The sequence below is a fragment of the Halomonas sp. GXIMD04776 genome (assembly GCF_049808615.1).
In the GTDB taxonomy this organism is placed as follows: domain Bacteria; phylum Pseudomonadota; class Gammaproteobacteria; order Pseudomonadales; family Halomonadaceae; genus Modicisalibacter.
In genome coordinates, this window is sequence record NZ_JBNCAN010000012.1 from 1 (window position 1) to 57671 (window position 57671).

General features: G+C 51.7%; 48 protein-coding genes (1 of these 48 running past the window's edge). 4 read left to right on the forward strand and 44 right to left on the reverse strand.

What is annotated here, in order from left to right; all coding sequences use genetic code 11:
• Window positions 1-752: 752 nt before the first annotated feature.
• Complete coding sequence (locus tag ACPF7Z_RS09660) at window positions 753-2780, forward strand: polysaccharide biosynthesis protein (RefSeq protein ID WP_425193030.1); 2028 nt, start codon at window positions 753-755, stop codon at window positions 2778-2780.
• 31 nt (window positions 2781-2811) lie between these two features.
• Window positions 2812-4098, forward strand: coding sequence for a Vi polysaccharide biosynthesis UDP-N-acetylglucosamine C-6 dehydrogenase TviB (gene tviB, locus ACPF7Z_RS09665; RefSeq protein WP_425193031.1), 1287 nt, complete (start codon window positions 2812-2814; stop codon window positions 4096-4098).
• A 237-nt stretch (window positions 4099-4335) separates the two neighbouring features.
• On the opposite strand, the gene rfbC is transcribed toward tviB, so the two are convergent.
• The 22 genes from rfbC to dkgB form a co-directional block, all read right to left on the reverse strand.
• Window positions 4336-4884 (reverse strand): dTDP-4-dehydrorhamnose 3,5-epimerase, encoded by a 549-nt coding sequence (gene rfbC, locus ACPF7Z_RS09670; RefSeq protein WP_425193032.1) that lies wholly within the window; start codon window positions 4882-4884, stop codon window positions 4336-4338.
• 36 nt (window positions 4885-4920) lie between these two features.
• Window positions 4921-6234 (reverse strand): NAD(P)H-dependent oxidoreductase, encoded by a 1314-nt coding sequence (locus ACPF7Z_RS09675; RefSeq protein ID WP_425193033.1) that lies wholly within the window; start codon window positions 6232-6234, stop codon window positions 4921-4923.
• Window positions 6235-6390: 156 nt separating this feature from the next.
• Complete coding sequence (gene rfbF / locus ACPF7Z_RS09680; RefSeq protein WP_425193034.1) at window positions 6391-7167, reverse strand: glucose-1-phosphate cytidylyltransferase; 777 nt, start codon at window positions 7165-7167, stop codon at window positions 6391-6393.
• Window positions 7168-7238: 71 nt separating this feature from the next.
• Window positions 7239-8291, reverse strand: coding sequence for an NAD-dependent epimerase/dehydratase family protein (locus tag ACPF7Z_RS09685; RefSeq protein WP_425193035.1), 1053 nt, complete (start codon window positions 8289-8291; stop codon window positions 7239-7241).
• A gap of 120 nt (window positions 8292-8411) precedes the next feature.
• Window positions 8412-10490 (reverse strand): acyltransferase family protein, encoded by a 2079-nt coding sequence (locus ACPF7Z_RS09690; protein ID WP_425193036.1) that lies wholly within the window; start codon window positions 10488-10490, stop codon window positions 8412-8414.
• Between the two features lie 278 nt (window positions 10491-10768).
• The gene (locus tag ACPF7Z_RS09695) at window positions 10769-11803 is read right to left on the reverse strand and encodes a glycosyltransferase family 2 protein (RefSeq protein ID WP_425193037.1); all 1035 of its coding nucleotides are present in this window, start codon (window positions 11801-11803) and stop codon (window positions 10769-10771) included.
• 287 nt (window positions 11804-12090) lie between these two features.
• Window positions 12091-12888 (reverse strand): formyl transferase, encoded by a 798-nt coding sequence (locus tag ACPF7Z_RS09700; protein ID WP_425193038.1) that lies wholly within the window; start codon window positions 12886-12888, stop codon window positions 12091-12093.
• Entirely contained in the window at window positions 12869-13873 is a 1005-nt protein-coding gene (locus tag ACPF7Z_RS09705) for a polysaccharide deacetylase family protein (RefSeq protein ID WP_425193039.1), read from the reverse strand. Before ACPF7Z_RS09705 ends, ACPF7Z_RS09700 begins: the two co-directional genes overlap by 20 nt.
• A 19-nt stretch (window positions 13874-13892) precedes the next feature.
• The gene (locus ACPF7Z_RS09710; RefSeq protein WP_425193040.1) at window positions 13893-15722 is read right to left on the reverse strand and encodes an ABC transporter ATP-binding protein; all 1830 of its coding nucleotides are present in this window, start codon (window positions 15720-15722) and stop codon (window positions 13893-13895) included.
• A 102-nt stretch (window positions 15723-15824) separates the two neighbouring features.
• Window positions 15825-16805 carry a D-2-hydroxyacid dehydrogenase gene (locus ACPF7Z_RS09715; RefSeq protein WP_425193041.1) on the reverse strand — a complete coding sequence of 327 codons (981 nt, stop codon included), beginning with the start codon at window positions 16803-16805 and terminating at the stop codon, window positions 15825-15827.
• A complete protein-coding gene (locus ACPF7Z_RS09720; protein ID WP_425193042.1) occupies window positions 16798-17637 on the reverse strand; it encodes a hypothetical protein in 840 nt (279 codons plus the stop codon). Before ACPF7Z_RS09720 ends, ACPF7Z_RS09715 begins: the two co-directional genes overlap by 8 nt.
• Window positions 17637-18296: a sugar transferase gene (locus ACPF7Z_RS09725; protein WP_425193043.1), complete on the reverse strand. Its 660-nt coding sequence runs from the start codon at window positions 18294-18296 to the stop codon at window positions 17637-17639. The genes ACPF7Z_RS09720 and ACPF7Z_RS09725 overlap by 1 nt, the downstream gene beginning before the upstream one ends.
• Window positions 18268-19398 carry a glycosyltransferase family 4 protein gene (locus ACPF7Z_RS09730; RefSeq protein WP_425193132.1) on the reverse strand — a complete coding sequence of 377 codons (1131 nt, stop codon included), beginning with the start codon at window positions 19396-19398 and terminating at the stop codon, window positions 18268-18270. Before ACPF7Z_RS09730 ends, ACPF7Z_RS09725 begins: the two co-directional genes overlap by 29 nt.
• A gap of 8 nt (window positions 19399-19406) precedes the next feature.
• Window positions 19407-20639 (reverse strand): ArnT family glycosyltransferase, encoded by a 1233-nt coding sequence (locus ACPF7Z_RS09735; protein ID WP_425193044.1) that lies wholly within the window; start codon window positions 20637-20639, stop codon window positions 19407-19409.
• Between the two features lie 40 nt (window positions 20640-20679).
• Complete coding sequence (locus tag ACPF7Z_RS09740; protein WP_425193045.1) at window positions 20680-21768, reverse strand: glycosyltransferase; 1089 nt, start codon at window positions 21766-21768, stop codon at window positions 20680-20682.
• Between the two features lie 92 nt (window positions 21769-21860).
• Window positions 21861-22724 (reverse strand): glycosyltransferase family 2 protein, encoded by an 864-nt coding sequence (locus ACPF7Z_RS09745; protein WP_425193046.1) that lies wholly within the window; start codon window positions 22722-22724, stop codon window positions 21861-21863.
• 170 nt (window positions 22725-22894) lie between these two features.
• Window positions 22895-25105, reverse strand: coding sequence for a polysaccharide biosynthesis tyrosine autokinase (locus tag ACPF7Z_RS09750; RefSeq protein ID WP_425193047.1), 2211 nt, complete (start codon window positions 25103-25105; stop codon window positions 22895-22897).
• Window positions 25106-25136: 31 nt separating this feature from the next.
• Complete coding sequence (locus tag ACPF7Z_RS09755) at window positions 25137-25592, reverse strand: low molecular weight protein-tyrosine-phosphatase (protein ID WP_425193048.1); 456 nt, start codon at window positions 25590-25592, stop codon at window positions 25137-25139.
• Window positions 25593-25597: 5 nt separating this feature from the next.
• Window positions 25598-26710, reverse strand: coding sequence for a polysaccharide export protein (locus ACPF7Z_RS09760; RefSeq protein ID WP_425193049.1), 1113 nt, complete (start codon window positions 26708-26710; stop codon window positions 25598-25600).
• Between the two features lie 942 nt (window positions 26711-27652).
• The gene (locus ACPF7Z_RS09765; RefSeq protein ID WP_425193050.1) at window positions 27653-28912 is read right to left on the reverse strand and encodes a D-amino acid dehydrogenase; all 1260 of its coding nucleotides are present in this window, start codon (window positions 28910-28912) and stop codon (window positions 27653-27655) included.
• 159 nt (window positions 28913-29071) lie between these two features.
• A complete protein-coding gene (locus ACPF7Z_RS09770; protein WP_425193133.1) occupies window positions 29072-30370 on the reverse strand; it encodes an MATE family efflux transporter in 1299 nt (432 codons plus the stop codon).
• A gap of 133 nt (window positions 30371-30503) precedes the next feature.
• The gene (gene dkgB / locus ACPF7Z_RS09775) at window positions 30504-31319 is read right to left on the reverse strand and encodes a 2,5-didehydrogluconate reductase DkgB (protein ID WP_425193051.1); all 816 of its coding nucleotides are present in this window, start codon (window positions 31317-31319) and stop codon (window positions 30504-30506) included.
• A gap of 154 nt (window positions 31320-31473) precedes the next feature.
• Here dkgB and ACPF7Z_RS09780 point away from each other — a divergent pair, with 154 nt between their 5' ends.
• The gene (locus ACPF7Z_RS09780) at window positions 31474-32595 is read left to right on the forward strand and encodes an NAD(P)/FAD-dependent oxidoreductase (protein ID WP_425193052.1); all 1122 of its coding nucleotides are present in this window, start codon (window positions 31474-31476) and stop codon (window positions 32593-32595) included.
• Window positions 32596-32607: 12 nt separating this feature from the next.
• On the opposite strand, the gene ACPF7Z_RS09785 is transcribed toward ACPF7Z_RS09780, so the two are convergent.
• The 21 genes from ACPF7Z_RS09785 to leuC all read right to left on the reverse strand — a co-directional run bounded on the left by ACPF7Z_RS09785 (window position 32608) and on the right by leuC (window position 55963).
• Window positions 32608-33459: an ABC transporter permease gene (locus tag ACPF7Z_RS09785; RefSeq protein ID WP_425193053.1), complete on the reverse strand. Its 852-nt coding sequence runs from the start codon at window positions 33457-33459 to the stop codon at window positions 32608-32610.
• A 4-nt stretch (window positions 33460-33463) separates the two neighbouring features.
• Complete coding sequence (locus ACPF7Z_RS09790; RefSeq protein ID WP_425193054.1) at window positions 33464-34717, reverse strand: ABC transporter permease; 1254 nt, start codon at window positions 34715-34717, stop codon at window positions 33464-33466.
• 93 nt (window positions 34718-34810) lie between these two features.
• Complete coding sequence (locus tag ACPF7Z_RS09795; RefSeq protein WP_425193055.1) at window positions 34811-35911, reverse strand: extracellular solute-binding protein; 1101 nt, start codon at window positions 35909-35911, stop codon at window positions 34811-34813.
• A 48-nt stretch (window positions 35912-35959) separates the two neighbouring features.
• A complete protein-coding gene (locus ACPF7Z_RS09800) occupies window positions 35960-37093 on the reverse strand; it encodes an ABC transporter ATP-binding protein (protein WP_425193056.1) in 1134 nt (377 codons plus the stop codon).
• A 245-nt stretch (window positions 37094-37338) separates the two neighbouring features.
• Window positions 37339-37920: a YceI family protein gene (locus ACPF7Z_RS09805; RefSeq protein WP_425193057.1), complete on the reverse strand. Its 582-nt coding sequence runs from the start codon at window positions 37918-37920 to the stop codon at window positions 37339-37341.
• Window positions 37921-37978: 58 nt separating this feature from the next.
• Window positions 37979-38536: a cytochrome b gene (locus ACPF7Z_RS09810; RefSeq protein WP_425193058.1), complete on the reverse strand. Its 558-nt coding sequence runs from the start codon at window positions 38534-38536 to the stop codon at window positions 37979-37981.
• Window positions 38537-38644: 108 nt separating this feature from the next.
• Window positions 38645-39847 (reverse strand): O-succinylhomoserine sulfhydrylase, encoded by a 1203-nt coding sequence (locus ACPF7Z_RS09815; protein ID WP_425193059.1) that lies wholly within the window; start codon window positions 39845-39847, stop codon window positions 38645-38647.
• Between the two features lie 42 nt (window positions 39848-39889).
• Window positions 39890-41407: an amidophosphoribosyltransferase gene (gene purF, locus ACPF7Z_RS09820; RefSeq protein ID WP_425193060.1), complete on the reverse strand. Its 1518-nt coding sequence runs from the start codon at window positions 41405-41407 to the stop codon at window positions 39890-39892.
• Window positions 41408-41460: 53 nt separating this feature from the next.
• Window positions 41461-42027: a CvpA family protein gene (locus tag ACPF7Z_RS09825; RefSeq protein ID WP_425193061.1), complete on the reverse strand. Its 567-nt coding sequence runs from the start codon at window positions 42025-42027 to the stop codon at window positions 41461-41463.
• A complete protein-coding gene (locus tag ACPF7Z_RS09830; protein WP_425193062.1) occupies window positions 42024-42674 on the reverse strand; it encodes an SPOR domain-containing protein in 651 nt (216 codons plus the stop codon). Before ACPF7Z_RS09830 ends, ACPF7Z_RS09825 begins: the two co-directional genes overlap by 4 nt.
• The gene (locus tag ACPF7Z_RS09835) at window positions 42671-44008 is read right to left on the reverse strand and encodes a bifunctional folylpolyglutamate synthase/dihydrofolate synthase (protein ID WP_425193063.1); all 1338 of its coding nucleotides are present in this window, start codon (window positions 44006-44008) and stop codon (window positions 42671-42673) included. The genes ACPF7Z_RS09830 and ACPF7Z_RS09835 overlap by 4 nt, the downstream gene beginning before the upstream one ends.
• A complete protein-coding gene (accD, locus tag ACPF7Z_RS09840) occupies window positions 44009-44959 on the reverse strand; it encodes an acetyl-CoA carboxylase, carboxyltransferase subunit beta (RefSeq protein WP_425193064.1) in 951 nt (316 codons plus the stop codon). It abuts the gene before it with no gap.
• Window positions 44960-45052: 93 nt separating this feature from the next.
• Window positions 45053-45856 (reverse strand): tryptophan synthase subunit alpha, encoded by an 804-nt coding sequence (gene trpA / locus ACPF7Z_RS09845; RefSeq protein WP_425193065.1) that lies wholly within the window; start codon window positions 45854-45856, stop codon window positions 45053-45055.
• 156 nt (window positions 45857-46012) lie between these two features.
• Entirely contained in the window at window positions 46013-47227 is a 1215-nt protein-coding gene (gene trpB, locus ACPF7Z_RS09850; protein ID WP_425193066.1) for a tryptophan synthase subunit beta, read from the reverse strand.
• A gap of 41 nt (window positions 47228-47268) precedes the next feature.
• Complete coding sequence (locus ACPF7Z_RS09855) at window positions 47269-47907, reverse strand: phosphoribosylanthranilate isomerase (protein ID WP_425193067.1); 639 nt, start codon at window positions 47905-47907, stop codon at window positions 47269-47271.
• A 1-nt stretch (window position 47908) separates the two neighbouring features.
• Complete coding sequence (gene truA / locus ACPF7Z_RS09860) at window positions 47909-48865, reverse strand: tRNA pseudouridine(38-40) synthase TruA (protein ID WP_425193068.1); 957 nt, start codon at window positions 48863-48865, stop codon at window positions 47909-47911.
• A 230-nt stretch (window positions 48866-49095) separates the two neighbouring features.
• The gene (locus tag ACPF7Z_RS09865; protein ID WP_425193069.1) at window positions 49096-51330 is read right to left on the reverse strand and encodes a type IV pilus assembly protein FimV; all 2235 of its coding nucleotides are present in this window, start codon (window positions 51328-51330) and stop codon (window positions 49096-49098) included.
• Between the two features lie 176 nt (window positions 51331-51506).
• Window positions 51507-52619, reverse strand: a complete 1113-nt coding sequence (gene asd / locus ACPF7Z_RS09870; protein ID WP_425193070.1) for an aspartate-semialdehyde dehydrogenase — start codon at window positions 52617-52619, stop codon at window positions 51507-51509.
• 73 nt (window positions 52620-52692) lie between these two features.
• The gene (gene leuB, locus ACPF7Z_RS09875) at window positions 52693-53772 is read right to left on the reverse strand and encodes a 3-isopropylmalate dehydrogenase (RefSeq protein ID WP_425193071.1); all 1080 of its coding nucleotides are present in this window, start codon (window positions 53770-53772) and stop codon (window positions 52693-52695) included.
• A 106-nt stretch (window positions 53773-53878) separates the two neighbouring features.
• Window positions 53879-54520 carry a 3-isopropylmalate dehydratase small subunit gene (leuD, locus tag ACPF7Z_RS09880; protein ID WP_425193072.1) on the reverse strand — a complete coding sequence of 214 codons (642 nt, stop codon included), beginning with the start codon at window positions 54518-54520 and terminating at the stop codon, window positions 53879-53881.
• Window positions 54521-54523: 3 nt separating this feature from the next.
• Window positions 54524-55963: a 3-isopropylmalate dehydratase large subunit gene (gene leuC, locus ACPF7Z_RS09885; RefSeq protein ID WP_425193073.1), complete on the reverse strand. Its 1440-nt coding sequence runs from the start codon at window positions 55961-55963 to the stop codon at window positions 54524-54526.
• Between the two features lie 188 nt (window positions 55964-56151).
• On the opposite strand from leuC, the gene ACPF7Z_RS09890 reads away from it, so the two are divergent.
• Window positions 56152-57042 carry a LysR family transcriptional regulator gene (locus ACPF7Z_RS09890; RefSeq protein ID WP_425193074.1) on the forward strand — a complete coding sequence of 297 codons (891 nt, stop codon included), beginning with the start codon at window positions 56152-56154 and terminating at the stop codon, window positions 57040-57042.
• Between the two features lie 53 nt (window positions 57043-57095).
• On the opposite strand, the gene phaC is transcribed toward ACPF7Z_RS09890, so the two are convergent.
• Window positions 57096-57671, reverse strand: partial view of a class I poly(R)-hydroxyalkanoic acid synthase gene (phaC, locus tag ACPF7Z_RS09895; RefSeq protein ID WP_425193075.1) — the 3' end only. It continues 1227 nt past the right edge of the window; the window shows 576 of its 1803 coding nt (coding positions 1228-1803); its start codon lies off the right edge, out of view; it ends in the stop codon at window positions 57096-57098.

Here is a 57671-nt window from a genome sequence, read left to right on the forward strand (position 1 = left end):
ACTGGCGCGGAACTTGACGTTGGGCATGGCACTGTCTGGGTGAATGGCGATATTCGCTATATTGCCATGCAGTTCAGTAGGTTAGAAGCATTCCTGGGGGCCGGTCTCACGGATTCAGGGTAAACTTATTTAATATGAACTTATTTAATTTGTCCTTCTAGTTAAAACATGTCCGCGCCTGGCGGCCATCGATAACCGACAAGCAAGTAATTAACCTACACAAACCATTTATATAATTAAAATTTAATTAAAAATCTAACCCATCGAACACTGTCAAAAATTAGAAAAATAAACTTGGGTATCCATGGGTAGACGCTTACTATAGACATGTACTTAACAAAAGTACACCCTTTGAAACAATGCGCGGAACAAAGCCTTTTTCGGAACGCCGTCCGGCAAAGATTTAGAAACAAAATAGCAAACCGATCTATAGAAACATAAAGCTGTTATTTATTATGTATAATTTTTCTATCGGCGACGTTGATATCTTGGATTAAAACCTTGACATACTAATAAATTCGCTAGGCCAGACTGGTTTTGAATAGAACTTTACATGTCTGTTTTTGCCATATAAGCGAAAGGTAAGAAACCGCATGGGTCATTGCCCTGTGCAGTCTTATCAAAGCCATACTTCGGCGGGAGCACTAGTTAATGCATAAAAAATTAAAGAATGAATATTTTAATAATTCACGCGGAAAATGCTTTCACTCTTTTTTGCAGTTTGTATAAGCATTTATAAGGAAATAATGAGCATGCATCCACTTTTCAAAAAGATGTTCCGATTGCCGCGCACCTACAAACGTATTATTCAACTGCTCGTTGACGCTGTCTTGCTGACCATCAGTTTTGTGCTTGCGATGCTGCTCCGATTAGATAGTTGGAACCCTATTTATGAGCAGCGTACCTGGCTAATGTTGCTCGCCTTGATACCCTTGAGCCTGATCATTTTTATTCGCTTAGGCTTCTATCGCGCTGTTGTCCGTTACATGAGCCAAAAAGCACTGCATGCGATTCTCCTTGGTGTAGTGAGTTCAGCAATCGCAATGGCGGTCATCAGCTATTTGCTCAATCTACCGATACCCCGCTCCATACCCATTATTTATGCCATGCTGGCATTGCTGACCATTGGGGGCATTCGCGTCTTCCTGCGTTCGCTTTATCAGCGAAGCCTAATGCGCAATAAGATATGTGTTGCTATCTATGGTGCCGGCGCAGCGGGTTCTCAACTGGTTGCCTCCCTGCGCCATGGCCAGGAATACGTGCCAGTATGCTTCATTGACGACTGGCGCGGTATGCGTGGCACGCTCGTCGAAGGGCTCAAGGTCTATTCACCCAGTGAGCTACCGCGTCTTATCAAGCAATACGGAGTCAAGCGTGTACTACTGGCCATACCAAGCGCTTCACTTGGTCGGCGTAGAGAAATACTGAAAATGCTGGAGCCTATTGCTGTTCCAGTGCAGACCGTTCCCGGCATGGCGGATGTCATCGCAGGACGTGCACGCATCAATGAAATTCGCGATGTCACGGTAGAAGATTTGCTTGGGCGAGACCCGGTCCCCCCGAACCAGTCTTTGCTGGATGCCAATATCCGAGACAAGGTGGTAATGGTCACTGGTGCAGGAGGCTCTATCGGCTCGGAGCTATGCCGCCAGGTTCTTCAGCAATCTCCGCGACAACTCATTCTGTTCGAAATATGTGAGTACTCCCTCTACCAGATAGAAAAGGAGTTGCTGCAGTTTTCCAAGGCAGCAGGATTAGCGATACCGATCAAGACGCTTCTTGGTTCCGTACAAAAACGGCAACGCCTTGAAGGCGTAATGCGCGCTTTCAACGTGCAAACCATCTATCACGCAGCTGCCTACAAGCATGTGCCATTGGTCGAGCACAACGCCATAGAGGGTATTCGCAACAATGTATTCGGCACCTTGGAAACCGCAAGAGCAGCCATGGCTTGCAACGTGGAGACGTTCGTTCTGGTGTCCACGGATAAGGCCGTGCGCCCGACCAACGTAATGGGAACCACCAAGCGTCTTGCTGAACTTATATGTCAGGCATTCGCTCGGGAACAAAGTGCAACTCGCTTCTGCATGGTCCGCTTCGGTAATGTTCTAGGATCGTCCGGTTCTGTCGTACCCCTTTTCCGAAAGCAAATCAGGGAGGGCGGCCCGATTACCGTGACCCATCCCGATATCACCCGTTACTTTATGACCATTCCTGAAGCGGCTCAACTGGTGATTCAAGCGGGAGCCATGGGTCATGGTGGCGACGTCTTCGTCCTTAACATGGGGGAGCCGGTCAGGATCAGCGATCTGGCCATGCACATGGTGCGCCTCTCAGGCCTCGAAGTGATGAGCGCCGACTCGCCTGATGGTGATATAGAGATTGTCTACACAGGATTACGTCCAGGTGAAAAACTTTTCGAAGAGTTGTTGATCGGGGATGAGGTTATCGAAACCGCACATCCCAGGATCATGACCGCGAAAGAAGGTTACTGGAGATGGGCCAGGCTTGAAAAGTATCTCCAGCGGCTAGATGAAGCCGCTTACAGGGTCCGGCACGATGATATCCGCAAATTGCTACTCGAGGCGCCTGCGGCATACCACCCTCGAGATCAAATCGCTGACTTGGTATGGATCGAAGAAAGCGCCACCCCCTGTGTCGACTCAAAAGCTTCGGTTGTCGAAACCAGGAAAGAGGCCAGATCGAAAACCAGCTTGATCGATCTAGAGCCATCGATCTCCTCTCCTACCAACTGGACCATCGGTGCAAGACAACGCTAACTCTTTACTCAACAGACACTCTGGATAAAAGATGAAAGGCACAGTCAGCATGGACAAAATACGCTTGGGTATTATCGGACTTGGCTACGTCGGTCTACCACTAGCCGTTGAGTTCGGTAAAAAGCTTCCGACCATAGGCTTTGATATCAATGCACAACGTATTGCACAGCTGAGTGCCGGTATCGATCTGACTCGTGAGGTCGAACCGGAACTCCTGAGCGAAGCGAACCGGCTAGCGTTCACCAGTGACTTAGAGGCACTACGCGAGTGCAATGTTTATATCGTTACGGTCCCTACCCCCATCGACGAACAACATTGCCCCGACTTGACGCCTTTGTTGAAAGCAAGTGAGACACTTGGCAATGTCATCGCTCGAGGCGACATCGTCATTTACGAATCTACCGTGTACCCGGGCGCCACCGAAGAAGACTGCATACCAGTCATCGAACGGATATCAGGCTTAACCTACAATACCGACTTTTTTGCTGGCTATAGCCCTGAGCGCATAAACCCGGGTGACAAGGAGCACCGCGTCACCAATATTAGAAAGGTGACTTCAGGATCGACACCCGAGGTAGCAGCCTTTGTAGATAAGCTTTATTCGTCGGTCATCACTGCAGGTACTTTTCAGGCAAGCTCCATTCGTGTGGCCGAAGCCGCCAAGGTCATCGAAAACACCCAGCGTGACGTGAATATTGCGCTGATCAACGAGTTAGCGGTCATCTTCAATCGATTGAATATCGATACCGAAGAGGTACTTGAGGCAGCCGGAACAAAATGGAATTTCTTACCGTTTCGTCCGGGGCTGGTGGGAGGACACTGCATCGGTGTAGACCCTTACTACCTGACTCATAAGGCCCAGCAAGTCGGCTATCATCCCGAGGTAATTCTCTCGGGTCGTCGCATCAACGACGGAATGGGCGCCTATGTTGCAGGCCAGCTCATCAAGCAGATGATCAAGCAGCGGATTCATGTCCAGGGAGCGCGCGTATTGATACTGGGATTGACCTTCAAGGAAAACTGTCCAGACCTACGTAACACGAGGGTAGTCGATATCATCAAGGAGCTTGAAGACTATAATGTCGCAATGGACGTTTATGATCCATTGGCAAGCAAGGATGAAGCGGTTCATGAGTACGGTATTCGCCCCGTAGACGAACCCGGAGAGAGTAGCTACGACGCCATCATCTTGGCAGTTGGCCACCGTGAATTCTGCGCCCTGGGTGCTCGGCGTTTGCGTGCCTGGGGCAAGCCGACCCATGTTCTCTATGATTTGAAATACGCACTGCCTCGAGGGGAAGCCGATCTGCGTTTATAGTAAACATCAAATAACTTAGACGACATGCTACCAATTATATTTGACACCATTTTCACTTAGGGAGCTTATGGCAGGCTAATGAGGATGGTGTTTAGTATTGTTAATAACATATAGAGCCACTATTTAAATTTAAAAGAGCATCTTGAAATAAGCTTTCCATTAACAGAAAAATCCGGATCGCGCTATGCGCACCAATCCGGATTAAAATAACTATAAAGTAATAAGATATTATTTCTGTTAGAAAAGCGGCTCAGTACGTTCACTGATTAAAGGCCAGTTTGCGTCCTTTTCAGAAACAACTGTCACTGCAGTGGGCCATGAGATACCAAGTGCTTCATCACAATATCGCAAGCCATCTTCGGACTCAGGATGATATGATGCCGATACTAAGTAGCTAACCTCAGCATCATCGGTCAAAGTGATAAACGAGTGTGCAAATCCTGATGGAACATACAGCTGTCGATGGTTGCTATCCGTCAGCTCGAACATCTGATGTTGAAGGTATGTGGAAGAATCTTGTCTAAGATCGACAATCACATCAACTATAGCCCCTCTCAAACAGCGCACTAATTTAACTTCTGCATGGGGGCGCCGCTGATAGTGTAGCCCTCGCAAAGTACCGCGCTGTGCAGAAAAAGAAGTATTCTGCTGTTGAAAGTCGGAAATTAGACCATGTGTGGAAAATTCCTCTTGACACATCGTCCGTGCGAAGTATCCACGTTTATCACCACGAGGTTCAAACTCAATGAGCCAAGCATCGTTTAGACTGGTTTGATTAAACTTCATCGTTATCCCCTAACGTTTACTACTATAGTATTTCGCTTATTGGCACCCAAAAAGACGCTCTTGCTCGGCGTACAACTGATCGATTAATCGTCCATTTGGAACGATGACGTCGTCGAGCGTCAGTGGCGTATCTTTTTCGACTGGCCTTATCAGTTTGCAGCCAAGGGCTAGGCCGACGGGTAACAAGTTATCGTGACGGATCACCTCAATGTTCTCGGCAACACCATAGACTTCAAATCCCCCAAACTCCTGGATTTCTTCGCCTGCGGAAAGGGCTTTCTTGGCGACGGCAATCACGCCGACCGTCGGCCCTCCTGACGGCGTGAGAACCGGATCCTGAAAAAGTACGGCACGAGCGACCGATGTAGGCACCTCAAAATGACAAAGATGATAAGGGGTATAAAAACAGTAGTACGGTCCCTTCCCCAACTTGTAGAGTTCAAGGTAATGCTGCTGCCGAGGGTGTTCTAGCGTACCCAGTACGAAAACTCCCGGTCCAGGACGGGCGCCAACGACATAATCCACCAGTCCTGGGCCCGCTGAATTCAGATAGGGTTCGAAGGCGGATACGGTTTGTTCGATAGGTACCTGGGCCGCCGAAGGGTCGCCACCCGAAAAGTCAGGCCCCAGCATTCCTCTGCGTGCTACTTTCATTCCTGTTCCGTTGGCTACTATAGCTTGCTCGAATGAGATCTTCGTTCCATCAGCAAAGGATGCCACCATGGCAGGTTTCTGCCCCCAGCGCTTCGCAAAGCTTTCTTGGGTAGCGGGATTTCGATAAGGGTCATGCAACCCCTTTATATTGCCGCAAAGCACCGGAGTTACTCCCAGCCCTTTGACGAATCGATAGAGATTCATCTGAACACCTGGCTGGTCGCCATCTGAAAAGCTATAGATTACGCCCGCTTGATCAGCTTTTACCTTCAGTATCGGACCAATAGTGCCATCGAGCTCGGCATTCATTTGGATGACATGCTTACCACTTTCAATCGCAGCAAGAACAGCATGAGCAGCAAATTCTACGGAACCAGTTACCTCAATCACCGCATCAAGCCCACCAGCGGTGGCCAGCGCAATGGCATCTTCAGTGACGGCGGGACGTCCGACTGCAATTGCAGCTTCCAGTTCTTTGCGTGTGTCACAACGAACTGGTCGGACATCAACTTGATCGTAGACTCCAATGGCAGAATCCACGTTTCGATTGGCAACAGCACATAAGCGCATTCCTGGCGTCGCTGTCATAATCTGTAAGCCGATGCCGCTACCTTGGAATCCGGCTCCTATAAGGCCTACACGGATAGGATCTTGTTCGGCTTCTCGCCTGGCTAGCGCATTATCCACGATGATCATCAGCATCTCGCGAGTCGATCCGTGATGAACGGATGAGGGTTGACGTCATGCTGTCACCCCTTTCTCGCGGCCTCCCCTGAGTTGGTGCGTAATAGTTAGTTGTCTAGATTTGGATGAAGGTGGCCTTGTGACGGTGACTCGGACCCTTCCTGACACTCAGTCCTTCCAAACCTTCCAAGGCGGGTTATCTAACCATGTGGCTTCCAGCACCATCTTGTCTCGCAATGAATCCATGCTCTGCCAATAACCCTGATGATGAAAGTAGCCCAGTTTGTTGAGTTCGATCATCCTCTCCATGGGTTCATTTTCCCAAGTGGTCTGATCGTTATCGATCAGATCCAGAACTTCTGGCTCGCAAACAAAGAAACCGCCATTGATCAAGCCCCCATCTACAGCTCCCTTTTCCCGGAAAGCCATGACCCGATTCTCATCTTCGCTCAATCGTAACGCACCATATCGTCCTGGCTGAGTCACGGCCGTAAGAGTACACCAGTTATTCGATGCTTTATGTGCAGCAACTAGCGCATTGATATCGACATTGCTGACCCCGTCACCGTATGTCAGACAGAAGGGCCCGTCTGACAACAATGATGTAGCTTTCTTGATACGACCTCCAGTTAACGCATCGGCCCCGGTGTCAAGAACCGTCACGGTCCAATCCTCGTTGACACCTTGGAGCCAATCAATTTTTCCGCTCTTGAGGTCAATGGTATAGTCCGTTTGCTTTCCTCGGTAATTAAGGAAGTAATCACGTATATAATCGACTCTATATCCGCCTAAAACGACAAAATCCTTAAATCCATAATGGGAATACAATTTCATAATATGCCACAGGATTGGACGCCCGCCCACTTCTACCATGGGTTTCGGGCGAATCGCTGTTTCTTCACTTAGACGAGTGCCGTAACCACCCGCTAGAATCGCTACCTTCATGTTCCCACCTCTATCATTATTAGTAATAACTATATACTACGCATCTTTAAACGTTTAACTTTTTACAGCTATTAATATGTTACATTCGACCACTTCAGAGCCTCTGACAGATGGCCGGAATCAATATGTGCTTGAAGTACATGCAAGCGCATTAATGGGGAAGTACGGAACTCAGAGTCTGAGAATTTCATCCGTTTCAGTCCCTCAATTAAACCCTTGATCGAATCTGACAATGTCATTTGAGGCTGATATTCCGGTGCCAATTTTGCGAAGAGACTGAAATCAACCTGATAGGAGCGACTATCAACTGCGGCATCAGTATTGATACTGACCGTTGTGCCTGGAATCGCTTCGGCAACGGCCGCCGCCAAGTCGCGAACCTGATGATTGCGCTGATTAGATCCCGTATTGATATTGAGTATTCTTCCTCCATCGTCGGCCCTGCGCTGTACTGCCCAGTCAATTGCACGGGCCATGTCAGCAACGTCGATCAAAGGTCTCCAAGGAGATCCATCGCTAAGCACCGTTATCGTTCCCTGACTCAATGCACAAGCGACGAAATCATTAAGGACCAAATCCAAACGCAAACGATCTGACATGCCACAAGCCGTTGCAAAACGCAGATTGGTGATGACCATGTCGCCATTGATACCCGATACAGCATCCTCAACACCTATCTTGGACTTTGCATAATCAGTCATCGGCGCAACCTGATCCATTTCTCTGCGCGGCGCACCGCTCGCGACTCCGTAGACACTACAACTGGATGCGAATACAAAGTTTTTTACTCCAGCCTTAGCTGCCTGTCTGGCAATAGAAACAGTTGCATCCTGATTAATTTCTTTTGTAACAGCAGCGAATCGACTCCCCATCGGATCATTAGACACGGCAGCAAGCTGTATCACAGCAGTGTATCCCTCAAGCATGTCTGCTGGCATCTCGCGAATATCACCAAAAAATTGTTTTTCAAGATGACGCTCAGGTAAATAGTGCACGCCAGTGAGGCAATGCGCGAAATAGGCATTGTCATATCCATGAAGAATTGCTTCAGGATGCTGACGTGCAAGCTCACGAACCACCGCAGGTCCGATATAACCCATATTGCCAATGATAAGTATCTTCATGAGAGATCCCTTTCTGGTAAATTTGTACTTTGAACAACTGAAAAATTTAATTTTTTAGTTTTTATATAAATATCTATTTGCGTGAACATGATCATTCATTAGCTCTTATTTAAAACATAGTTATTCAGAATTAGAGTTGGCACTAAAAATCTTTTTTGACGCTAAGGAATTCTCATTCAACCAACCCACCTTTCTCATCTCTTCAAAAATATGTTTAATTAGCATGTTTGCACCGACGCGACTTAGATGGTTGCTATCATAATAAAGAAGCTCACCACCCATTTGTGTAATACAACGACCGGGTAAACGAGTATCGCAAAATAGAGATTCAGGTTTTATTTTTATCAGGTTCTTATGATTTTCGACCAAATCAAGCTGACGATATGCTGATTCAGTACGTTTTTTAAAAACCTCATAGCTGGTTGAAAGCGGCTCCTTTCGTTCAATACCATACATCTTCTCTTTAGCTAGTAGAGACGGAGTATCCCAGCCGACTTCGGGTACCGGATAGATCAAAACTACTTTTATATCGTTCTCGACGAGGGTCTTAACCGTTTCCTGTATTAGCTTGCCAACGGAATCTACTCTATCATCCATGTCTTTTGGTTTACTGCTACCCAACATATTAGCGGGAACAGCATAGATTTTAGGACTTTCCTCTGCCTCGACTCCCCCTTCCTGATTATCAAAAGACTTGCCTTCGAGCTGCAATGGATAGCGACCTAGCATGAACACCATCTTGATATGATCGTTTTGAATAATCGAATTCAGTACGTCTTTATTAAACCTTCCACAGGCAGGTCGATCACTACGGGTATAACCTGCAATGGGCAAACAATTTGTATAAACGAATTGCTTGACCCCCATATTCAGATTTTCTACTTTTTTAGCAACTGGTCCTACCAGTGGGGTGGCTTGACTATCTCCCCAAACAGCTACTTTCTCCGAAAATTCTTCATTATATTCGCAGCTATTTTCGATGGAAATTACATTGCTCGGCGTTGATTGACACCCCTCTGACTGTAAATGTCGATCATTTCGTACATCAGCAATTTTGGCAACTTGTTCATCTAAGCGTTCAGGTATGCCTTTTGAGTAAATGTCATATGCCCCAAAGCTAAGTATGACAATGGACATTACGAACGCTCCAGAAAAGATCTGGGCGCGAGTAAATTTCTGTTTGGAACGAAATGGCTGTTCCACAAACCGCCAAGAGAAGTAGGCTAAGATCAAAGAAAGCAGGCTTAACAATAGAAAGTCGGTATCGGATAAACTATCAAAGCTTCTTTCCCTGGCAAATACGAAAACAGGTTGATGCCATAAATAAGCGCTATAGCTGATTAAACCTATACCAACAACAGGTTTAAGACCGAGTAGCTTTCCTGCAGCATTATCCATTCTTGCAAACAATATTACTAACGAAGCACCGAGTACAGGAAATATTGCCCAGAGACTCGGAAAGGGGGTGTCTTCATCGAAAGCAATGATCGAGTAAAGGATTAATCCTAGCCCAGTAAAAGCTCCAATATTGTGAACCAGCTTAGAAGCTTTCAATTCTCTTTTATAAAATAAGATCGCTATGATAGCTCCTGCCATCAATTCCCAGACACGCGACGGGAGCAAATAAAAATTGTAAGACTGATAACGCATGGAGGCCCATTCTGCTAAGGCCAGACTCACAACGAATGCAAAGAAAACGAGAAATAGAAGATAACGCTTTTTAAGGACTCCAAGTACTAACATGACCAAGGGAAAAAACAGATAAAACTGCTCTTCTACAGCCAAACTCCATGTATGCAGGAAAGGCTGCATTTCAGCCGCCCCTGCGAAATACCCCATACCCATGGCAAAATAAAAATTGGAAACAAATAAATTGACAGCAATTAAACTCTTGCTAAGCTCCTCAAACTCTTTTGGCAGCATCCATATCCAGGCCAAGACTATGGATATCAAACTTATAAAGAAAAGCGCAGGAAGTATTCTTCTCGCACGCCTTTCGTAAAATCTAATAATAGAAAATTTATCTTGCCGAATCTCATTGTAGATAATATTCGTGATTAGATAACCACTAACTACAAAGAAAATATCGACACCAACATAGCCGCCACTAACGAACTCAAAGCCAGCATGAAATAAAATAACTGGGATGACAGCTACTGCACGCAAGCCATCCACTTCTGGACGATACTTGATACCCATAAACTCCCCCTTTTACTTGGCGATCTCCATGACCAAGTGCACAACCTGCACTATCAGGCAGGTACCTCTTTTGAGAGCGATTCACGACTTCCTTCCGTGATCTAATAGCGTCTCAAGAGCAAAGAGTTTCCAGCGAACTAAAACTTTGACGTCGCAATTTATTCGTTCACTAAAAACTATAAGCGGCACCCATTAGTCAGTTGAGCGCCTTTGGCCTTATAATTACTGTTTTGTTGACAACAAAATATTTAGCGCCTGAATGTTCATAAAAGCGACTATTAGTGAAGGCCGTTACTATGCAAAGCAGAATTTTTACTTGGCGAATAATTCAAGCCAACTACAGTATCCGAGACTGTAGAATCAGTTTCAAAGGAGTGTATTTTGATCTTTAGACTAGAAATGGGAGCATCAGCAGACTCCTCTTCTGGGAAGAAAAAGACACTCTCTATCATTCCCTGTAATACAACTTTAGCTTTATGGAAATGCTTTTTTCGCAAAAGCTTGAATAGCAGGCGTAAGACTCCATATATTTCAGAAATAAGCTGCCTGTAATGTAGGCTATATTTACGTGTAATAAATATTTTATTTCGCATAAAATATTTATGATATTTCATACGGCCTGGGTTATTCTCGGAAAGAATATTGATCGGCCCATTCTCCTGTCGCAGATGTAGAACTTTGCTCTCTCCTATAAGGAAACCAGGATTATCTCGAGTAACTCTCAGCGTATACTCCGAATCTTCACCCCAGATAAACATTGAGGCTATAGGTAGACCGTATTTGGTCAAAGTTGAGCGTGGCAGGAGGATTGAAACGAAGGTAGCACGCCAGACAGGAACCATGCCGTGCTCGATCATCTCTGGCCACGACAAATAACCAATTTCGTTTTCTTGTAAACTTAAACCGGGAGTATTAGTTACAAGCCCACTTTCCGTATAAGCGGAGGAAAGAAGATACGCTCGATTAATATTTTTTCGTTGTAACTTTTCATCTGCTTTCAGTAAACACGATAGTGTATCTGGATTTGGAATGACATCATCGTCCATCACCCAAATGAAATCAGCGCCATTCTGATACGCGAGACGAAATCCAGCATTGAATCCACCCGAAGCCCCAATGTTGCTAGACAACACATATACCTTAAGATTAGGGTAAGCGCTTTCAAGTAACTGCTGCTCAGTGCCATCCGTACTGGCATTGTCAATTACAATTACACCATCGCATTGGCGTGTTTGTGAATAAACGGCCTCCATGCAGCGTTTTAATAGATCTTTGCGGTTATAAGTCAGAATTACAGCGAAAATTTTTTGCATTATACGTTCCCTTACTGGCCAGAAGTGTCGGCGTTCCGATTATAATATCCATCTTTTTTTATATTGGTTAAAATTGATTAGACGTAAAATCGCGAGGTTAGCTAAAAGTTAATTTAATATCAAACCAATAGATAGGCAGAGGGCATTACGATCGTTGCTATTAAAACAAATAACTACGCTAACAAAGCTACAATCACGTAATCGACTATAACTCTAACTTTCTTCTTTATTATTAACTGTTTTTTACTAAATTATTTTTAATAATCGCAACTCTAGAAATTCTTACCTTATTTAACACCCTTCTCTTTCCAATTCCTTATATACTGAAACAAGGTCGGATGGGACCACAAGAAAGACTCTTTCTCTTTTTCCTTGACTACTAGATTGTCAGATGCCGCATCATACAGCGACTTTACAATTAACGGCATGGCTATTCCAATTTGGTGTAGTGGATATGTTTTGAAAGTATCTTCTTTAGTAATTCTTGTTCTTTCCTGGTAAAGCACTCCACCAGTATCGATACCCGGGTCTATCAAGTGCACAGTAACGCCAAAATTTTCTATATCGTCGTTTGCTAGAGCCCAATACCCACCGTGCGAACCGCGGTATTTTGGTGTAATTCCAACATGAGTATTAATGATTGGACATTTTATACCATCTATTATAGAAGCCGATAGTATGCCAGTACCATTGACCAAAACTACATCTGGCCCGACTTCAGCAACATAGTTGATTATTTTTTCATCTTTAACACTAGATATGACCCTATAATTCTCAATCTCAGGAACTGCATCATCCAAATCATATTGCGCTATCACGTCGTTAGATCTTTTCTTACTTTTTTTATTCAAATAAAATGTTTCAAAAACCTTGAACAAGAGCTGCCCGAAAACAGTATTAAAACCGAGCCGCTTGCTTCGATTCTTGATGATTTTAAATTTTTTACGCGCCTTATTAATTAAGCCGGAAGGCCTTTCATAAATAACAAGTTCGATATCGACGTCTTTTTTAATAGCATTAAAAATATAAAAAGATGATGTAGCAAAAGAACATAACATTACGACCTTAGGACGCCTGTCTTTCATGCAAATAATCCTTGCCAGTCTCAAATAACTCTTGCATATTTAATGAACGCATGCCGTAGCTAGATTTTAACTCACTGTAATACAGTAAAACTGATTCTAAGAAATCTATATTCTTATCAAGGTTTACGCCAAAATTATGTGGATGAAACCAAAGGTGAAAAATTTCGCCATTTAAAGCCGCGTGTTTCATGCTCTTCTTTATTCTTTTCAGTCTTAAAGACTCCAAAAACCACAATTTCCTGTTTACTGGCCTAAGAAATCTGCTAGCGCTAATATTAATTGGAAGCTTACTTGCTTCTTCATGAGATATCTTATATGTATTGTGTCCTGATAAGTTAAAATACGAGTCCAACAGCCTTGCAGCACGTCTGGACCTCTTTTTTGACTCTTGATTATTATTCGCTTTGTAAATCCAACTCTCCTCAGTGCCTCGGTAAGAGGTTATACCCAACTTTGGCAGCAACTCTAAATAATCTTCGTTGGATTGGTTCCTGGGAAAAACTAGACTTTTTATAGTAAAGTTATGATGCTTGGCTATTTTTACAGCAGAGGCTATATCTTCTTCAAACTCCTCTGGAGACTGACCATTTTCAAGGCAATAATAATGAGAGTATGTGTGAGTTGCTATTTCCTGACCTTCACAAGCAGCAATACGATGGATAAGATCTGGAGCAAAATGAATAGCACCTTCTAAGTTTGAACTTTCTTCTAAGTAGCTGTAAGGAGATAATTTTTTGTCGAGGTACGAAGGTTTATTCACAGGGCTAAATTGTAGTGCATCATTCTTATCTTTCGCGAATAATAGCCCAACTGTTGCCCATGTTGCATGCACATCGTACTTTTCAAGTAAATCTAATATTTTTGGAATAGCCTCCCATACGCCCAAAATATTTTCACGATATTCTTCAATTTCTCTCTTATCTCTTACTCCCCAGTAAAGCTCGAAATCCAGAGAAATTAAAAAATTTCCTCTTCTCGAATCCACTGTAACCTCCTATTTTAAATTAAACTTGATTAGCCATCTTTTTGAACAAATTGTTATTGGTTGCCAATTCTTCGTAACTACCATGATCTATCACTTTCCCATTTTCCATCAAAAATATTTTGTCACACTGTTTTACCGTAGACAGACGGTGAGCAATTATAATTATAGTTTTGTTTCCTACAAAATCATATATGGCATCCATTATTAATTTTTCAGATATATTATCAAGCGCACTCGTTGCCTCATCGAAAACTAAAACGTTGGCATCATGGTAAAGAGCTCGGGCGATACCTATGCGTTGCTTCTGCCCTCCTGACAACTGAACTCCACGCTCGCCTACACGTGTGTTCAAACCATCTGGGAGTTGATTAATCAACTCCTCTAGGTGGGCAAGTTTCACTGCTTTATTCAGCTTCTCGACACTGATCTTCTTTTCTTCAATTCCAAAAGCAATATTTTCTTTAATACTGTTATCTGATAAAAAAATAGTTTGTGGTACGAAACCTAAAGAGTTTTGCCATGCTCTAATACTATTACTTCCACTCTCTCCTGGTATTAAGGAGTGGCCATCTATAAGCAGTTCTCCATCCGATGGAGAGATGAGTCCCAGCAAAATGTCGATAGCGGTAGACTTGCCCGAGCCCGAGGACCCAACTATACCTATCGTCTTTTTTACCGGAATTGTCATATTAATATTATCAAGAGCAGGCTCTACTTTGCCTGGATATGTAAATGAGACGTTTTTGATTTGAATTTTTTCTTTTGGTGAAAAATAATCCAGTTCAGTTTCAAGCTGTAGCTTCTTATTCTCTATTTCAACAGTCCTTTTATAACTTTCCTGTAAGTCTGTTCGGATGGCTTCAAAAGCTGCCATATTTCCTCTTACGTATGAAAAAGAGCTATATATCTGTTGAAATGAAGGAAGCATTTTAAAACCCGCTAACGCATAGACTGCTAACACTGGCAGAATTTCACCCAAATCGCCCTCATATAGCTTTAGTAAATAAAGGATTAAAAGCATTACACTACCAAAGGCAACCAGCTCCATGGCATAGCGGGGAACCTGTGATAAAGCCTGGTTAACACCCTGACTTCGCGCAAACTTCTTGCTGGCCTGAGAAAACCTCTCTAAAAATATATTTTGTCTTCCTAAGAGCAATATATCCTTTATACCACCGAATCCTTCACCCATTAATTTAAATCTTTTTTCTTGCATCTCTGATATGGTTTTCCCATTGCGCATCAATCTTATTCTCACCAGGCGGTAAAGTAAAAAGTACGCGAAGGCAAATATTGCAGCACCAGCCATGGCGACAATGGGATTATAAATAAAAATAGCCAGCATCATGAGTCCTGTTAAAACAACCTTGGCGCTCATTTGAAGTAACGGTTGGATAATCCTATCTGTTACACGAGAAGTCTCCTGTGCAATTTGCTTTGTTAAAGTTGCACTAGATCCAGATGAATGAAATAACCAAGTTTGGAACAAATAATGTTGAAAGAGGCGTTCTCCTATTTGAGCCCCTACTTGCTGTGCATATATAAATAAATTCCACATTGTAAATATTGAGAAAAGATTGCCCACGAGTAAAACAAATAATACTAATACACCTAGCCAGAAAAGAAAATTCTCGTGGGATTGAAATCCGGTTGCATTATAAATATTTTCCCAGGTTCCGCCCCCTTCAAGTAAGGAAGTATCTGCCACAACAGCCATGAAGGGTCCGATGGAAATGACCCCAGCGATTTCGCCAATTGACATGATAATAACTAGTATCTGTAAGCGGAATAGCTTTTTCCGCTGCTCAGGGGTGAGTAGGCTATAAAGTTCTTTTACTGTTTTAAACATAAGGATTAGCCTCTTGGCTCCTTAGCCTCTTAGTATCAAATAAATTAATTTTTAATAAAGCACATATAAAAAATATATCTTATCTAGTTATTAGCTGCATTATCAATAGCCAATGTCCAAGCTAACTTCCGTCAACAACTTTCCCTTTGTTTTTAATTCGACAACATTATCAAAAAAAATTCTTAAGGCTCTTTCCAAATAATAAGGCGTTGTGCCAGAAACGTGTGGTGTTAGTAACACATCGCTTCTATTCCATAGTTTAGAACTCATTGGAAGAGGCTGCTCTTTAAAAACATCTAAAGCTGCGCCCCGCAGTTTTTTATTATCTAAGGCGTTGACAAGCGATTGCTCGCAGACAATGCCACCTCGTGACAAGTCAATCAATACACATCCAGGTTTGATGTTATCTAAGAAGTATTTATCTACCAACCCAACGGTGCTGTTTGTTAGCGGTAGGCACACTACAAGATAATCTGCATCTGCTAACAACTCCTTTATTTTCTCAGGGGGCACTACTAAATCTATACCTGGAATCCTTCTTGGGCGACGCTGCATGCCAACTATACGCATATCGAACGCACTTGCCTTCTTTGCAATTGCCTGTCCTACATGCCCCAAACCTAAAATAACGACTGTTCTTCCAGTTAGTTCTTCAAGCCATTCGCGTTGCCACACTTTATTTTGGCTCTGTTCATGAAAGCGCCCGAACTGCTTTGCAAAATAAAGCATGGCTCCCAAAGCATATTCACTCATAGGGACACTGTTAACCCCACTACTTTTTGTAAGCAGGACATGCTTTTTTTTGAAGTCCATCTCCCAAATCTTTTCCACTCCGGCAGAAAGAAAATGTATCCATTTATAGTCTTTTATTTTAGCTAAAGCTTGTGGCAGCCATTCCAGAGTAGGAGTAATAATGATATCTAGCTTTATGTCATTGATTATATCTTCGGGACTGCCAGCAAAATAAATGACTGCCTCTTTAAAGTTTTTATCAAAATAATCTTTTACCTGGTCTCGTTGTTTTTCCAGCACTTCCGGTTTCTGGATAAATAAAATAGCAATGTTATTGGAAAAATCAATCATGGCCCCATTTACCTCTTGCTATTTCAAATACCTTTTTCTCCAGCAGTGCTCTATTGGACTCAAGGAAGTAATCATCTTTACTGTGCAAAACCCGCTCTGCGTCATTAATCTTATCTAGCTCTTCAGCGAGGTTCAGTGTTTTGACTAATTCATCCACGTTTTCAGCGCTGCCATGGAATGCCCGTGAGAGAATTACCCAGCTGGATCCTAGTCGAACATGCTCGCTCAGCACCCACTCTGCGGGTAACTCTCCAGAGCCTAAGCGGGCAATACCTCCGAATCCAAATTTTATATTTTTATCTATCAGCAACTTAGTGCTTAGTTCAAAAGTTCTTGCCGCGAGAGGTTCAAAAAGATAACTTAGTCCCATATCGAGAGATAGGTCATTTAATCCAAAATACACTTCGTCTCGAGGACAAAGGTATCCAACGTAGGTGGACAGCCTACTTACCGCTTGTATCGTCTCTGCAAGAAGGGTTGCAGGTACTCGACCATCAATTAATTCCAAAAAAAAGCAAACTTCTTCAGGTCGCCGAAACATGGGGAGCATTAACCGCTGTGCTCCATTAGCTATTGCACTATCTATCTCATATACAGTGTTCGCGTGTATTGGATTTATTCTTACCATTAATTCTGCTTCTTGTAGAACGCTCGCTATTCCAGCTACATCATCAAGCGTGTGAGTAGCAGTGTGTGCGGAAAGATGCTTTTGCCGCTCATACTTACCTAGCGTTTCCATATCCACAAAAATGCGCTCTACGCCACAGGCTTCTGCATATTGTGCAATAGCAGGACTCGCGGTAATTAACATCTTACCTAAATTGCGTCTCATCAATCCCCCCCTATATTACTCTTGCTACTCTGAGTCTTCACTCTTTCTCGATATGCGCGCCAGTTTTCCGACTCCCCCCCATATATACCAGAGCCTTTGGCTACCACAATTATTGTCTTGAATATGATAACAATGTCATAAAAGATGTTATAATTTTTTGCATACTCGGCATCCGCCTTTAATTGATCCAACCATCCTAGACTGCGTCGCCCTCGCACTTGGGCAAGCCCGGTTAATCCCGGAAGCACATGAAAACGACTCTTAAATTCGGGCGGCACTACCTCTAATTGTTCGGGAATTATTGGTCTTGGGCCGACAATACTCATGTCACCACGCACAATATTCCAAAGTTGAGGTAACTCATCTAAACTAGTACTTCTCAGAAAACGTCCTGACCTGGTGATTCTAGGATCTTCTCCGTTGGCGATAACTTTCTCGTTGTTTTGATCGATATCGCTCGATGGACGATCTATCATCGTTCTTAATTTAAGCACTTTAAAAGGTTTACAATCCTTTCCAATTCTATGCTGCTTGAAGATTACAGGCCCCGGAGTATCCAGCCGTATCCAGAGGGCGGCTAATAGAATAAAAGGGAAGAAGAAAAATAATGCGACGCTGCTCAATACAATATCAAATAGGCGCTTTACTTGAGCTTTCATTAACTTTCATCGCCTCCATGATCAAGCCATTTATTTTTCGTACATCGTATTTCTCTTCTGCGATTCTGCGTGAAGCATCAGCCATTGTGACTATTTGCTCTGGTGATTCTAAAAACTTTCGCATCGCCGTTGCTAGTGGTGCTACCTCTTTTGGCGGTACCAGAAAACCATTGAGGCCTTCTACCACTGTTTCACGACAACCGGGCGCATCACTGGTAATGATGGGTCTACCGATACTCATTGCTTCTAGTACAGAGCGCGGGGTTCCTTCTCTATAAGATGGCAAGACAAATATCGTGCATTTAGCTAGCCAAGGGCGAACATCCTTTACTCCATCAATAAACTCCACCGCTGATTTGGTTTTCCATTGCTGCAGCTGCTCAAGCTTTACTGAGTGAGGCAGGCAGGGGTCATGGGGACCGACTGCAATAAAACGGGCTTCTGGATAATCTTTTTGTAGTTCCGTCGCAGCATCAACAAATTCTGCAATCCCCTTTTCCGTAAGCATTCTTCCAACGAAAAGAAAAACTGGTGAACCCTCTGGAAGCGGCAGTCGTGCAAATTGATTGGTGTCTACCCCCGAGCCATTAACCCTTACGATCTTTTCTTTGTTACGAACGATGCCAAATCTGATGAAATCGTTTTCATCATCCGGATTTTGAAAAAAAACACGATTGCTGCACGATACGCCCAAACGATAGAGTTTCGTTACCATTAGTCTGATGATTCTTGTCCGCAATGAGTCCGTAGTGAAGATATGGCCCAGTCCTGTCACCATAGAATAAACTCGTGGAACGTTTGCTATTCGAGCAGCGATCGAGCCATATATAACCGGCTTGATAGTATAACTAAAGACCGCTTCAGGCTTATTTCTTCTCATGATGTGTATGAGTTTTAGCACGGCATGCAAATCGCTTAAGGGGTTTATACCTGTACGCCCCATATCAAAAGGAAAAATGGTTATTCCTAGCTTTTCTACTTCTGGAAGATAGTCTCTGGTTGGGACCGCTGCTCCTACTTCAAGTCCCTGATCCAGCATTTCGTTTATCAAATTGCCGCGATTAGCAATTAGTGAACGAGCATTTCCCGCCACGAAGAGCACATCCAAACTTATCTCCTTAACTTTAACTTTATGGTATCGAATGAGGCTGCTGCCAGTATTAAGAATAAAGCCGTGAATTTAGTTTTATGACGTATTCCGGTGCCTATATTGGATACGCCGATTGAAAATATAATTATGAGACTTGCTAAAATTAGCAGCAGTGCCAAACATTCCTGTTTATTGCGTATATTGTCCCAACCCTTAAATATTCGCCATGTTAAAAAGAAAAGAAGAAAAGAAGAAATCAAACCTATGATATGCCGAGGGCTTTTAATATCCCAAGGAAACGGTGCGTATAGAAAATAAGCAACCTTTGCTGGTATTATCCATGGTTGGGTTATAGGATTACCAGTGGCTATTACTGCGGGATACGCCGATCCACCTTCTGATACACCTACAAAACGTGACTCGATTTGCTCTGTGAGTGCCTCACTTTCTTCTGTTCCGACCGATATTCCTTTGCCGAGCTTAATCCCTCCTCCAGCTACTGCCAATCCCGCTGACAATACAAGAATCGATGCCGAAAGTACAAGCTTACTGAAATATCTTTTAGTGACCCTATTACCACCTAATACCTGTGGGATTGACTTTATCAACATATATATAGAATAGGCACCCACTCCCAATATTGCACCCACCCAACCGGGATGAACCATAGTTGCAAGTGCAAAGAAAAAAAGGCTTATATAAACACCCCAGACAGATTCTTCGCGCAACCAAACCACTAGAAAATACAAGCCAATCATGAAAAGCAGAATTGAAGGTTCTTCCCGCATTGCAGTGGCTGAGTTTATTGCAGAGAACGGGTAAATAGCAATAATAAACACTGCCCACTGCGCAGCTCTTGCACCCCACATTTTGTAGACGATAGCACCGGTTAAACATACGACTAGAACACCGGCTATAAGATTGAGTGCCGGTAGCAGCATCTCATGATATCCAAATATCTTGTATAGAAGTGCTCCTACCACTGAGTAGTTATAAGAATGGGATGTGCTAAGCTCGCTTAAAATATTTTCAAAACTTAGGCCGGACCACATTCTTGCTCGTTGTACGAACGACCCAGCATCTTCGGCACCAGGTAACGGATAAATATTATAGTAGTCGATCAGTAGTAAAAAACATCGAAAAACAAAAGCCACCATCAATAATACAGATAACTTTTCGTATTTAATACTGAAAACAAATACAATACCTAACGCTATCAGATAAAGAAAGGTTAAAAAAAGCGTTGTCGTCACATAACACCCCTGAAAGTAAATAGCCGAAAGGCCTTATTTGTCATACAGCGCGAGAACTGTCTTCAAACCAAGCTTTTACTCTCGATACCCAGCTATAATCTGCAAAAGAAGATACTGCATTATTTGAAAAAAATTCGAGCCTAGACTCTTCATTAATAAAGTCTACAATTAGCTTTCTTGCTTCTTCGGAGTTATAGAAATCAACCGTAATGCCAACATTATATTGCTCGGTTTCATCCGAATAGCCCGGCATATCTCTTTGAGCGATAATTGATCTACCGTTTATCATATAATCGTATAGCTTCAAAGGGCTTCCTGGGCTAACACGATTATCCGCCACGGGAAGCAAACATGCATCCGCGCATTTTATTATTTCGGCACATCCAATGTCATCCAATGGACTAACATTTATTACTCTTCCATCGGGATCCATATCTTTTGTAACTTTCCCCCCGGCACATAATACTTTTATATTATCCCCATATTTATCAAATTCTTTTTGCAAATCAACCAGCAAGTCTATACCACGCCATTTGGTTGTTGAGCCTACAAAAACCAGATACTTGAAGCTTGTATCCAGTTGATATTTTTCCATGGCTGTTTCTTTGTCGATCGACACCACTGCGTCCGGACTGCCCCCATTATATGAGACAATATCGTTTTCACTCCCCCAGCCTTCTTCGATAAAATGCTCTTTAAGCATAGGATTATTGTAGATTCTAATATCCGCAATTTTATTTACTATAAACGAGTACAGGAGAATTAGCTTTAAATAAGCTTTAACAAGCTTTGGTTTTCTCAGAAGCTTTAGCTCTTCAAATGGTCCGCAGTGTATCTCCCTCATGGTGACAATACCAAAGGACTTAGCCAATGGCACTGAAATAATACCAACATCTCCGCGGCTAATATAATAATCTATCTTTTTGTTTTTTATTAAAATAGCGACTACGCAACGAGCCTCACAAAAAAAACCTGTGAAGACTCTTGAAAAACGTCTTTCAATTTTATTAGGAACAATTATGAATGCACTTTCACTTATTTCTTTTAATGCTTGAATTTTATGCCTTGTCGCTCGATTTTTACCGGTTGGTATACTAGTATCGAATGGGCAGCAATATAAAGTATTCAAAACATATTCCTATGTTTATAAGTTTTATCCAGACTATTTTTAATGGCGATAGCCGCTAATAGATCTATTATTCTCAAGCCAGTCACTAGCATTTATCGTACGCTTTTTTTATTTGACATTAACAGCTTGTAAAGTTCTTTTATCTGGTATTTTTTCACGATAAATAATAACTTTATTACTTCTTTTTTTTCTTTCCACGAAAATTGATTTGCTTTAATAACCTTGTTAAATCGAACAAATGGTGGCAGCAGGGTTATCAGTATTTGCTTTATATTTTTTAAGCTAGTGTTTCCAACACGCCCACCGATTCGTCTTTCCGCCTTTCCAACAATTTGTGACATGCTACTTCTTGCTGGATGATATACAACTGAATCGGGTGCATATAAGAATTTATAACCCAGTTCGCGTGCTCGATCGCAAAATTCGTGATCACCACCCGTAAATCTTGATTCATCAAAGCCCTGAAGCTGTACAAAACTTGATTTTCTTACCACTAGATTTGCTGTAACTGACTTTTTTTTCTTGGCATAGGAGCTTTGGTCTATGCCGAGGATCATGTCGTATGCTTCATAAGGGTTTGGTTGAGTATCACGCATTGGATAAAGTATGACGTTTCCTGCAATCAAATCCGCTTCAGGGTTATTTTCAATGATAGATTTAACAGTTGCTAACCAGGTGTCGTCTGGTATGCAATCTGAGTCTATAAAAGCTATATAATCTCCATTTGCAATCTTAGCACCTTTATTACGTGCTGCATAAGATCCTTCTTTTTGGCAATTCAAAACTTTCAATGACAATTCGTGCTTTCGCAAAGGTGGAAGGTCTTCATCAACGTCATTGTTGACCACAACAACTTCAAATAGACGCTTATCCAAACCCTGATCGTCTATTGACTTGATACACTTTTCCAACCTTTCAAAATCTTTATATACTGGAATGATGATGGATATGAGCATGTCATACACTCTTTTGAAAAACTCCCAACGCCTTTAATAGCGATATTGACATTTATCGCCTTACACACTTTGAATCGCGTTATAAGGCGATATTGCCTAGAGGCATCGTCAATGTAGTGATTATAAGTCTAATTTAAAATTTTTATATCAATATATTAGCTTAGCTTCCACTATTCGTATGAATAGTTATAGTAACCATAGCTATAACTCGTCGACGCTTTACGTTCCATGGCGTTGAGTATGCAGCCCTTTACGTTCACACCAGCTGTTTCCAGACGCCTTAGTGCAATCCTGACTTCGCGCGGTGGGTTCAGTTGATAACGTGCCATCATCAAGGAGGTGCCAACCAACTTGCCAATGATAGCAGCGTCCGTGACGGCCAATATTGGAGGAGTGTCGATGATGACTAAGTCATACTCCTGACTGACACGTGCAATCAATTGAGTGAAATTGCGTTGCATCAGCAGCTCAGAAGGATTGGGAGGCGCAATACCGCGCGAAATGTAGTACAGGTCAGGTATGCCGCCATTGCGTACTGCGTGCTGTAGGTCAAGCTTTCCAGATAGAACTTCTGAAAGGCCGGCCTCAGAATGGTCGTTGAACGCCATGTGCATATTACCTTTACGCATATCGGCATCTATGACCAGTACTTTTTGACCTGCTTGAGCACATACCGCTGCGAGATTGATGCTAACAAAGCTTTTGCCGATCCCAGGACTTGGTCCAGTGATCATGATGCAGTTGTTATGGGCATCCAGCATCGCGAAATGCAAGCTTGTGCGTAGCCCGCGTAACGCCTCGATAGAAGTATCCGTGGGGTTAACCTTAGCCAGCATCCCACCAATCACCTGCTTGCTGGCTTGATCGCCACGATGCTTTATTCTCTTGATTAGCTTCTCTTGGTCAGCGGAGAGCGGCACTGTTGCATAAACGGGTAACCCCAGGTCTTCCAATTGTTCAGGGCTTTCTACTCCGCGATTGAGTAGTCCACGTATTAATACGACAGCCACTGCCAATATGGCGCCGATAATGGTTGCCAGTACGACGATCAGTATTGTCTTGGGTTCAATGGGACTGGGTGCGACGAGGGCGGAGTCAATAATGCGTACGTTGCCCACCGTGCCAGCCTTAGCAATATTGAGTTCCTGCATCCGATTGAGCAGTTGCACATAGATTTGCTGAGTTACCTCAACATCACGAGTCATACGAAGAATTTGCTGCTGCGTTTCAGGCAGATTGGAGGTGCGCTCGTCTAAATTGGCTTGTTCACGTTTTAGTTGTGCTTTCTTTTCTAGCAGTGCAGCGTAGACAGGGTGGTTTGGTGTAAAGCGCCGGGATAGTTCGGATTCCTGCAACTGTAGTTCATTCAGCCGACCTTCAATATCAACCATGCCTGTCAGCATGTTCTGTGTTTCGAGAGTCAGATCAACACTGTCCTGTTCCGCGCGGTACTCGTTGAGGCGATTTTCCGCGTCAAGCAACTGCTGACGAACGTTCGGCATTTGCTTTTCGAGAAATTCTAGACTTTTTTCTGCTTCCGCAGCTTGACGAGCGATGTTCTGAGCCAGATAAACTTGAGTAATGGCATTTAGTGACGTTTGGACTTCATCAGGTTTTGTTCCTGTCAAAATCAGCTGAAGGACGCCGGTATCAACTCCCTTCTGAACAACGACGAACCTTGATTTGAGATTGCCAATAGTATTCTGACGGCTTCGCTTCAAGATAGTGAACTGCGCGCCAGGGGGCGCTTGAATATCACTTACACTCAGTTCTATCCAGGGGTTGTCGATCTCGAGGACTTTACCTACCTGACCAGTACCCATCACGTTTCCCTCGCTATCCAGTACCTGGTAGCGGCCTTCAGGGATAACTTCCAAGGTGAAAGGCTGGCCAACGATTTCGGGGTCCACGCTCAGCGATTCGACCCGAATGTTTTCCCCGCCCCAGATTTCGGGACGTCCCTCTGCGAATCCAGGCCGTGGGATGTCGTAACGTATCAAGGCATCGCCGAGCAGCGGTGGAGTAACAGGACTAACGACGGTATCCAGATCCATCTGATATGCCGCCTGTCCAAGAATCAATCGGGAACCAAGAATTTCGATTTGAGCAGCCGTTGCCGGTTCTTCTTCGCCTAGCAACACTGCCAAATCGGGGTTTTTGCCAGCGGAAGCGGTTTTCTCCACCTGTACCAATGCATCTCCCTGGTAGACCGGTGTGACCAGCAATGCATAAATCAACCCAGCTAGCGTGAATAAAAAAGTGGCAAAAAGTATTTTCCATTTATGGTCCAGCAACATACCAAACAAGCGACCCAGATCGACGGTTTCGTCGTTCTGGGCGACATTTCGTGTCGCTACTGGAACTTGTTGTTCCTGGGACATGGTGTTTCCTGAAACAAAGCTCGTCATAGGGTCAATCCCCAAGCTTGGACCGCCAGGTATCGGCGGCACTGATCAATAACTGATGAACGTGGGTAAAAGCCTCCCGGCTTTTACGGTAAGGGTCGGGAATCGCATATCCATGAGCGCCGCCACCCGATAACCAACGACCGAATAGCATGGTCTTGCCAGTGGCGGCGGGAGAAAGTTCACTGATCTTTTGTCGTTGTCCTTCACTCATGACCAAAATCAAGTCTGCCGCCTCGATCATGTCACGGTTGATCTGCTTAGCATGATGCGCGCTAAGATCGAGTCCATCAGCTTCCGCTAACTCCTGCGCCAACGGAGCGGCTCCATGACCAACGAATTTGCCTACGGCAATTCCTGCCGACTCGATTCGTAGCCTTGGAAGCCGAGCCTTCAACAAGGCCTCGGCAACCGGACTACGACAGATATTGGCTGTGCACACCACCAGAATGGACTGGAACATGAAAATCAGAAGCTTCCAGAGCGAGCAACATCACCCGGCAAGGTGAGTGTGGGAAGCAGTAGACTGATAACCTTGTTCCAGCGCGCCAGTGGTGCGGCGGTCACGTACACCACGTCTTGAGGTTGGAGCTGGAAGTAATTCCCCATGGTCAGCGACACCGCATTGCTGATATCGAGCTGGTAGACCGTGGCAATCTTCTCGCTGCCAGCTGGCGTGCCACGCAGTACGAAGATGCCGGAGGGCTCGGCACGGAACTCGTCCACGCCACCGGCGCTTGACAGTGCATCGGTCAGCGAAAGACGCTCGTTACCCACCGGAATGTTACCCGGCTTGCGCACTTGGCCGAGCACCGCCACATTCTGATTTTCCAGAGTGGGTACATGCAGGATATCTCCAGGCTGCACCATCCTATTCTGAGATAAATCGCCTTCCTTGAGCATGGCATACAAGGACAGCGCCTGTTCCTCACCGTTGCGATTCAACGTCACGCCATGCAGGTTCGCCAGTTCGTTTGCGCCGCCGGTTTGAGAAATGACGTCAAGCACCGTCATGGGGACATTGGTAACAGGAACGACCCCCGGGGCGCCTACAGCTCCCGTCACATAGACCTTCTTGGACAGGAAGGCCGCGATGCTTACCTCGACCTGAGGATCAGTAATAAAGTTCGACAAGCGGCTGGCAATAATGCCACGTATTTGATCAACGGTTTTATCTTCGACTTTTACCCGGCCGATATACGGATAATAGATGGTACCGTCGGGCTGCACCACGGTGCCCGACTCGGCAGCGCTGCGCTCTGAACCCGCAGGGATAGTCAATTCCGGATGGTCGTAGACGATGATGGTCAGTACATCACCGGGGCCCACCCGGTATTCGTAGGAGTCGATAGCGCTGCTCAGTTCTTCGGTAATACCTGTCGCGGCGGTGGCACTCATCTGCTCACGATAGGTAGCGATCCATTCAGGGGTAATCGGTTGGATTTCCACACGATCATCCAGGGGCGGAGCATCCGCATCGTAGTCGATGTGTCCTCCTGGAGCTAGGGAACATCCAGCCAATACACTCATTGATACAAAGGCGATAGCCGGCAAGCTGATTCGCGTTATTTTTTTCATCATGGTATCTATCTCTCAGCGCAAATATTCATGGTTCAAGGAAAGTTAACGTTGAAGCTCTGTCTAGGCGATTAGCCATCTGCTTGTCCGAAGCACGCTTTTTCTCTATCCACGCTACCGCCCGGGAGGTTCTTACGGCGTTTCCTCCCAGACCGTCTCCGCAGGCCAATTTCGTCCTCTCTGGCCGGCTTGGTTACAAAATTTAAATTTAAGACTACATAACCTTACTAAATTGATAAATACTTTCATAACTTGTTTTTCTCATCAAAAAGTAATTAGAAATTTAATTTTCAAAGCGCGGAAAAAATGATAAACGCAGTCAATTTGGGATAGGCACAATCATTTTTAGTACACCCAACTCAAATTGCCTGACTGATGAGTCTTTTACCTTTTTAGGAAAACAACGCTAGGGAGCCCTTTATTACTGGGCTCGTATAGTATTTGAGTTGAGAAACACGTCAGCTAGCTCCAATGACAATCACATAGGCTATGAGCCAACATTGCAGCCTGTAGATGCAATATGTTTTTTCCCAAAAATTACAGGGTCGCTTTTTATAAAATAGTCATTAAAAAACATTAAATGAATAATATTTTTTAATTACTTAAGATGAACGGAAATGTTTCGAGGTATGCTCATCACAGAACTACCGTCTGAAAAGGCGACATATGGATCAGAAGATAGCCATGACTGGAAAGCTCGCGCCACCCTACCATATCTCACCTATGCTGATGCGTCGTATGGCAAAATCAGCAGTGACTATTTTTCCTACAAATCTACTTTCGAAGATTAATAAGCATTGAAACGAAAAATGCCCTGACTAATGAACCATTCCCCTATCGGGGTCAGTTCAAAGCCAGGGCAATCTTGTTTAGCTATTCCAGAAACTATGTGACTATTTACTACCTAGCCTCTTCATGGGCGGCATATCATGCTCTCAGTGCGCATCACGCTGTATATCGGGCCACATCCAGACCTTTCGGATCAATAGCGGGCTGGCGATGGCTCATGAGATCAGCGAGCAAGTGAGCACTGCCACAACTCATTGTCCATCCCAAGGTGCCATGGCCGGTATTGAGCCATAGGTTGCTGTATTTGGTTCCTCCGATAATAGGCGTTGAATCTGGAGTCATAGGACGTAACCCCGTCCAGAATTCCGCCTTTTCGATATCCCCTCCCTCGGGGAAAACGTCGCTGACCACCATAGCGATGGTGGCGCGTCGCTTCTCGAGCAAGCTCAGATCATAAGAAGCCAGTTCAGCCGTTCCTCCAACCCGGATACGATCGTCGAAACGTGAAATAGCAACCTTGTAGGTTTCATCCATGACCGTCGATTGAGGCGCGCCGCCGTCATCGATCACCGGTACGGTCAGGCTATAACCCTTTACCGGATAAATGGGCAGACGAATATCCAGGTCTTTGACCAGAAACGGCGAATAGCTACCAAGACAGACCACATAACTATCGGCCTTCAGCTCTCCAGCCGACGTTATCACCCCCTCGATACGATCACCCTGGCGCTTGATACGTTGAATATCAGTATCGAAGCGAAATGTCACATCCAGATGATCACGGCAATACGAGGCGAGACGCGTGGTAAACAGATGACAATCGCCGGTCTGATCGTCTGGAAGGTGAAGACCGCCGACGAATTTTCCCGGTACCCGCGACAAAGCAGGCTCGACCTTTGTAATCTCAGTGGCGTCGAGAAGCCGATGACGAACGCCGCACTGCTCGAGCACTTGCATGTCCTTGGCAACGGCATCGACCTGGCTGTCATCGCGGAACAATTGCAGAAGACCGCGCTGGCGATCTTCGTAACCAATTCCCGTATCGCTACGCAATGCATTGATGCAGGCGCGACTATACTCGGCGATACGCACCATACGCTCCTTATTGATTGCATAACGTTTGGCATTACAGTTCTCAAACATCTGCATCATGAAACGCGCCATGGTGGGATCCATGCGCGGCTGAATCTTGAGCGGCGCATGTTCCTGAAACATCCATTTGACAGCTTTCTGAGGAATGCCGGGGGCTGCCCAGGGCGAGGAAAACCCGAAGGATACCTGACCGGCGTTGCCATAACTGGTTTCCATGGCCGGCGACGGCTGGCGATCCACCACCGTGACCTCGTGCCCCTGTCTTGCCAAATAATAGGCACTGGTGACTCCCACGACACCACTGCCAAGTACCAGTACCTTCATTATCGTCCCCAAGGCTGATTATCAGACGTTATAAAACTGGCAAGCACGACTCGCCAAGAACGGGAAGTATAGGTGACAAGCTACAGTAAATTACGCTGTTTTGTTGACTTAAAATACTTTTAATTATTTTATTTAACGCACTTGCTACAATTTTTTATTTTAATATTCATATTTACAAGTGTTTTCAACCACCTTTCCTTTAAGACCAATCGAACGTCGATACAGGGTAAGCGCTAATCCGCCCGCCAGGATATTGCCGAAGGCTGCGCCCAGGGCCACACCAAGAATGCCGCCCCACTGAGCACCCAACCATAAACACGGCAGGTAACAGACAAACAGCCGCACCCCAGACATCAGCATTGAGCGCAGCGGCCATCCAAGAGCATTCGATGCCGACACTACGACCATGCACACTCCGAGCAAGGCATAACTGGGCAACAGCCCCCGAACCAACGTAATCAACTCATCACGAATTTCGGGATTACCGGCAAGTAGCTCCGCAACCCAAGGTGCAAGCAGAGCCATCACCAATCCCAGGCCCAGCTGCCAAATCGCCACGACCTTTAGCACCAACCACATCAAGCGCCGGATCTGCTGCCAGTCACCGGCGCCATAGCAACGCCCCAGCCAGGGCGGCAACGACATGGTCAAGGCAAGGACTACCATCAACGACACCGTCTCAAGGCGGCTGGCCAGCCCCCAAGCAGCCACCGCCGTCTCGCCCAGAGACGCCACGATCGCCGTTGCCAGCATGGCCGCGAGCGGAGGCATCAGTTGACTTATCATGGCAGGTCCTGCGATACCCATGAAAGGCCGCGAGGAGCGACGTGCCTCCGCCATCAACCCCTGAGTCGCCAACCAGTCGGTGCGCGCTAGCCTTAGGACGATCACCAACAATCCAAGGCTGAAAGCAATGGTCGTGGCCCAGGCAGCGCCAGGAAGCCCCAGCCCCTGCCAGCTGCCGATCCCGAAGATCAACAACGGATCGAGAATGAGATTGAAGAGACTGGTCAGCACCATCATCTTGCCAGGTAAGCGCATCTCACCATGGGCACGGAACAGGCTATAGCCGAAATACAACAAGGCACCGATCCAGGCGGCCAGCAGTTGCGGTGTCCAGTACTCATGTATCAAAGGCAGGATAGTCTGCTCGGCGCCCAACAGACGAAAGAGCGGCGTCTGCAGGACCAGCAACAGAAGACACAGCAGGCCCACGATCAGACTGCCTCCCATCAGCACCAGGCTTCCCAGGCGTCTTGCCCTCGCCTGTTCACCGGCACCCAATGCGCGGGATATCAGCGCGGCAATGGCGATTCCCAAGCCGACTTGCACCCCGATAATCAGGAAAGACAGCGGGAAGGTGAATGACTGAGCCGCCAGAGGCGAGGTTCCCAGCCGTGCAATGAAGGCGCTATCGACCAACTGGAATCCCAGTAATGACAACACTCCCAACGCCATGGGCCAGGTCTGTTGCCAAAGCTGGCGTTTTAAAGAGGGCTGGGATTGACTCACAAGAACTCCAGGCAGGCCAGGCGGCTCTCGCCGGCTGACCTGTTCATCGTGGATGAGATGCTTGATGCATCACAGAGAGTCACTCATCCCATTTGGGTGCAAAATCCGGATTGGCGATGCGTTCACCGGCGTCGAGCTTATCGATCTGCGCCATTTCATCTGGCGAAAGCGTGATCTTGAGCGCTTCGAGATTGGCCTGCTGGTGCTTGGGTTTGGTAGAGGAAGGAATCACCACGACACCACGCTGAGCTACCCACGCCAGCGCTATCTGGGCCGCAGTAGCATCGTGATTCTCGGCAATCTGCTTGAGTATCGGCTCATCCATCACTTTCCCTACCGCCAACGGCATATAGCCGGTGACTTGTAAGCCCTTGGCCTGGCAGTGCTCGACCAGCTTGCGATTGGCGAGGAACGGATGCACTTCGATCTGGTTGGTCACGAGATGCTCACCGCCGGGCAGCGAGAGGGCTTCATTAACCTGAGCGATAGTGAAGTTGGAGATGCCGATGCGCTTGGCCAAGCCCTTCTCTCTCGCCTCGCTGAGGGCACCGATGTATTCGGACATGGGCACTTCGTCATTGGGAGATGGCCAATGCAACAGGGCCAGATCGACCTGATCCACCCCCAGCCTGCGACAACTCTCTTTCAGGCTGGCGATCAGATCGTCGTGCTTGAAACGGTCCCACCATACTTTGGTGGTCAGAAATATCTCATCCCGGGGAACGCCACTTTGCTTGATGGCCTGTCCGACGGCCTCCTCGTTCTCGTACATCTGGGCGGTATCGATATGGCGATAGCCCAACTCCAGTGCCGAGGTAACGGAGTCGATAACATCCTGATCCTTGAGACGAAATGTGCCTAAGCCAATCGCAGGTAAGATATCGGTATTCGCCATGTCGAGACTCCTTTCGTGCACGTCGTTCGTTTGCAATAACACTCCTTATGCTGACCAAAAGGTGGGGGCGAAGAGCGATGTTTCAAGCCCCAGGCTAACTCAGCCCTGCAAACGTCATGCTAGACTGGTTGCCCATGCTCAATCGCGCAATTAGATGACCGATACCTTTCATATCATTCTGGTGGGCGCCGGGCACGCTCACCTGCACGTTGCCGCGAATGCCGCGCAACTTATCGATGCCGGCGCAAGGGTCACCCTGCTGTCGCCGGGCAATTTCTGGTATTCGGGAATGGCGAGCGGCATGCTGGGCGGCGAATACAGCGATAGCGATGATAGTCTGGACCCGGCGGCGTTGATCGAAGGCGCCGGCGGACGTTTTATTCGGGACCGCGTCATTGCCATCGATCGAAACGAGCGCGTGCTACATCTAGCCAAAGGCGATCCACTGTCCTTCGATCTGCTCTCGCTCAATCTGGGCAGTCGCGTGGACTCCCCTACGATCAGCGGCATCGAAGAGGCTCAAGGCGTGTGGCCCGCCAAACCCATCGATGGCCTTTACCAGCTACGGGAACTGCTTGAATCGGCGCTTGCCGACTCGGCCTCACTGCCCCGCCTGGCGGTCATTGGCGGCGGACCGACCGGGGTCGAACTTGCCGCCAATCTTCTTTCTCTCAGCGAGCGCTACGGTCGCCCCTTCGACATCAGCCTGGTCAGCGCCAGCAAACGCCTCCTCGAACATTCACCACGTAGCGCCAGCGCCTGGCTGGCTCGGCGGCTTCGTCGGCGAGGATTGAGGATCGAGATGTCCGCCAGCGCCGTCGCCTACCGGCAAGGCCAACTGGTACTGGACGATGGAATGCAGTTGCCGGCAGACCATATCGTTCTGGCCACGGGGTTGGTAGCGCCTCTATTGACCGGCGAACTGGACCTTGAACATCATCCCCACCATGGCCTGGCCGTCACCCCCGCGCTACATACCCCCTATGACGACCGCATCTTCGCAGTGGGTGACTGCGCCTGGTTGAAGGATTCGCCCTACCCCAAACTAGGGGTGTTCGGCGTGCGTCAAGGGCCAATTCTGCTGCACAACCTTATCGCTCATCTGCGTAATGAATCATTCAAGAGCTTCCATCCTCAGCGCCGCTATTTATCGATACTCAATTTCGGCGATGGACGAGGCATGGCGCTGTGGGGGCACTTCTGGTGGCCGGGCCGCCTGGCGATGAAGACCAAGCGGCGGCTCGACCATGACTTCATGCAGCGATATCGTCCATGAGTCGGTGCACTCTTATCCTGGCGACAATCCGCGCAACCGCTCCCCGCGGCGCCTGAGGAGCTCCAGCGTCGCCAGCAGCAGCATCGACAGCAGTACCAACAGGGTCGCCACCGCCAGAATGGTGGGACTGATCTGTTCACGAATGCCCGACCACATCTGAATCGGCATGGTGCGCTGCTCGGGTCCGGCGATAAACAGCACCACCACCACCTCATCAAAGGAGGTGATGAAGGCGAACAGCGCCCCGGAGACCACTCCCGGGGTCACCAGCGGGAGCACCACCTTGAAGAAAGTACGGGTCGGATTCGCTCCCAGGCTGTGGGCGGCACGGATCAGGGTAGTATCGAAGCTCGAAAGCGTCGCCGTCACCGTGATCACGACGAAAGGAATACCCAGCACCGTATGAGCCAGGATAACGCCGAGATAGGTCTGGGCCAGGTTGATCTTGGAGAAGAAGAAGAACATCGCCGCCGCCGAGATGATCAACGGCACGATCATCGGCGAGATCAGCAGCGCCATGATTGCCCCGCGAGCCGGCATATAGCGGCTCGACAGCCCCAGGGCGGCGATGGTGCCGAGTATCGTTGCCAGCAGCGTCGAGGCGATGCCCACGATGAAGCTGTTCTTGATGGCATTGAGCCAGGCGCTCGAGGTGAAGAAATCCTCGTACCAGCGCAACGAATAACCCGCCGGATCGAAGGTCAGCATCGCTTCGGTGAAGGTGAAGTAGGGTTCCGCGTTGAACGACAGCGGAATGATCACTAGCAGTGGACCGATCAGGAACAGGAAGATCAACCCGCACAGCGTCAGGAAAACGTAGTGCCAGATCCGCTCGCCGGTCGTGGCATAGGAAGGAAGTGCCATCACATTACCCCAGTTTGACCTTGTCGACGCCGATCAGGCGATTGAATATCCAGTAAAACACCACCACCACGAACAGCAGGATCGAGGCGATTGCTGCAGCCAACCCCCAGTTGAGGGACGTTTGCATGTGATAGGCAATATAGTTGGTGATGAAACGTCCCGACTGCCCGCCCACCAGTGCCGGCGTGATGTAGTAGCCGATCGACAGGATAAACACCAGAATGCCGCCGGCGGCGATGCCTGGTATCGTCAGTGGAAAATAGACTCGTCGGAACGACAGAAAAGGCTTGCCTCCCAGCGAACGCGCCGCGTGCATATAGCTCGGCGGAATGGTCTTCATCACCGAATACAGCGGAAGGATCATGAACGGCAGGAGAATATGCGTCATGGCCACGATGGTGCCGGTCTTGTTGTGAATCATCTGCCAGCGCGCCTCGTCGGCAATCACACCGAGCGCCACCATGACATCGTTGAGCACCCCCTGGGACTGTAGAATCGCTATCCAGGTGGTGGTGCGCACCAATAGAGATGTCCAGAACGGCAGCAGCACCAGGATCATCAACAGGTTCGACTGGCGCAGCGGCAGATTGGCCAGCAGAAAGGCGACCGGGTATCCCAGCACCAAAGTGGCCAGGGTAATGACCGCGCTCATCCAGAAGGTGCGCCAGAACAGCGTTGCATGAATCTGCAGGTAGTCGGGTACCGGGACAATCTCGCCTTGGGGCGAGAACTGCCGGTCTACTGCCGCCAGGTAATAGGAGAGGGTGTAGGGTGACGACTCGCGCTGGATCAACCGCCAGGTGTCAAGCTCGCCCCAGGTATCATTGATCTCGATCAGCGCTTCCCGGTAAGGCGGCTCCAGGCTGCGCAAGCGACGCGCCGTGCGCGATATGGTCGAGCGCATACCGGATTTTTCGTAATTCAATCGGCTCGATAACAACCCCAGGTTGCGTTCCTTTTGACCCACTCGGAGATCTTCCACCAGCGCCGCAAATACCGGCTCACCCGGCAGCGACTCGCCCTCCCACCCTTCGAGGGCCGAGACGGTGCGCGGCAGGGTCGACGAGACTTCCGGGTTGTCGACGCTGCGCCAGAGCATATCGAAGATCGGCATGACGAAAGCGATGCCCAGGAAGAGCAACAGGGGCGATACCAGCAGCAATGCCTTGAGTTTCGAACGACGTATCGCCCGGCGCAGGCTGACTCGCAGCGGTACGCCGTCGGCGGTGGTCAAGGGGGCAGAGGAAGAATCCGACACGCGTGCCTCTCCTTAAAGCTCATCGACAAGAGGTGCCGCATCGCCCAGAAGCCGGTGGGCGATGCGGCGGACCCGTTCAGGCCACGCTCGGGGTTACTGGGCCAGCCAGGCGTTGAAGCGCTGGGTCAACTCATCGTTGTTGTCCGCCCAGAACTCGTCATCCTTGGGGATGGCGGTTTCGAAATTGGGCGGATAGGTCGGCATGTGCGGCGTCATGTCGATACCGGTCTCGGCGTGGGTCGAGACCATGTCCGAAGAGGACTTGCGCGCCGGGCCGTAGGAGATGTACTTGGCCTGGTCGGCAAGCCGCTGGGTGTCCGTGGCGAAGTAGAGATAGTCTTTGACTTTATCGAGCTTGCCGGTGGGGACGACCCAACCATCCAGCTCGAAGACCTGGGCGTCCCAGATGATCTCGAAGGGCTGATCCTCGGTGACCATGGCATTGAAGATACGCCCGTTGTAAGCCGAACCGAAGGCGACTTCCTGGTCGGCCAGTAGCTGCGGCGGCTGGGCGCCCTCTTCCCACCAGATCGCCTCGTCCTTGATGGTGTCGAGCTTGGCGAAGGCACGTTGAACGCCCTCTTCGGTTTCCAGTACGTCGTAGACCTCTTCTGGCGCCACACCATCGGCCACCAGGGCCCATTCCAGGTTGTTGATGGGCTTGCGCAGCAAGGTGCGCTTGCCGGGATAGTTCTCCAGGTCGAAGACATCGGCGATGCTGCTGGGCTGCTTGTCTTCGGGGAACATCTCGGTGTTGAAAGCGACGATGTTGGAATAGACGATCGAGGGCACGAAGCATTCAGTCAGCGAGTTGTCGATGAAGTCCTCGGTGGGTGGCGTACCATCCGGCGCGTCGGCCAGCAACTGATCGTGATCCAGTGGCTCGATCAGGCCCTCGGCGCAGGCGATCAAGGCGTCCGCCGGCAGCATGTCGACCAGGTCCCAGGTCACGTTACCGGCTTGGTTCTGGGCCCGTAGCCCAGCCAGAGCATTGCCGCTGCGATCGATATTGACGATCTTGTCGCCGGTCTTTTCCATCCATGGCTCGTGATAGGCCTTCTGCTGGCTCATGCTGTAGGCGCCGCCCCAGGAAACGATATTCAGTGTCTGCTCAGCCTGAGCCGCAACCGCGATCGCTAGCGTCGACAGCCCCATCGCGGCGATCGTGGCACCCTTCATCAATGGCTTATTCATGGCACTTCTCCGATTGTTATTGTGATACATGTTGTGGGCATTACTCTCTCAGGCATCCAACGCCCGGCAATCCTCACTCGACCACCCGATCCTGATCGTCTGCCCAGGACGCAGACCGGTATTACCCTCGGCATTAGGTGTCTTGAGAATGAACTCCTCGTTTCCGCACACCGAAAGTCGGGTGCGCAGATGGTCGCCCAGATAAATCACTTCTTGCACCTGAGCGTTGAAGCAGTTATCGAAGCTAGTATCATCGCTCGACACGATACTCACCCGCTCGGGTCGCAGCGACAGCGTGGTTTTGGCCCCTAATTCGCTAACAGCGACGGGTTTGGCGCGCACCCTATCGCCGCTATCCAAACGTACCATGCAGGTATCGCCTTGATGATCGACGACCTCGCCGCAAAGACGGTTGTTCTCGCCGATGAAGTAGGCCACGAAGGCGTTCTCCGGCTCCTCGTAAAGGATTTCGGGAGTGGCGAGCTGCTGGACGATGCCATCGTTGAACACCGCGATACGATCCGACATGGTCAGTGCTTCGGTCTGGTCGTGGGTGACATAGATCATGGTCACCCCGAGATCGGCATGGATGCGCTTGATCTCGTACTGCATCTCTTCGCGCAGGTTCTTGTCGAGCGCCCCTAGGGGTTCGTCCATCAGCACCAGCTCGGGTTTAAAGACCAGAGCCCGAGCCAGGGCAACGCGCTGTTGCTGCCCCCCGGAAAGCTGAGCCGGACGGCGATCGCCAAACTCTTCGAGACGAACCATCGCTAAGGCGCGTTGCACCTTCTGCTTGATGTCATTCTTGCCCAGGTGACGTACTTCGAGGGGGAAAGCCAGATTTTCGGCCACGGTCATGTGCGGAAACAAAGCATAGTTCTGGAATACCATGCCGATGCCGCGCTTGTGCGGTGGCAAGCCATTGATCGGCTCGCCCTTGAGCAGTATGTCGCCATGGGTGGGGGTCTCGAAGCCGGCCATCATCATCAGGCAGGTGGTCTTGCCGGAGCCGGAAGGCCCCAGCAGGGTCACGAACTGGCCTTTCTGGATATCGAGATTGAAGTCCTTGACGACCAGCTCGACACCGTCGTAACTCTTTTGGACGTTGATGAAACGTGCGAAACAGGTGTCATCAGCCTGCGTATCGTCTACCGAGGGTTCCGCTTCCAAGGTCTGGGACATAGGGGTTCCTGGGCGTACAGTTGTTGTTATAGTCGAAATTGCTATGCGTCATGGCAAACAATATTATTCGACCTTAATTCGCCGACGCTTTTGCCACAATCCCCTTAAGGGACAATCAGCGTTGAACCAAGGGAGCTGTTTCGTGGGAACGTTTTGGTTATGACGCCCTCAACCCTCCCATCTCCATCTCATCATAAAAAAAGACGCCGATCAGACGCCTTTTGATGTGTTACGTTAGCACTCACTTACTGGCGGATGCCTTCGAATACCACATACAACTCTAGCTCCCGCATTACCGGCGGAAATTTGCTCATGTCGATATCGTAGTCGGCCAGCGTCAAATTAGTCGTTCCTTCGAAGCCGTCACGATAGCCACCCCAGGGATCTTCACCGCCGCCGATATGCGTTACATCCATGATGATCTCGTTGGTAACGCCATGAAGCGTCAGTTCGCCGGTCAGCTTACCCTCGCCTTCGCCGGTAGACTCGAAGTCAGTGGATTCGAAGGTTGCCGTGGGATACTTGGAAGCATCCAGAAAGTCCTCATTCAGGATGTGCTTGTCCCGTTCGGCGTGATTGCTGTTCAGGCTTTTTACATTGACATCGACATTAACGCTTGAAGAGGCGAGATCGTCCGGGTCATAGCTGAAGTTGCCAGAGAAATCCTCAAAGGACCCGAGAATATAGGAAAAGCCCAGGTGGCTAATCTTGAACTGGATGAAGGCATGCTGACCTTCCTTATCGATGATGTAATCGGCGGCCTGGACTTGGGTCAAAGGCAACATTGATGAAGCCGCCAGCACAGCAATCATGGTCTTCTGGAACATCAGGAACTCCTTGGTATTTTAAGCATTACGTTAACGGTATCTTAAATAAAGAAAAATATCAGGACATGTGACGTGACGTACGTGGATCGATCATGCGTCGCATGACATCGTTACGATCGATCAGTAGATGCTTGAATGCTGCCAATGCATGGCCCAGGGAAAGGAGTACCAATGCCCAGGCGCTATACCAATGGACCTCGCCGGCGATACTGGCCTGATTGGGCAAGCCGGAAACGGTAGCCGGCACGGTGAACAGACCAAACACGCTGATACCGCTGCCATTGGCCGTCGAAATTAAATAACCGCTGATCAACACCACGAATAGCAACGCATAGATCAACAGGTGGCCAATATAAGCTGCCATTATCTCCATGCGTGCCCCTTGCTCTCGGGGGGTCGGCTGAAATAGCCGCCAAAGGACACGCAGCAGGGTGAGCCCGAGCAGCAGCATGCCGACCGAGCGATGCCACCAGGGCGCCAGATTATACCAAGCGTCATAATAAGTAAGATCGGTCATCCACCAACCCAGCGCGAACAGGCCGAGCACCGCCAAGGCGCTTAGCCAGTGGATTAGAATACTGATCAGCCCCCATCCTCGAGTCGAGTTACGCCACATGGATACCACGCTCCCTAAGCCGAAATACAAGGCATGTCTCGCCGCACGCAGCATTTGACACCAATCGTGCTCGAATGTCGGCCTCTCGGGACAAAAAAGCGCGACGATTCAAACCAGGCTATCGAGCCCACGTGACAGATCGGCCTTGAGATCATCGGTATCCTCGAGTCCCACGGCGATACGTACCAGCCCTTCGGTGATGCCCGCCGCCGCTTTCTGTTCGTCGCTGAGTCGACCATGAGTGGTGGTCGCCGGATGGGTAATCGTGGTTTTCACATCCCCCAGATTGCCGGTGATCGACATGAGCTGGGTGGCATCGATGACCGCCCAGGCGCCCTCGCGCCCTCCTTCGATCTCGACACCCAGCACCGCGCCGAAACCACGCTGCTGGCGGCTTGCAAGCTCGTGCTGAGGATGACTTTCGAGACCGCTGTAATGAACCCGTGCCACCGCCGGATGGGTATCGAGCCATTGCGCCAGTCGCATGGCGTTCTCGGAGTGAGCCTTCATACGAATCCCCAGAGTCTCGAGCCCCTTGAGGAATATCCAGGCATTGAAAGGGCTGAGGCAGGGACCGCAAGTGCGCACCACACCGAACACCTCCTCCAGCTCCTTGTCGCGCCCCACCACGGCGCCACCGATCGCCCGACCCTGACCGTCGAGATACTTGGTCGCGGAATGGATGACCAGATCGGCGCCCAGATCCAGTGGACGTTGCAGTGCCGGGGTCAGAAAGCAATTGTCGATCGCAAGCCAGGCGTCATGCCGCTTGGCCAACGTCGCCAGTTGCGCGATATCCACCACCTCGGACATGGGATTGGACGGTGTTTCGGCAAACAGCAAGCGGGTTTTCGGGGTGATCGCCGCCGCCCAATCATCGAGATTACCTAGCTCTACGTAGCGCGTGGTGATGCCGAACTTGCCCAGGTACTTGTCGAACAGACTGACCGTGGAGCCGAACAGTGAACGCGAGGCAACGATCTCGTCGCCGGTCTCGAGCAGTGCCAAGGCTGTCGAGAGAATCGCCGCCATGCCGGAACTGGTGGCGACACAACGCTCGCCTCCCTCCATTGCCGCCAGCCGCCGCTCGAAGGCCTGGACGGTCGGGTTGGTGAAACGGGAATAGATATTACCCGGCTCATCCCCGGCAAACTTGCTCGCCGCCTCGGCGGCACTGGCGTAGACGAAGCTCGAGGTGGGAAAGATCGGGTCTCCGTGCTCTTGTTCGTCGGTACGCCGCTGGCCGGCCCGCACCGCCAGGGTGTCGAAGGCCAGGCCGTGGATGTGCTCGAAGGATCCATCTTGATTCATAGTCGTTACTCGCTCAGGTCGCGACGAGGCGATACGTCGCCTTTAACCATAGTCCTCGACATCATTGTGTAGATCGACCACCGAATGGGCCGAACCGGCCTTCTGCTTGACCGCATCGCCTCGCGCGGCTTCCAGTGCGCTGAGATAGGCTTCGTCGATGTCGCCGGTGATGTATTCGCCATCGAACACCGAACAGTCGAAGCGCTCCAACTGCGGATTGACCTGGCGGCAGGCGGCTTTGAGATCCTCCAGGTCCTGATAGAAGATGCGATCGGCACCGATCAGCTCGCCGACTTCCGCCTCGCTACGCCCGTGAGCGATCAGTTCATTGGCCACCGGCATGTCGATGCCGTAGACGTTGGGATAACGCACCGGCGGCGCGGCGGAGGCGAAATAGACCTTACGGGCACCGGCTTCCCTGGCCATTTGAATGATCTGCTTGCAGGTCGTACCCCGCACGATGGAATCGTCCACCAGCAATACATTCTTGCCCTCGAATTCGCTGTCGATGGCATTGAGCTTCTGGCGCACGGACTTCCTGCGCTGGGTCTGCCCCGGCATGATGAAGGTGCGGCCGATGTAGCGGTTCTTGACGAAGCCTTCGCGGTAGGTCACACCCAGGTGCTGGGCCAGTTCCAGGGCCGAGGTCCGCGAGGTGTCGGGGATCGGGATCACTACATCGATATCGTGTTCCGACCACTCCCTGAGAATGCGATCGCCGAGCTTACGGCCCATTTCCATACGCGTGACATAGACGTAGGCACCATCGAGCATCGAATCAGGCCGCGCTAGATAGACATGCTCGAAGATACACGGCGCAAGCACCGTGCGATCGGCGCAGAGCTGAGTGTGTATCTCACCACGCATATCGACGAAGATCGCCTCGCCCGGGGCCAGGTCCCGTACCAGCTCGAAGCCGCCGACATCCAGCGCCACCGATTCCGAGGCAATCATCACATCGCGGCCGTGCTCGGATTCATAGGTACCAAAGACCGCGGGACGAATACCCTGAGGGTCGCGAAAGGCCACCATGCCGAAACCGTTGATCATCGCCACCGCCGCATAGCCTCCCCGACAGCGACGATGCACGCGACGCACCGCGTCGAAGATGTCATCGGGTTCGAGATGATGCCCTTGCTTGCCCAGTTCGTGGGCAAAGACATTGAGCAGCACTTCGGAATCCGAACTGGTATTGATATGACGCAGGTCGGTGGAATAAAGCTCCTGCTTGAGCTGATCGGAATTGGTCAGGTTGCCATTGTGGGCCAGGGCCAGCCCATAGGGAGAATTGACATAAAAGGGCTGGGATTCCGCTTCGCTGGAGGAGCCCGCGGTGGGATAGCGCACATGGCCAATACCCAGGTTACCCTTGAGACGGGCCATATGGCGGGTGTGAAAGACGTCCCGCACCAGGCCATTGCTCTTGCGCAGCAAAAAATGTCCATCATGCCAGGTCATCATTCCAGCGGCATCCTGCCCCCGGTGCTGCAGCACCGTCAGCGCATCATAGAGCGCCTGATTGACTGGCGAATTGGCCATGAGGCCTACGATACCGCACATGTCGCCTTACCTCGCTTTTGATGAAACGCATACCAGGACCTGTTCGGTACCCATCAGGAATCCTTGAATTGGTCGTCTTCTCCGAGGGGCAGTTCGATGGGCAGTGACAGGGATTTCAGTTCCTCGGCGGTTTGCGGATCATGCTGCTTCCAGTCAGTGATACGCGCCATCGTCCAATCTCTCAAGCCCTCGAAGGCCGGACGCAGTTCAGCCTGCTGCCAGGCCTGTAGCTGAGCCAGCGGCGTCAGGCTGATCATCACCGTGGCCAGTACCAGAATCGCACCACCACGCAGTGTACCGAAGCCGGCGCCGGCGAGACGATTGAAGAACCCCATGCCGACCCATTCCACGGCGGCATGCACCAGGCGAATGATGATCCCGCAGAGCATGATGACCCCGAAGATGACCAGCACGAATGCCAGCACCAAACGCGCATCCGGATGATCGATGACGCCCTCGAGCAGGCCAGCCACCGGCTGAGCGAACATCCGCGAGGCCACCAGCGCCACGATCCAGGCCCCCAGACCCAATGCTTCGCGCACCAGACCTCGCATGAAGCCTGCCAACATCGAAATGGTCAGAATGGCCAGGAATACCCAGTCCAACCAGGTCAATATCACTCCTGCCCCCGAAGTCGGATCAGCAAGCCCTGGATGTTGGCCTTCTGTTTGAGGTCGGTGCGCGCCTTCTCGCCCGCCTCGGAGGAGGTGAACGGACCGACGTAGACGGTGGTCAGATCGTTGTCACGATCGCGACTGAAGGCCTTGAAACCTTTTGCTTTGAGATCGGCTTCGAAGCTTTTAGCATTTTCCGGCTCACCGAAACTCCCCGCCTGAACGGCCCAGTCACCTTGCGCTGTGCCAGACGAGGATTGCTTCGCGGTCTCTTGCGCAGGCTCCGGCTTATCCGCCTTCTGGCTCTCCTGGGTGCGGCTTGCCAATTCCGCAATGGGATCCGAGCGGGTCTCGGGTTTGGCGATCTGGCGCGTTGGTTCGGGATCGACTTCCACCGCGGGTGGAGATGACTCAGCCGGCTTGGAGGGCGTTTCGTTACGCATCTTGGGTGTCTGGATCTGACCCAGGCTCGCCGGCGGCCGGGGTTCGGCGACATCCTGACGCTCGACCTCGATCGGCTTTTCGAGGGTCAGGGTCGGCTCGGGTTGCGCCTCTCGGGAGGGGGGATCGTCGAATAGCATGGGGATGAAGATCACCGCCAACGCCAACAGAATCACCGCGCCGCTGATGCGCTCGCGCATGCCGTATTTCATGTTTTCCTCCTCGCGGTAGATGCTGACCTCGATTCGTCTTGAGGGTTTCGCGCATCATACCAGCCAAGCACGTCGGCGACGGTAAAGAAAGAACCACACACCAGCACCTCCTCATCCTCGGCAAGTCTATCAAGCAACCATTCAGCGCCGGCTCTGGGCGATGCGGCCCGATGCAGCACCGTTTGCTCGTGACGCTCGAGCAGGGCGGCAAGCGATTCGGCATCCCGTCCTCGCTCGCCTGCCAGACTGACCGCCACCCAGGCATCCACCTGGGGCGCCAATGCATCAACCACAGCATCGGCCTCCTTATCGTTCAGCATGCCGAGCAGCGCAATACGACGACTGGGACAAGACCGGTCGGCAAGTCTCTCGGCCAAATAGTGTGCGGCTTGCGGGTTATGCGCCACATCCAGGCACCAGTTACCCAGCCACTGCATACGCCCCGGCAAGCTCACCGCGCTGAACGCGCGTCGACACGCCTCGATATCGAGTTCGATATTACTGAGCGCCAGTGCTTGCAAAGCAGTGGCGGCGTTATCGAGAGGTAGGCCCGGATCGGGGAGCCGCTCGAACCTCAAAGGGTTGCCTTCGCCATCACGTCCTTCCCAGCACCATCTCTTGTCGTCCTTCTGGCTATCGACATGCCTCGTTCGAGAAAAGTCGCTACCCAGCGCATGAATGCCGGCGCCCAGCGCTAGCGCTACCCGATAGACACTGTTCGGCAGCTCCCGGCTACCCAGTATCGCCGGACGTGCCGTGCGCAGTACACCAGCCTTCTCACGCCCGATGACTTCGATATCGGTGCCGAGAAAGGCCGCATGATCCTGAGCGATCGTCGTGATGATCGCCACATCCGCATCGATGACATTGACCGCATCCAGGCGGCCGCCAAGACCGATTTCCAGAACCGCCAGTTGAGGATGGCGCTCGGCGATCGCCCAGAAAGCGGCCAGAGTGCCAACCTCGAAATAGGTCAGACTGATCGGTTCAGGTGCGAGCCGTGCTTCTTCGACACGCTCGAACCCCTCAACCAGCAGTTCATCCGAAGCTTCGACACCATCGAGGCGCAAACGCTCGTTGTAGCGCAGTAGATGGGGTGAGGTATAAGTAGCCACAGACAGGCTGTGAGCACGCGCCAGCGCCTCGAGCATGGCCACCGTGGAGCCCTTGCCGTTGGTGCCCGCCACGCTGATGACGCGCTCAGCGAGAGGCGCGTCGCTCAATCCCATACGACGTGCCACTTCGGCCACTCTATCGAGACCAAGATCGATGCTGACCGGATGCTCATGTTCGATTTTCGCCAACCACTCGGCCAGCGTCATACTATCGCTCATTCAGCGGTCGGCATCCTGCGGTGCTTCCTCGTCGAGAGGCAACTCTTCCTGCAGTTCATCCGGTTCTTCACCCAGTTCCACCGGTGCCCCAAGCAAAGGCTGATGGGTCAATTTGCGTAATATGCCGCCTAGGCGTTCACGCATTTCCTGACGATGAACGATCATATCCACCGTTCCGTGTTCGAGCAGGAATTCACTGCGCTGAAAACCCTCCGGCAATTGCTCCCGCACGGTCTGCTCGATGACCCTCGGCCCGGCAAAACCGATCAAGGCATTGGGCTCTGCAACATTGAGATCGCCGAGCATGGCAAGCGATGCCGAGACCCCACCAAATACCGGATCGGTGAGCACGGAGATATAAGGAATGCCCGCCTGCTTGAGCCGCTCCAGCGCTGCGGAGGTCTTGGCCATCTGCATCAATGAGAACAGAGCCTCCTGCATACGCGCGCCGCCCGAGGCGGCAAAACAGATAAAGGGAATGTTCTCATCCAGCGCAATGCGCGCAGCGCGCACGAATTTTTCGCCGACTATCGCACCCATCGAGCCGCCCATGAAGGTGAACTCGAAGGCCACGACCACTACCGGCAGTCCATCCAGCATGCCGCGCATGGCGATCAGCGCATCGTCTTCGCCGGTTTCCTTCTGCGCTGCGTTGAGACGATCGCGATACTTCTTGGAGTCGCGGAACTTGAGGCGATCGACGGGTTGAAGTCCTGCCGCTATCTCTTCGCGCTCTTCCTTGTCCAAGAACCAGTCCAGTCGCTTACGTGCCGTCAAGCGAAGATGATGATCGCACTTAGGACAAACCTCATGATGCTTCTCGAGCTCGGGAAGATAGAGCACGGCATCGCATTTGGGGCACTTACGCCAGAGACCATCGGGCACGCTTGAACGTCGGTCATTACGTTGAATGCGCCCCATGGACGGAACGATCTTGTCTAGCCAACTCATGGTCAAGAGGTTTCCGTATTGCTGCTGTTGTTGATATCCGAAGGCCCCGCCATTCGGATGCGAAATCGAAAAACATCTGACGACTATTGGACGTCAGGCGTCCAGCGCGTGACGCATTTCACTCAATAGCCCCTTGAGTTCATCGCTTGCACGTTCGGGCCGCTCACAATTATCGGCGATACGCGACACCAGCGCACTACCGACGACCACGCCATCGGCCACCTTCCCTACCGCTGCGGCAGTGTCTCCATCGCGGATGCCGAAACCGACGCACAGAGGGATCGATGTCAATTGGCGCAGTGATTCGAGCTGTCGATCGATGCTGGTCACGTCCAGCGTTGCGGCACCGGTCACGCCCTTGAGCGAAACATAGTAGAGATATCCTTCGCCATGAGCACAGATAGTCGCGGCCCGCTCTTTCGAGGTAGTCGGCGCCACCAGGAAGATCGAGTGCAGGTGATGCTCCTTGAACAGCGGCGCTATCTCATCAGCCTCTTCCGGCGGCATATCCACGACCAGCACGCCGTCGACACCAGATGCGGAGGCCTGCTCGGCAAATGCCTGCAAGCCCATGCGCTCCAAGGGATTGAGATACCCCATCAAGACCACCGGGGTCTCGTTATCCTGCTGACGGAATTCCTGCACCATGGCAAGAATATGCGTCAGGCGGACATTGTGCTTGAGCGCCCGCTCACATGCTTTCTGGATTACCGGCCCATCGGCCATGGGATCGGAAAACGGCATGCCGAGCTCGATCACATCCGCACCGGCCTCGACCAGCGCATGCATGAACCCGACGGTATGCTCTGGCGCCGGATCGCCCGCGGTAATGAAGGGGATCAGGGCGGTACGCTCCTGCTCCTTGAGGTCAGCGAAGCGTTGGTCAATACGATTCATTCTTCTATATCCCCCAAAGACGAAAGTTCAAAGCAGCGAACGAAGACCAGACCAGGCGGAAGCGGCTGAAAATGCGCAGTGTACTGAAACGTACATGAGCAATTTGAAGGCGCTTCCAACGCCGTATGGTCGAGTGCAGCCATTTGAAATTCGCCTTTAAAATTCGACGCCATCTATTTTGGCCACCGTCAAAATATCCTTGTCGCCGCGTCCGGATAGATTGACGACGATATGCTGGTCGGCGCGCATAGTCGGTGCGAGCACCTTGGCATGCGCCAGGGCGTGAGCGGATTCCAGTGCGGGCATGATGCCTTCGACATGGGTGAGCTCACGAAAGGCCTCGAGCACCTCCGCGTCATTGGCCGCGACATACTCCACGCGGCCAACATCTTTCCATAGCGCATGTTCCGGCCCAACCCCCGGGTAGTCGAGGCCTGCCGAGATGGAATGAGTCTCGAGCACCTGCCCGCCTTCGTCGGACATCAGGTAGGTGCGATTGCCATGCAACACACCTCGAGGTGCATTGGCGCTCAATGGTGCCGCATGGCGACCGGTTTCGACACCGTCTCCGCCCGCTTCGACACCGATCATGTGTACATCTTCATCCTCGACGAAGGGATAGAACAGCCCCAGCGCGTTGGAGCCGCCACCGACGCAAGCAATCAGTGTATCCGGCAAGCGTCCGATCTGCTCGAGTGACTGCTTGCGGGCTTCACGTCCGACCACCGAATTGAAGTCGCGCACCAGCAGCGGATAGGGATGGGGCCCGGCCACGGTACCGATGATATAGAAGGTATCGTCGACATTGGTGACCCAGTCGCGTAACGCCTCGTTCATCGCATCTTTCAGGGTGCGCGAACCGGACTCGACGGGGATGACGTTGGCGCCCAGCAGGTGCATACGATAGACGTTGAGCTTCTGGCGCTGAACATCCTCGGCGCCCATGTAGACATCACACTTGAGCCCCAGGCGCGCCGCCACCGTGGCGGTAGCGACACCATGCTGACCGGCCCCGGTCTCCGCGATGACCCGCGGCTTGCCGCCCTTCTTGGCCAGTAGCGCCTGACCAATGGTGTTGTTCACCTTGTGGGCACCGGTGTGGTTGAGATCTTCGCGCTTGAGCCAGATCTGCGCACCGCCGAGCTGGCGTGACCATCGTTCGGCGTGATACAGCGGCGATGGACGGCCGACATAGTGCGCCAGATCACGGTCGAATTCCGCCTGAAAGTCCGGATCATCGCGAAGACTCATGTAGGTCTTCTCCAGATCTTCCAGCGCGAAGCTCAGAGTCTCCGAGACGAACCGGCCACCATAGGGACCGAAGTGGCCACGGGCATCGGGTAGACGGGTCAGATCGCTGAACTTGGACACGAAAGATACCTCTTGGGGTCGCTTGTGGGAGCCGCTTGGACTCAAGGCCGTTGAGCGAGAAATACTTGATCGATGAATGCACGAATTCGTGCAGGATCCTTGATGCCGCGAGAGCGCTCGACACCTCCCGAGACATCCACCGCATAGGGGCGGACTGCGCGAATGGCCTCGCCGACATTGGCTGCAGTGAGACCACCGGCGAGAATAACAGGTTTTGCATGCGTTGCGGGGATTCGCGACCAATCGAAGGTATCTCCGGTGCCCCCGGGTACTCCCGGTTTATAGGCATCGAGCAGCAGCCCGCGCGCCTCGTCATACGCCTGCGCTGCAGCCTGTAGATCGAGCCCATCGCGCATACGCAGCGCCTTGATCCAGGGACGCGCCGTCTGGGCGCAGAGCGCCGGCGATTCGTCGCCATGGTATTGAACCAGGTCCAGATAGGCTTCGCAGCGGTGGATAAACTCCGGGCGTTGGTCGACGAACAAGCCTACCCGGGTAACGAAGGCCGGCACCCGGGCAGCGAGATGCGCCAAGCGCCCCGCATCGATCGCTCGCTGACTGCCCGGCCACAGCACGAAACCCAGCGCGTCCACGCCGGCGGCCACCGCCGCATCGACATCTTCTTCCCGGGTCAGGCCGCAGATCTTGACCCGGGTACGACCTATCGTGGGTTCGCTCATGTCATGTCTCCTCGAGAGGCAGGTCTCCGCCAGGCGATGCACGGGCGCCGGCTGCCTCAGCTTCTGGCAGTCGACGACGGTGACGCATCCTGGGGCTGTCGGGCAGCGCCCGTTCACCCGTCCATTCTCCTAGAAACGCGAGCAGATTGGGACCTAGCGGCTCCCGGGGCAACGCAAAGCGCTCTGCATAGATCGAGTCGACGAAATGCAGGCCGCATCCTGGCGCCGTGACATTGGCCCGGGTGCGATCCTGCAGCCTCAGCAGGTGCGCCATGTAGTTAGTGTCCTGCTCCCCCTTGCCTACCGCCACCAGCGCGCCGGCAATATTGCGAATCATGTGATGCAGGAACGCATTGGCCTGAACGTCGATCACCACCAGCGGACCGTAGCGATTGACTTCGATGAAGTGCAGATGGCGCCAAGCGGACCTGGATTGACAGCCCGCTGCCCTGAAACTCGAGAAGTCGTGCTCGCCCACCAGCACCTGCGCCGCCTGGTGCATGTGCGCAGCGTTCAGGGGCTCGCGGCACCAGGTGGTATTGGCACGCTCCAGCACCGGACGGCTGGGCTGATTGAGAATCACGTAGCGGTAACGGCGGGCCAAGGCCAAAAAACGCGCATGGAAATCATCCGCCACGGGGGCGGCCCAACGCACCGCGATGTCCCGGGGGAGATTGACGTTGGCGCCGTATACCCAGGCCTTGAGGCTACGCGGCACGGGCACGTCGAAATGCACGATTTGACGAGTGGCATGCACACCACTGTCGGTGCGGCCGCTACACAGCACCTTGATCGGCGCTGCGGCCACCTTGCTCAGCGCCTTCTCGAGGGCAGCCTGTACCGAGGGTGCGTGCCTGAGGCGTTGCCAACCACAGTAGCCACTGCCGTCATACTCCACGCCAAGGGCCAGGCGCCCACGCAAGGGGCGGGTATCATCCAAAAACTCGAATAGAGGCATCGACGCTCAAGATTCATGCTAATGAGAAGAGCGTATTTTATACATCTGCCGGCTCAATGTCTTTTCCGAGATCAAATCAAGCGCTGCGTTGAGTCGTTCGAAGGTAATCTTGATACCACCCCCGATATCCATGCACAGCAAAGAGTCGATTATCATGATGTGCCAGCAATAATGCCCCTCAGCGAGGGGCATTATCGGCCTGGATGATGTCTGGCTTTCTTCAACCAGCCTCAATGTCTAAAAGTATCGGGGGCGGAATGTTGCTCATTCCTGCGTCCGGGTTCGAAGGTGATTTCCTGGATATCCCAGCTTTCGCCGTTGTCGTCTTCCTGACCAGACGCCGTCGCGTTCTTCCCATCGGGTCCGGCCATATCCAGACGCCCCGGATAAACGATTTCCGAAGGCTCCCCCACGTGACGTGACGAGTTCGTTGCCTGCAGGCTCGGTGGCTGATAGTCGATAACATGCTCATCGACGCTGCAAGTCCTCTCTTTTTCGTTGCCAGCCTCTACGGCAAGTGTCTCGAAGGTGGTCTCAGAGGTGTCGCTTTCATCCATGAGCGGAGACTGAGCTGCTTCGGAAAGTGCCTTCTCCTGTACCGCCTGATCGAAAACTGCCTCGTCGTGCTGTGCATCAAACCCCGCCATCAAACGCTGTACTTCCTGGTGGTAGGCGGGCTGAGCATGATTCTGCAGAAAATCCGCTTCGCGCTCGGCGGCCTCGCGCTCGTCCAGCGCTATGTATACCGACAGTAGCCTGAGACGCAGGTCATGACGCTCCGGAGCATTCTTCAACTCCTGCTCCAGCAGCTCGCGCGCGGCGGCATGACGACCATAGGCAATGAACACATCCGCATCGTTAAGGGTATGTGTCTGAGCCCGCTGATCCTGGAATTCGTCCTCATCAACACTCATGGAAACCGTCGGCACGTCCGCTTCAAACTGCGTCTCGAACTGCATCTCGGGCCACGTCATGGCTGCATCATCGCCCTTCTCGATCGTTTGCGATGGCGGTTGATCGCGATCGCTATCGTTCTGCTTGTCGTCCCGAGTGCGTTGACGTCGACGCAGCACAGCAAAAGGTAGCAACAACGCGATCGCGGCAATCCCACCGATAGTGATCATATTGCCTTTCATTTGCTGCAGCAGGCTCGACAGTCCGATGCCGCTACCGGTGCTTTCCAACGGATCGGGCCGCAAGGAAGCCATAAGTTGATCATGGAGTCCTTCCACACTCTGCCTCAGGCTGGCCATCATGCCCCCGAGCTGATCGCTCTGCTCACGAACCTGGGCCAGCGTTTCGTTGGTGGTTTTCAAATTCGATTCCAACGCATCCAGGCGTTCGTTCTGGCGCGTGGTTGCAGCCTCTAGATCCCCGACACTGACGAGGCCGGCCTGTATGACCGATGCATCGGTCATATCGGCGATAATATCGCCATCTTGCTCCGCGCCGGCAGTGGCTGGCGGTGCGTGCTCAAGAGAGACGTTAGTCTCCGGCACGCTCTTCAGCTCGTCGGTGGCAGCCGATACTCGCCCGGCATTGGCTTCTTCGATCGCACGGTATACGGCTTGCGCCGCCTCGGCATCGACCATGATCATGCCAGCGGGCGCGGCACTCGACTGCTCGTCGGTGGCAGCGGTCTCGACTACAATCGGCTGAGCGGAGCGCCAGATCTGATTCTGCTCAAGCACCTGTTGACGCGCCTGAGCCGAGCTGAGAGCGGTCATTGCGGCTCGTGAAGGAACATCAAGCACGGCGCCGGCCTGCAATGTATTGATGTTGTCTGCCTCAAAGGCACCCGGATTCTCCCGGAACAGGGCCAACATCGTCTGCTCGACGCTGGCATCGAATTGACGACGGATGCCATCGGCAAGGCTCCACAATGTATTGCCGGCCTCCACGACGAGCTGGCGTTGCGCCCCATCAACATCGGCCGCCTTCTCAGTGGCGTCGACCATTGCCTCCGGTTGGACAGGCAATACGACACGCTGATCCGCCGCGGCCTTGGGCCAGGCATCTTGTACTTTGGGCTTCGACGTTTGCGCTGCGGTCAACAAAGAAGGCCCGAGGGTGTATGCCGGAGGGTCTAGTAGAAGATTCACCTGTCGACGCTGCTCGCCCCCCGGCCATTCCAGGGTCAGCAGCAACTCGAGATAGGGCTCCTTGACCGCCTGTTCGGTACTCAACAGCAATACGGGGTCTCCCCCCTCAAGGCTCATCGATAGCTGCAGATCATCGATCAAGGCCGCACGAGGTAGCCCGGCTTCCTGAAAATCAGCCTTGTCCGCCAGATGCGCGCGAAGCCGGCTTGGGTCTATACCCTGCAAATCGACCAGTGGAATACGCGCGCGCAAGGGTTCATCCAGACGAGACTGAACCTGCATCTCGGCCAGGCTTAGCGCCTGTAATCCAGGACTGACGGCAGCGAGGGTGGTCGCGGCGATCAATGGAAGTATACGTTTCATGGTCATTCCCCTAGCGCATTTCACCGCTCGGATTTGCTTCCGACCCATTCATGGCAGATAGCGGCACGGTGTTGTTTGAATACCTGTCTCGTCTTCGTCGCTCCCTCCTCACTAGCCCCAACGCAACGACGCCTCCCGAGGGAGGCGTCGTGACAGGTGGAAACCGGTCTGCAGGGTTATTGCTCGCGCAATATTCCCAGCATTCGCTTGAGCGGTTCCGCGGCACCCCAGAGCAATTGGTCACCCACACTGAAGGCGGTCAGATACTCGCCGCCCATGGCCAGCTTGCGCAGTCGCCCCACCGGGACGTTCATGGTGCCGGTAACGGCGGCAGGCGTCAGACCCTGGAGCGTCGCCTCTTTCTCGTTGGGGATGACCTTGACCCAGTCGTTGTGCCTAGCCAGACGATCCTCTATCTCATCTATCGGCACATCCTTTTTTAACTTGATAGTGAAAGCCTGGCTGTGGGAGCGCATGGCACCAATGCGCACACAGAGGCCGTCGATAGGAATCGGGTTGTCACCATGACCCAGAATCTTGTTGGTCTCGACACCGCCTTTCCACTCCTCCTTGCTCTGGCCGTTATCCATGGCCTTGTCGATCCAGGGCAGCAGACCACCCGCTAGGGGGGCACCGAAGTTGTCGATGGGAAAGTCGCCACCGCGCATCGCCTCGGATACCTTGCGATCGATCTCGAGGATAGCGCTGGCCGGGTCATCGAGTTCCTGCTGCACGGCGTCACGCAGTGATCCCATCTGGCTGAGCAGTTCCCGCATGTGCTTGGCGCCAGATCCCGAGGCGGCCTGATAGGTCATGGAGGTCATCCATTCGATCAGGTCGGCCTCGAACAACCCACCAAGCCCCATCAGCATCAGGCTGACGGTGCAGTTACCGCCGACAAAGGTCTTGGTGCCCTGGGCCAACTGGGCATCGATCACATGACGATTGACCGGGTCGAGCACGATGGTTGCGTCATCCGCCATGCGCAGCGTGCTCGCCGCATCCAGCCAATAGCCCTTCCAGCCCGACTCGCGTAGCGGCTTATAGACTTCGCCGGTGTAGTCACCGCCCTGGCAGGTAACGATCACGTCGAGCGCCTTGAGCGCTTCTTGATCGAAAGCGTCCTTGAGTGGCGGCACGTCCACGCCAATATCCGGCCCCGGCTGGCCGACCTGGGAGGTGGTGAAGAAGACCGGCTCGATACCGGCGAAGTCGTTGTCTTCGCGCATACGATGCATGAGCACGGAGCCGACCATGCCCCGCCAACCGATGAATCCGACTTTCAACATAAGGGAGTCCTCCTGGAATAGGGTGTCTACGAGCAGTACGTCATAGGATGTATCCTAGGATACACCATGCACCTCACGCCTGACGAAAGGCCTCGAACACGGCGTCGCCCATCTCGCGAGTAGACACCTGATGTGTTCCCGAGTAAGCGATGTCGGCGGTACGCAGATTGTCGTCCAGCACACGTCCCACCGCGGCCTCGATACGCTCGGCCAGCACCGGCTCGTCCAGCGAGTAACGCAGCAGCATGGCCACGGACAGAATGGTCGCCAGCGGATTGGCCACGCCCTTGCCGGCGATATCCGGTGCGCTGCCGTGGCAAGGCTCGTACATGCCCTGATTGCGCTCGTTGAGCGAGGCGGAGGGCAACATGCCGATGGAACCGGTGAGCATGGCCGCCGCGTCGGAAAGAATATCGCCGAACATGTTGCCGGTGACCATGACATCGAACTGCTTGGGGGCCCGCACCAGCTGCATGGCGGCGTTGTCGACGTACATATGACTGAGCTCGACATCCGGATACTCCGGTGCCAGCCGATTCATGACCTCGCGCCACAGCATGGTGACTTCGAGCACGTTGGCCTTGTCCACGCTGCACAGCCTGCGGCCGCGTTTACGCGCCATCTCGAAGGCGGCACGACCGATGCGCTCGATTTCCGCCTCGGAATAGACGTAGGTATTGAAGCCCACCCGCTGACCATCGCGCTCCTCGATGCCCCGCGGCTGACCGAAGTAGATGCCGCCGGTGAGCTCCCGCAGGATCATGATGTCGAGCCCGGACACCACCTCGGGTTTCAAGCTCGAGGCTTCCGCCAGCTGCGGATAAAGCAGCGCCGGACGCAGATTGGCGAATAGCCCAAGGTGCTTGCGCAGTCCCAGCAGCCCCTTCTCCGGGCGCTTTTGAATATCCTCGAGACTGTCCCACTTGGGGCCGCCTACGGCGCCCAGTAGAATAGCGTCCGCGGCCTGCGCCTTCTCTAGCGTTGTCCTGGGTAATGGATCGCCCTCGGCATCGTAGCCGGCACCACCCACCAGGGCGTCTTCCAACTCGATATCAAGGCCGTCCTGCTGACAGGCCTTGAGAATCTTGACCGCCTCGGCGGTGATTTCCGGGCCGATACCATCCCCGGGTAGAACGAGAATCTTGCGACTCATGGTGTCTCTCTAAAATAGGATATTTTTAGAATGAAGATGAAATTGTTAAAACGCCGCGAGCAAAGATCAGCCAACTTTTAACGTCGAGTGATCGAGTGCAGCACGCTTAACCCCGAAACAGCCAGGGTTGAGCTTCACGATGGCGTAGTTCGAAATCACGAATCGCCCCCTCGTGCTCCAGCGTCAGGCCGATATCATCCAGGCCGTTGAGCAGGCAGTGCTTGCGGAACTCATCGACCTCAAACCTCAGCACCTCGCCACTCGGTGTGGTGACGGTCTGGGCCTCGAGATCCACCTCGAGACGATAGCCCTCGTCGGCCTCGACTTCCTGGAACAGTCGCTCGACGGTCTCTTCATTCAGCGGCACCAGCAGGATGCCGTTCTTGAAGGCGTTGTTATAGAAGATGTCGGCAAAGCTCGGCGCAATGACCACGCGAAAACCGAAATCCTCGAGCGCCCAGGGCGCATGCTCCCGGGAACTGCCGCAGCCGAAGTTGCGGCGTGTCAGCAGGATGCTGGCGCCCTGATAGCGCGGTTGGTTGAGCACGAAATCCGGGTTCACCGGGCGGCTTGAGGCATCCTGGCCCGGATAGCCTTCATCGAGATAGCGCAACTCATCGAACAGGTTAGGGCCAAAGCCGGTGCGCTTGATCGATTTCAGAAACTGCTTCGGAATGATCAGGTCGGTGTCGACATTGGCGCGATCGAGAGGCGCTACCAGACCCTGGTGCTGTTTGAGTGCTTGCATGGCTCAGGCCTCCTGGGACTGCTGGGTAACGTTGCGAACATCCACGAAGTGGCCCGCGATCGCGGCAGCAGCGGCCATGGCCGGACTCACCAAATGGGTACGACCACCGTACCCTTGGCGCCCCTCGAAGTTGCGATTCGAGGTGGAGGCGCAATGTTCCCCGGCACCCAGCTTGTCCGCGTTCATGGCCAGACACATGGAACAACCCGGTTCACGCCACTCGAAGCCCGCCTCGAGGAATATCTTGTCGAGCCCCTCGGCTTCCGCCTGGCGCTTGACCAGGCCGGAGCCCGGCACCACCATCGCCAGCGCGATGGAATCGGCAACCTTCTTGCCCTTGGCGACCTTGGCGGCCTCGCGTAGATCCTCGATGCGCGAGTTGGTACAGGAACCGATGAATACCTTGTCGAGGCGAATATCGGTGATCTTCTGGCGCGGCGCGAGCCCCATGTATTCCAGGGCCCGAGTCACCCCACGCTTGACGGTGTCATCGGCGATGGCGTCGGGATCCGGCACTTCACCTTCGATGGGTGCCACCATTTCGGGACTGGTACCCCAGCTTACCTGGGGTGCGATCTCGGCCGCATCCAACACCACCTCCTTGTCGAATATCGCATCGTCGTCCGAAACCAATTCGCGCCAGGCGGCCACGGCGGCGTCCCATTGTTCGGCAGTCGGCGCGTAGGGACGCTCACGCAGATAGTCGATGGTGGTGTCGTCGACACCGACCAAGCCTACTCGGGCGCCCGCTTCGATGGCCATGTTGCAGATGGTCATGCGACCTTCCATGGACAGATCGCGAATCGCGCTACCGGCGAACTCGATGGCGCACCCCGTGCCTCCGGCGGTACCAATACGGCCGATCACCGCCAGCACGATATCCTTGGCGGTTACGCCGGTCCCCAGTTTACCCTCGACCCGCACCCGCAGATTCTTCATCTTCTGGGCCAGCAGACACTGGGTAGCCAGCACGTGCTCGACCTCTGAGGTGCCGATACCGTGGGCCAGGGCGGCAAAGGCGCCGTGAGTCGCGGTATGCGAATCGCCACAGACGACCGTCATGCCCGGCAGGGTCGCACCCTGCTCCGGGCCCACCACATGAACGATGCCTTGGCGGGCGTCATTGATACGAAATTCCTCGATGCCGAAAGCCTCGCAGTTATCATCCAGGGTCTGTACCTGAATCAGCGATACCGGATCGATGATGCCGGCGTTACCGGCCGCGCGTTCGACAAGGGTGGTCGGCACATTGTGATCCGGGGTGGCCAGATTGGCGTCCAGTCGCCAGGGTTTACGTCCGGCCAGACGCAAGCCTTCGAAGGCCTGAGGCGAGGTCACCTCATGCAGCAGGTGTCGGTCGATATAGATCAGTGCACTGCCGTCATCCCGCTGCATCACAAGATGCTGGGACCATAATTTATCGTAAAGCGTCTGGCCTGCCATATCCTTCTCCCGGGCTTTTGGCCCTGCCTTTGTCTGATCACGTGCTGTCTGGTCGATTATCGCGACTTTTCCCACGACAGATGCTGTTCTTTAAGAAATAGTCTCACGCGGCTCGAGCATAAAAGCAATTCATGTTATTTATGCTTTGGATTCCACAAAGGAATGTATACAGCCTGGAAGATCTACGAATGGACACTCAGAGTCTGCAAGCCTTTCTCGCTGTCGCCAACAACGGCTCCTTCTCTTTAGCCGGCGAACAGCTTTATCTGACCCAGCCGGCGGTCAGCAAGCGCATTGCCACGCTGGAGGATCAGATCGGTGCGCGCCTATTCGACCGCATCGGTCGTCGGGTCAGCTTGACCGAAGCCGGTCAGGTATTGCTGCCACGGGCTCGGGAAATCCTGGTCATGGTCGACGACAGCCGCCAGGCACTGGCCAACCTGGCGGGCGATGTCCGGGGCAGCTTGACCATGGCCACCAGCCACCACATCGGCCTGCATCGCTTGCCCCCGATACTCAAGGCCTATACGCAAGCTCATCCCGAGGTGCACATGGACCTGCGCTTTCTCGATTCGGAACAGGCGTATCAAGGCGTGCTGTCCGGTGACCTGGAGATGGCCGTGGTCACTCTGGCGCCGGCACCCGACCCTCGCTTGACCGTGGTCCCGGTATGGATCGACCGACTGCGTTTCGTCTGCGGCAAGGAACATCCCCTGGCCAGGCAAGATCGAGTGGCGTTGTCGACATTATCGGAGCACGATGCGGTACTTCCCGGGCATCTGACCTTCACCCGAAGCATCGTCCTCGACACCTTTGCCCAAGATGGACTTCATGTGAACGTCGGACTGTCGACCAACTATCTGGAAACACTGAAGATGATGGTCACGATCGGCTTGGGGTGGAGCGTGTTGCCCGAGACGCTGATCGACGATGAAGTGCATATTTTATCTATCGAGCATCGCCCCATCGAGCGCCCTCTGGGCTATCTGGTACACAAGAACCGAACACTCTCGAATGCAGCGCGCTCGATGCTTTCGCTGCTTGATGATGCAGCAACGCCCAAGGCTCGGGCGCTATGACCTAGCCTGGGGCGTTGCGTGTGCACGTCGGCAGCTTGTTACACAATCCCTCGCTACTCGTCGTCTTCGCCTGGCGTTAGATGGCCCAGTACTTCGGGAATCGTCTGACGCACATAGCGACCCGGCGCGGGCTCGATGATGTTCAGCTCGCCCTCTCCGGGTTGACGGGCCGGGACCTGCTTGCTGGTATCGGCGTAGCCGTTGTCCGTCATCCATTTCTGCCAGTGCGGCCACCAGGACCCTTCGTTGAAGGTCGCATTCTCGAACCACTGATCGGCGCTGTTGGGCAACTCGTCATTGGTCCAGTAGCCGTACTTGTTCTTGCTGGGCGGATTGACGATACCGGCGATATGGCCTGAACCGCCGAGCACGAACGTCACCGGCCCCTTGGGCAACTGCGTGCCGTAATAGGTCGAATTCCACTTGGCGATGTGGTCTTCCTTGGCCGAGATGAAGTAGCTGGGCGTGGAGATCTTGCGCAGATCGATCTTGACCCCGTCGAGTTCGATGCCACCGGGCTCGACCAATCGGTTTTCCAGATACATGTTGCGCAGGTACCAACCATGAGTGCCCGCCGGCAGATTGGTACCATCGGTGTTCCAGTACAGCAGGTCGAAGGCGGCCGGCGC

Bases quoted from the DNA above. Each gene is read 5' to 3' on its own strand.
- ACPF7Z_RS09685 (WP_425193035.1), bottom strand. From the start codon at position 8,291: ATGAAGATACTTATCATTGGCAATATGGGTTATATCGGACCTGCGGTG.
- ACPF7Z_RS09755 (WP_425193048.1), bottom strand. From the start codon at position 25,592: ATGTTCCAGTCCATTCTGGTGGTGTGCACAGCCAATATCTGTCGTAGT.
- ACPF7Z_RS09725 (WP_425193043.1), bottom strand. From the start codon at position 18,296: ATGAAAGCTCAAGTAAAGCGCCTATTTGATATTGTATTGAGCAGCGTC.
- leuB (WP_425193071.1), bottom strand. From the start codon at position 53,772: ATGAGTCGCAAGATTCTCGTTCTACCCGGGGATGGTATCGGCCCGGAA.
- ACPF7Z_RS09660 (WP_425193030.1), top strand. From the start codon at position 753: ATGCATCCACTTTTCAAAAAGATGTTCCGATTGCCGCGCACCTACAAA.
- ACPF7Z_RS09710 (WP_425193040.1), bottom strand. From the start codon at position 15,722: ATGTTTAAAACAGTAAAAGAACTTTATAGCCTACTCACCCCTGAGCAG.
- ACPF7Z_RS09745 (WP_425193046.1), bottom strand. From the start codon at position 22,724: ATGCTCATATCCATCATCATTCCAGTATATAAAGATTTTGAAAGGTTG.
- tviB (WP_425193031.1), top strand. From the start codon at position 2,812: ATGAAAGGCACAGTCAGCATGGACAAAATACGCTTGGGTATTATCGGA.
- accD (WP_425193064.1), bottom strand. From the start codon at position 44,959: ATGAGTTGGCTAGACAAGATCGTTCCGTCCATGGGGCGCATTCAACGT.
- purF (WP_425193060.1), bottom strand. From the start codon at position 41,407: ATGTGCGGTATCGTAGGCCTCATGGCCAATTCGCCAGTCAATCAGGCG.
- leuC (WP_425193073.1), bottom strand. From the start codon at position 55,963: ATGGCAGGCCAGACGCTTTACGATAAATTATGGTCCCAGCATCTTGTG.
- asd (WP_425193070.1), bottom strand. From the start codon at position 52,619: ATGTTGAAAGTCGGATTCATCGGTTGGCGGGGCATGGTCGGCTCCGTG.
- rfbC (WP_425193032.1), bottom strand. From the start codon at position 4,884: ATGAAGTTTAATCAAACCAGTCTAAACGATGCTTGGCTCATTGAGTTT.
- ACPF7Z_RS09695 (WP_425193037.1), bottom strand. From the start codon at position 11,803: ATGCAAAAAATTTTCGCTGTAATTCTGACTTATAACCGCAAAGATCTA.
- trpA (WP_425193065.1), bottom strand. From the start codon at position 45,856: ATGAATCGTATTGACCAACGCTTCGCTGACCTCAAGGAGCAGGAGCGT.
- ACPF7Z_RS09800 (WP_425193056.1), bottom strand. From the start codon at position 37,093: ATGTCCCAGACCTTGGAAGCGGAACCCTCGGTAGACGATACGCAGGCT.
- ACPF7Z_RS09770 (WP_425193133.1), bottom strand. From the start codon at position 30,370: ATGGCGTTGGGAGTGTTGTCATTACTGGGATTCCAGTTGGTCGATAGC.
- ACPF7Z_RS09715 (WP_425193041.1), bottom strand. From the start codon at position 16,805: ATGATTGATTTTTCCAATAACATTGCTATTTTATTTATCCAGAAACCG.
- ACPF7Z_RS09780 (WP_425193052.1), top strand. From the start codon at position 31,474: ATGACCGATACCTTTCATATCATTCTGGTGGGCGCCGGGCACGCTCAC.
- rfbF (WP_425193034.1), bottom strand. From the start codon at position 7,167: ATGAAGGTAGCGATTCTAGCGGGTGGTTACGGCACTCGTCTAAGTGAA.
- ACPF7Z_RS09865 (WP_425193069.1), bottom strand. From the start codon at position 51,330: ATGAAACGTATACTTCCATTGATCGCCGCGACCACCCTCGCTGCCGTC.
- ACPF7Z_RS09750 (WP_425193047.1), bottom strand. From the start codon at position 25,105: ATGTCCCAGGAACAACAAGTTCCAGTAGCGACACGAAATGTCGCCCAG.
- ACPF7Z_RS09765 (WP_425193050.1), bottom strand. From the start codon at position 28,912: ATGAAGGTACTGGTACTTGGCAGTGGTGTCGTGGGAGTCACCAGTGCC.
- ACPF7Z_RS09690 (WP_425193036.1), bottom strand. From the start codon at position 10,490: ATGGGTATCAAGTATCGTCCAGAAGTGGATGGCTTGCGTGCAGTAGCT.
- ACPF7Z_RS09720 (WP_425193042.1), bottom strand. From the start codon at position 17,637: ATGAGACGCAATTTAGGTAAGATGTTAATTACCGCGAGTCCTGCTATT.
- ACPF7Z_RS09805 (WP_425193057.1), bottom strand. From the start codon at position 37,920: ATGTTCCAGAAGACCATGATTGCTGTGCTGGCGGCTTCATCAATGTTG.
- ACPF7Z_RS09760 (WP_425193049.1), bottom strand. From the start codon at position 26,710: ATGATGAAAAAAATAACGCGAATCAGCTTGCCGGCTATCGCCTTTGTA.
- truA (WP_425193068.1), bottom strand. From the start codon at position 48,865: ATGCCTCTATTCGAGTTTTTGGATGATACCCGCCCCTTGCGTGGGCGC.
- ACPF7Z_RS09855 (WP_425193067.1), bottom strand. From the start codon at position 47,907: ATGAGCGAACCCACGATAGGTCGTACCCGGGTCAAGATCTGCGGCCTG.
- ACPF7Z_RS09795 (WP_425193055.1), bottom strand. From the start codon at position 35,911: ATGAATAAGCCATTGATGAAGGGTGCCACGATCGCCGCGATGGGGCTG.
- dkgB (WP_425193051.1), bottom strand. From the start codon at position 31,319: ATGGCGAATACCGATATCTTACCTGCGATTGGCTTAGGCACATTTCGT.
- ACPF7Z_RS09700 (WP_425193038.1), bottom strand. From the start codon at position 12,888: ATGAAAGACAGGCGTCCTAAGGTCGTAATGTTATGTTCTTTTGCTACA.
- ACPF7Z_RS09815 (WP_425193059.1), bottom strand. From the start codon at position 39,847: ATGAATCAAGATGGATCCTTCGAGCACATCCACGGCCTGGCCTTCGAC.
- ACPF7Z_RS09830 (WP_425193062.1), bottom strand. From the start codon at position 42,674: ATGAAATACGGCATGCGCGAGCGCATCAGCGGCGCGGTGATTCTGTTG.
- ACPF7Z_RS09675 (WP_425193033.1), bottom strand. From the start codon at position 6,234: ATGATCATCGTGGATAATGCGCTAGCCAGGCGAGAAGCCGAACAAGAT.
- ACPF7Z_RS09890 (WP_425193074.1), top strand. From the start codon at position 56,152: ATGGACACTCAGAGTCTGCAAGCCTTTCTCGCTGTCGCCAACAACGGC.
- ACPF7Z_RS09835 (WP_425193063.1), bottom strand. From the start codon at position 44,008: ATGAGCGATAGTATGACGCTGGCCGAGTGGTTGGCGAAAATCGAACAT.
- leuD (WP_425193072.1), bottom strand. From the start codon at position 54,520: ATGCAAGCACTCAAACAGCACCAGGGTCTGGTAGCGCCTCTCGATCGC.
- ACPF7Z_RS09785 (WP_425193053.1), bottom strand. From the start codon at position 33,459: ATGGCACTTCCTTCCTATGCCACGACCGGCGAGCGGATCTGGCACTAC.
- ACPF7Z_RS09810 (WP_425193058.1), bottom strand. From the start codon at position 38,536: ATGTGGCGTAACTCGACTCGAGGATGGGGGCTGATCAGTATTCTAATC.